This is a genomic window from Vibrio sp. MA40-2 (assembly GCF_047302445.1).
Classification (GTDB): Bacteria; Pseudomonadota; Gammaproteobacteria; order Enterobacterales; family Vibrionaceae; genus Vibrio.
In genome coordinates, this window is record NZ_CP178628.1 from 115,343 (window position 1) to 173,013 (window position 57,671).

Sequence of the window (57,671 nt, forward strand, 5' to 3'; positions counted from 1 at the left end):
AGATCTTGATCTGAGTCAGTGCTACTCGGTGCAGAAGAGCAACCAACGACAAGCGAGGCGAACAAAATGACCAAAGTCGCTCTAATTTGTGTTGCGAACATAATAAGAAACTTACCCTTAAGTTACAAAAAAGGCTGGACGATACCAGCCTCTAACCAATTAACAGCTACATTAATACTGCTTATTAATCGTTATTGCAACTTGATCACCTAATTTTACGGCTTGGCTTTCGCCATACCAATCATTATCTTTGGTTGAAACATCACCATCTTGATCAATACGCGCTTTAACCATTAATGTTTCCAGTTGAGCAATACTTTGCCCTTCTAGCATGATATTTGCGTCGTCTAAAACAACCGTTCTAGGGTAACTACCAATAGGAAAGCGTGCTGCCGCGATAGGTACTGGAGAACCATTACCATCGTGAATGGAAACAATTAACACACCTTGGTCAGGTAATTGAGCACTTTCATCAAGTGTAATCGTAATAGGGACACTGGTTGTAGTAACTGGTTTACCTAACATTTTCTCGGCATTTTGAATACTTCGGTCAAGCATGCTATAACGATTGTCTTCTGGGCCTATGAGCTTTTGCATGGTTTGCCAAAAACGAATCGCTTCTTCGTAGGCGCCATTCTGGTAAGAATTAAACGCTAACAAGGAATAAACACGTAAATCAACGTAATCGTCTTGTAACAATCCAATCAAAATAGAACGAGCTTGTTGTTGCTGTTGTTCATTTTCTGCCATCATAAGCGACTGAGCGTAGCCTAATCTGATATCGGGATCGTCAGCGTTTAAATCATAGGCTTTTCGCATCGCCCCGAAAGCCGTATCCGCGTCTCTATCCGCCATGGCTATTCGACCTAGTAACAACCAACCTTGAGCATCCTCAGCTTGATAGTGCAATCGAGTTCGCAAGGCCAGTTTAAGATCTTTAAGCTCATCTTCTGTTAATGACTGCTGCTCTGGTGACATCAACTTCTCAGTTAATGCTGGCAATTTATTGTTGATGGTTTGCCAATGTTGCACTTTATCCACACTACCAAACACAGAATACATAGCATAAGAAATAACCGCGACTAATAGCGCAGAAGATATGAAGACCATTTTGGGTGAGATAGAAAATGACTGTTTAGACGAATCATTGGCTGGAATATCTTCAAGCAATGACTTTTTCAGATCAACAATCAGTTCATTTTGGTCGTTAACGATTCCACCATCTACTTCTGCTGCTAGTTCTTGTAAACGGTCTTTATAAAACGCTTTATTTAACTCATCGCGACGCGCTTCGTCATCAAAACGTGATTTATTCATTAGTGGTAACGCAATAAACGCACAACCAATCAAGGTGAGTACAAGAGTAGATAACCAAAAAAGCGTCATTATTGTTTATCTCCATTTTGTTCTTTTAATAAAGCATCCAAACGAGCTTGTTCTTCTGCGTCTAATTGGTTTGCATCAGCAATAGAGTCCGCTCCAGCCAAGGAAACGGATTGTTGCGATTTTCTCTTACTGTTAACCACTATTACGCCAAAGCCAATCAACACCACCAATAATGGCCCTAGCCACAAAATAGATGTCGCGATAGTAAACGGTGGTTTATAGGTAACAAAATTACCATAGCGAGCAACCATATAATCGACGATCTCATCTTTAGATTTACCTGCCTTGGTCATTTCATAAACTTTAAGTCGCAGATCTTTTGCCAATTCAGCATTAGAGTCGCTAATAGTATTGTTTTGACATTTAGGGCAACGTAGTGTGTGGCTCAATTCCTTAAACTGTTGTTCTTGCTGATCATTATCGAATTCAAACACATCAATCGCAGCGGTAACTGGTAATGAAATAAGTAACACGCTAAATAATACCGCTAATATTTTTTTCATTAGTTAGCGTCCTCAATCAACTTTGCATACATAGGTTGTAATACTTCAGCCCAATTTTGTAAGGTAACATTGCCTACATGGCGATAACGAACAGTTCCGTTTGCATCGATCAAAAATGTTTCAGGAGCACCATAAACTCCTAAATCCAGTCCTAACATACCATCGCCATCAAACAAGCTAATAAGATATGGGTTACCCAAATCATTAAGCCAAGTTATCGCTTTGTCGCGCTCATCTTTATAGTTCAAACCGATAATCTTAACACCACGATCAGCAAGTTCATTTAATGTTTGATGCTCTGCATAACAAGTTGGACACCAAGTCGCCCACACGTTAAGTAATAATGGTTCACCCTTAAAAATAGCCTGATCATGTAATTTACCCGGCTCAGCTAGATCTTCTAAGCGAAATTCTGGTACTGTTTTACCGACCAATACCGATTCTAATTTTGTAGGATCTTCACCATCGGCGTTTCTAGAAAGTTGAACAATAAATACAACCACTAACGCAATAAACAAAGCGAAGGGGATAAATAAAATTTTCTTATTCATATTAAGCCGTTACATCCTTGCCACTCTTTCTAAAACGATAACGTTTATCACTTAATGCCACTAAACCACCTAATGCCATGATTAGACTTCCACCCCAAATCCAGCGAATAAATGGCTTATAATAAAGTCTTACCGCCCAAGACCCATCGTCCCCGAGTTGCTCACCCATAGCGATATAAAGATCGCGAGTAACACCAACATCCAACGCGGCTTCTGTCATCATAGAACCGGCAGTAGTGTAGTACCGTTTTTCTGCATGCAACGTATTAATATATTCGCCATTCTCGGTTATTTCAAAATCAGCAACATAGCCATTATAGTTCGGGCCATCTTTATCTCTTAAGCCTTTAAAATAGAAGTTATACCCTTCTATTTCAAAGTTTTCACCTGGAGCAAGACGAACATCACGTTCGACGCTATAGTTCTGTGTCATTGCAATACCAATAACCGTCACAGCCAAACCAATGTGCCCCAACACCATTGACCAATGGCTCTTTTGCAACTTGGTAATACCTTGCATAAAAGGATGTCGATGCGTAGCACGCTCATGTATTTCATAACAATGCATGCTGACTATCCACAATGCCATTACCCAGCCTAGGTAAGCCATAGCAGAGAAACCATCACCTAATAAAGTGACAAATAGCCCAGCAAGAGTTAATGATAAAACACCGCATAGCAGCATGGGTTTATATAAAGTGGAAATTTTGTCTCGTTTCCAACGAATCAATGGACCAATTCCGAGAATGAAAGAGAATGGGATCATTAACCACGTAAACAACATATTAAAGAACGGCGCGCCTATCGAAACCGAGCCTAAACCAATTTGCTTATGAATAAGCGGTAAGAGCGTACCGACTAAAACAACCACTAGTGCCGCAATCAGTAAAATATTATTGGCTAATAGCCCGTTCTCTCTAGAGAACAGCGCAAAATCGCTACGAACTCGAATTGCCGATCCTTTCAATGCGAATAGAAGTAACGAACCCCCAATCACAACAATCAGGAAGCCTAAAATAAACATGCCTCGTGCCGGATCGGAAGCAAACGCATGCACCGAAACCAACACGCCAGAGCGAACTAAAAAGGTACCTAATAAACTGAGAGAAAACGCAGAAATTGCCAACAACACTGTCCAGGCTTTGAAGGTTCCGCGCTTTTCCGTTACCGCAAGTGAATGCATTAATGCAGTACCTGCCAGCCAAGGCATAAACGACGCATTTTCTACAGGATCCCAAAACCACCATCCTCCCCAGCCAAGCTCATAATAAGCCCACCAAGAACCTAGAGAAATTCCGACCGTTAGAAATATCCACGCCGCCGTCGTCCAAGGACGAGACCATCTTGCCCATGCTGTATCTAAACGCCCAGTCATCAATGAAGCAATCGCAAAAGAGAATGCCACTGAGAAACCAACGTATCCCATGTACAACATTGGTGGATGAATAATCAAACCTGGGTCTTGCAATAAAGGATTTAAATCGCGCCCATCAATAGGGAAAAATGGCAATGTGCGTAAAAACGGATTGGATGTAATAATAATAAACAGCAGAAAGCCGACGTTAATCATACCCATAATAGAGAGAACACGAGCGACTGACTCTTGTGGCATACCTCGGCTAAAAGAGGCTACCGCTACCGTCCATCCAGCTTGAATCAAGACCCAAAGTAAAAGAGATCCCTCATGAGCACCCCATACGGCTGTTAGCCGATAATACCACGGCAAAGCGGTATTTGAATTACTTGCCACATAACTGATAGTGAAATCGTTGCTATAGAATGCCCATAAAAGAATACAAAACGAGAACAGTAAGAACGAGAACATTCCCCACGACAACGGACGTGCCGTTGCCATCAGCATACTAGATTGCTTGGAAGCCCCCAGCATAGGTAAAATGCTCAGTAATACCGCCAGTCCTAATGATAGAATTAGTGCAAAGTGACCAATTTCAGCGATCATTTATCCGTCCCTTTTAATTGATCTTCAGAGTAACCTAATGGTTCATGCACTTTTTCCATTGCCTCAGCAATTTCTGGCGGCATATAATTTTCATCATGTTTGGCCAGTACTTCAAACGCTTCTATCGTGGTTGCAGTGGTTAATACACCTTGCGCCACGATCCCCTGCCCTTCACGAAATAAATCGGGCAAAATACCTTCAAATTCTATGGTCACTTGTGGACCAATATCGGCAAGTTTAAAGCTAACTTTTAGTGACTCGGGGTCTCGGCTTACGGAGCCAGCTACCACCATTCCACCAATACGGAGTCTTTGTCCCACTTCTGGTTTGGTGCCATCAGGCTTACCATAAACCAGTTCACTTGGCGTATAAAACAGATCCATATTTTGATTTAAAGCATATAAAACTAGACCTGCGGTAGCACTAATACCAAGTAAGAGTGCCAGTAATAAACCCATTCTTTTCTTTCGTACCGGGGTCATAATGTATTCTCCAAATTTTTTGCAGCCTCAATTCGAGCTTGACGGTCTTGTTTATTTTTTACTTGTTGAATGATTTTTTTCCCCGTCATTACACTACTTATTGTCAATATAAAAAGTGACAAAAATGTCACCCCAAATGCACTCCATACATAAGCGCCATAGCCCCCCATGGCTACCAAGTCACTAAAGCTTTCAAAATGCATAATCACACTCTCCTAGCAATGAGCGCTCGAACCCAAGGACGATGACTTTCCCTAGATAGGATCTCATTTTTAAATCGAACCAGAGTCAAACTGACAAAAAAGAATAAAAACCCAAATATATTAAGTAATAACGCCCAAAGCATATCGCCTGAAATCGACGGCTTAGCAAATTTGGTAATCGTTGCGCCTTGATGTAACGTATTCCACCATTCTACAGAAAAATGAATAATTGGAAGGTTAATTACCCCGACAATCGCCAAAATACCCGCCGCCTTTGCGGCTGTCTTTTGGTCATCGAATGCATGGTACAACGCAATAACGCCAAGATACAAAAATAATAAAATAAGCTCAGAAGTTAATCTTGCATCCCATACCCACCAAGCACCCCACATAGGCTTACCCCAAATGGCACCAGTAAATAATGCAATAAAGGTAAAGACTGCACCTATTGGTGCCATGGCGGCTGCCGCCATATTCGACAACTTTAGTTGCCATACGATACCAATAAATGCTGCTATTGCCATCGACATATAAGCGCCCATTGACCAAATCGCAGCAGGGACATGAATATAGATAATCCGGAAACTGTCGCCTTGTTGATAATCAGAAGGCGCGAAAGCAAGCCCCCACACGGTTCCTGCACCTAAAAATAAAACCGCCAATAATGCAAAGTAAGGTAACAGCTTGTTACACAAATTGTAGGTCACTTCTGGTTTTGAATAAGGATGTAGCCATTTCCACATGGTTTAATCTCGCTAGTAATTGATATTTTTTGTTTCATTTTCACTATTGGCTCAAAAAACGTATCACAGAATGATCCTATTATTTGCCACATGCAAAACAATACCTATAAAGAGGTAGTTTGTCGTGTTAATTCACACTAACTCTAAGTGCAGCACTAATGGCAAATGGTGTGAGAGTTATTGAACCAGCAAGCATAGCAGCCATTAGTGCTAACTGACCATTAAATGGCATGCCTAAACTAGCCGCATCAATCGCTGACGTAGCGAAAATAAGCACCGGAATATAAAGAGGCAATATCAGAAGACTGAGTAAAACGCCCCCTTTTTGCAAACCAACCGTCAATGCAACGCCAATCGCTCCAATAAAACTCAAGGTTGGCGTACCAACAAGCAGGGTTAACACGACCGTTTGCCAAGTGAAGTAATCTAAAGAAAGTAACACCGCTAATAAAGGGCTAATCAAAATTAGAGGCAGCCCAGTCAACAACCAATGAGCGATTACCTTGGATATAACAACTAATGGTAACGGTACAGGCATTAGCATCATCTGTTCTAGGCTTCCATCTTGAAAATCATCTCTAAACAACCGTTCTAGCGAAAGTAATGCCGAAAGCAGAGCCGCAACCCATATTATACCCGCGGCAATTCTGGCCAACAAAGCAGGTTCAGGGCCAATACTTAGCGGAAATAAGGTAATAACGATAATGAAGAACCACAATGGATTTAAAATATCCGCCTGGCGACGAAAAGCGATTAATAACTCTCTACGAATGATCATTAACATTGAGTGGAGCATATTAATTACCTAACTTAATTTTTCGCAGTTTTGGATAATCAAGCAACATATCTTGATGGGTGGTTAGCATCACCATTCCTCCTTCTTCCGCGTGTTTCAAAAATACACTTTCCAATACTTTCACACCTTGTTTATCTATCGCCGTTAACGGCTCATCAAGAATCCAAAGTTTCTGCTTACTCAACCACAAACGTGCCAACGCAACTCGTCGTTGCTGGCCTGCGGATAACTGCCCAACTGGCACATCTTCCCTTCCCGCCAAACCAACTTGAGCCAACACAGCCCATATTTTATGTTTATCGATGTCAGATTGATGAATAGATTGATAAAAAGAAAGGTTTTCAAAAGCATTCAGCTCTCTTTTCACCCCGGTTTGATGGCCTAAAAAAAGCAAATCTTGATGAAAAAGGTCTCGATTGGACGAAGTCACGCAACCATTCCATGAAATTTCACCTATTTCATAATCACCGAGCCCAGCGATAATCCTCAGCAAGGTTGTTTTACCGGTTCCATTCCTACCTTCTACTTGAACCAGTTCACCTGCCTCAACATTAAACGATAAATCTTCAAAAAGAATTTTTTCATCACGAATGGCGGTAAGGTTTGATACTGCTAACATGGTTACTACTTATTATAAATTGAATTGCTATATTAACATAAGCGGTATCGCTCTAAGTAGGGTAGAAATAACAACAAATCAAATTTTCTATGCTCACACTATCTGCATCGGTCACATAATAAGAAAATTCTTTTTTATTATATGTATTCACTTGCATTTTAAATAAAAAAAGAGAAACGCACTCGTTTCTCTTTTCATCTAAACATAAAATTTTTAGATATAAGTTCGTTACTTACGTCTCGATTTCATCGGCGGAATTTTTTCTTTACCTGACATTTTATTTTGTAGTGCCATCATCAATTCAGCTTCTGCTTTTGGTAATTCGCATTCTTCAATCAATTCATCCACACCTGCTCCTAATTGCACCATCTTGGTTGCTCTAGAATACAAGCGGCTATCAGAATCAACGTGTTCCAATTCTGTAATACGCTCCGATAAATGTTGGATAATATCCTGCTGTTCCGTCATTTTTTGACCTAAGCCTATAACCACTGAACGAACCTCAAGTAGCTGATTGTTCACTTTGGAAAGTTCTTTTTCTTGCGATCTCAGTTCCTGTCTTTGTTGGTCATTACGTTTTTGTAAGGTACGGCTTACTCTTAACAGCCAAAGCGCAATAACAAGGCTGAATACAACACTCCCAGCAGACAGCATTAGCCACATATTATCATTGAACGATTCAAACATTATAAATGGGCCATCTCATTCCATTCATCATCAGAAAGCAATTTATTTAGATCAACTAAAATTAACAGCTTGCCTTCCCGGTTGCTTACACCTTGGATAAACTTGGCACTTTCATCTGTACCAACACTCGGTGTGGTATCTATTTCAGACGAGCGTAAGTAAACTACTTCGGCGACACTATCAACTAATATACCAATAACTTGACGTTCTGATTCAATCACAATAATGCGGGTATTATCGGAAATTTCACCCTGCATTAAACCAAACCTAGAGCGAGTATCAATCACGGTGACGACATTACCACGTAGATTAATGATACCAAGAACATAATCAGGAGCACCAGGTACCGGTGCAATTTCAGAATAACGCAATACTTCCCTAACTTGCATAACATTAATGCCATAGGTCTCTTCTTCCAATTGGAACGTTACCCACTGAAGAACTTCATCATTCGCTTGATCTTTTCTTACATCAACTTCATTCGCTTGAGACATGTCTTATCCTCTTTATGTCGCTTTCGACAAACCTTTATCACTGTCTAAAGACTTGACGTCCATACCAGCAGTTATCATTTTTATCATGGCTTCGACGTGAATCAAAGCACACATTTTTTCTTTTACCATTCCAGCCAACCAAGGCCTTTTCGCCGCTTGAGTACGCCAACGCACGCTTTCTACGTTTAGTAACTCAGTTCCTTTTAATTCGGTAGCAGCTAACCCCCACGAGCTATTCCCTAGCATAACGATATATTGATAGGCATCTTTATGTGCGTCATCCGTAAGTCTATCAGACATAACCCATTTAGCTGTATCAACAACGTCGTATTGGTTATCTTTATTAGTTTGTAAGCCTAAATACCAAGCAGGCCGACCAATCAAATGACTCATTTCCGCCGTTTTATGAATTCCACCTAACTCATCTAATGGCACTGCAAATGTGATCCCGTTAACCTCAAAATACAATACTTGAAAATCGTGTTCTCTTTCAGTACTTTTCCAGTCATCAAACGGTGAAACTTTACCCTTAGATTGGAACTGAACCTCAGTCTCTGTGGTGAGAGTGGTTTCTTGTTCAGGTACATTAGTGGACTCGGGGCCTTTAGCTAGTTCGGATGCTTTGGCTAACTCAGGAACGTCATTTTTTTCGGCCGCTTGTTCGACAAAAACTTCGGGCTGCAATGATTCTTGGACGCTTGGCTGTGTTTCAACTTGCCACTGCTGAATTTCTTCTGCCTTATCTTCAGCAATCGTGGTAATTTTCGTATCTATCTGTGCAATATCGGCCGTATTTTTCTCAATCAAGCTCGCGATGTCTGCTTCCTCAACGACATCGGTAGATTCCAATTTATCGAGTAACTTTTGCACATCATTTAAATCTGGAACATCAAACTCATTATAGTCTAGTTCGGTTTGTATAGACTGATCGTCCAATTGCGGTTGTGGCTGAAATATCACAGACTCTTCGTCAGATGATTGCGGAATTTCGGCACTTAAAGCCGAATTCTGGGCCGCATTTTCAGTCGAGATATCTATTTTTTGATGTTCGAAATCTGAGTCTTGATGTTCGAAATCTAACTCTTCATCTAACAATGAAGTAAAGTATTCTTCTAATGCCTCAGCACCGGATAGCTTATGGTTGTGCTTATTGTTCATCCAATGCTAGCCTCTCTAAATAGATGAGCAGTTGCTTATAAGCAAAGACACCACGACTTCCTTCCGCAAAATGAGAAGCCGGTAAATTTTTTAAACTGGCGTCTCTAAACTTAGTATCTATAGGCACAGCAGAACTCCACACTTGGTCAGGGTAATCTTGCTTAAGCTGATTAAGGGTGGTTAGTGATGCTCTAGTGCGTTTATCATACATTGTTGGAACAATGGTGGTTTTAAACGCTCGATTACGTGATTTTTGCATGATAGCCAGAGTTCGAATCATTCTCTCTAAACCTTTCATTGCTAAGAACTCGGTTTGTACCGGTATAAGAATCCGATCACTGGCAGCTAATGCATTGACCATCATTACCCCTAAAATAGGAGGGCAGTCAATAAGCACGTAATCGTAATCACCGTATAATGCAAGTAAAGCTTTCTTTAAAATCAGCCCCATGCCGCTGCGATTACCCATCACACGATCTAAGGTTGCTAACGACATATGAGCGGGAATGAGATCAATATTATCAATATCAGACGCCAAAATAAGTGGCTTAACCGACTCTCTATCTATTTCGGATAATTGAAACAAATCAAAAAGACTTTTTGCTACCGAATCCGAGTCATAGCCCAAATATGTAGTCAACGAACCGTGAGGATCAGTGTCAACCAATAGGACTCGGTGACCTTTTTTACTGAGCAAACCAGCCAACGTAACTGTGGTGGTGGTTTTACCCACTCCACCTTTTTGATTTGCGACACTCCAAACAATCATAGCGCCTCCTAGGCTAATCCCACTTCAACCAGTATACGTTCAGCGATACGATCGAGTGGAAGGTCTTCGCTAGAGATATTCGCTTTAGCAACCGCTTGCGGCATACCATAAACCACGCAGCTCTCTTCATCTTGCGCCCAAATAGTCGCGCCAGCCGCTTGCAACATACGAGCACCTTCACGCCCATCCGCCCCCATACCAGTTAATACCATTGACAACACTTTACCGTGATATATTTTAGCGGCAGAGCCAAATGTCACATCGACACTCGGCTTGTAATTCATACGTTCGCCACCATCGACAATTCTTAACTTAGCGCTTCCTGGGCGGCCTTCAACCATCATTTGCATTCCACCTGGAGCTAAATAAGCAACACCAGGGCGTAACACGTCACCATTTGAGGCTTCTTTTACTTCTATTTTACAAAGTGAATTAAGACGGCTGGCAAATGCTGCGGTAAAGGTGGCTGGCATATGCTGAATAAGCACTATAGGATGAGGGTAATTGCTTGGTAATTTAGTTAATATTTTTTGTAGCGCGACCGGTCCGCCCGTTGACGTGCCTATCGCTGTAAGCTGATATTTTTTACCTGTCGCTCGAAATTTAGCCGCACTGCTTCGTTCGGAAATAGAAGAGCGTCCCGAACTGGCTAATCCAGTATTTGAGCCTAACGGTTTTCTGAGTGAAGAAGGTGTTGAAGCACTTGATGTAGACGCCCCTATCGAGGAAGTACTAGCAGAAAATGTGGTAGGTCTGCGACGAACTAACATACGCTTGCGCGATATTTCCAACACTCTTTGTTGCAACAATTGAGTCGCTTCATCTCTATTACGCGCGATATCTTCAAATTTCTTAGGTAAAAAATCGAGAGCACCTGCGTCGAGAGCATCTAAGGTTGCTCTGGCACCATCATGCGTTAGCGATGAAAACATCAAGATAGGAACAGGATTAGCCTTCATTATTTCACGCACCGCACTGATCCCGTCCATAACTGGCATTTCGATATCCATAGTAACCACATCAGGTTTAAGCTGTGTTACTTTATTGATCGCTTCTTTACCATTTATTGCGACGTCAATCACTTCTAAGCGAGGATCTGCATTGATTATCTCACTCACTCTGCGGCGAAAAAAGCTTGAATCGTCAACAACTAGTACTTTTACAGCCATATAATCCTTCTTACATACGGGAACGAGTCGCGTACTGCTTCAATAGGTTAGGTACATCTAATATCAGCGCAATATGCCCATCACTGGTAATCGTAGCACCTGCCATGCCAGGCGTTCCCTGTAATAACTCATCTAATGGTTTTATCACCACTTCTTCTTGACCAATCAAGCTATCAACCACAAAACCAACACGTTGACTACCCAGTTGAACAATAACAACATGTCCGTGGCCACCTTTACGTTGATCCACCTGCCCTGCTTTGGGCACTAGCCAGTTTTGCAAATAAAATAGAGGGATTGATTTGTCGCGAACAATGATGGTGAGTTGACCATCAACAATATTGGTTTTTGATAAATCGAGATTAAATATTTCGTTAACGCTGGCTAACGGCAGAGCAAAAGGTTGATTACACACGCCAACCATTAGTGTTGGCAGAATCGCTAGGGTTAGCGGAACTTTTATGGTGATTTTGGTGCCTTTACCTAGTTCAGAATCAACATCAACGGCACCATTTAAGGTATTGATCGCGGTTTTAACCACATCCATACCGACGCCACGCCCAGAGATATCGGAAATTTTTTCTTTTGATGAGAAGCCGGGAGCAAAAATAAGATTAAAACACTCTTTATCTGTCAGTCGAGAAGCCGCTTCACTGTCCATAATACCGCGCTTAACCGCGATATCTCTTAGCTTATCAGGATCCATACCGCCACCATCATCGACAATAGCCAATTCAATATGGTCGCCTTCCTGTGAAGCAGAAAGAATCACTTTACCCGTTCTCGATTTACCATTTTGTTCACGGATATCGGGCATTTCAATACCGTGGTCCACCGAATTTCTAACTAAGTGAATCAGCGGATCAGCTAACGCTTCCACCAAATTTTTGTCTAAATCTGTATCTTCTCCTCGCATCTCAAGCTTAATTTCTTTATTTAACGTACGAGCGAGATCACGCACAACTCGAGGAAAACGACCAAAGACTTTTTTGATCGGCTGCATACGAGTTTTCATTACCGCCCCTTGCAGGTCAGCAGTAACAATATCTAAATTTGAAACCGCTTTAGACATTTCTTCATCATTGCGATTTAAGCCTAAACTAACTAAACGGTTGCGCACTAAAACCAGTTCACCGACCATATTCATGATGATATCTAAGGTGGAAGTATCCACACGAACAGTCGCTTCCGCTTGAGGTTTCGCAGCAGGCGCTTTACTTGCTTTCCCAGCGACTGGTTTTTCTGCAACAACTGGTTTTTTTGCTGTAGGACTAACTTTAGGTTTGTCTGTCGCTTTAGGGTTTTCAGCGACTTTCGGAGTAGAGCCAAGGTTAGTTTTCGGAATCGACTTGCTTTCTTCTGTTATCGATTTCTCGGTATTTTCTAGTTCTTCAACTGAAGGACCTTTACCACTGCCATGAAGTTCATCCAACAAGCTTTCAAACTCATCGTCTGTCATGATATCGGATTCTGCTGCCGAGGACGTATTGATTGGAGTTTGCTTTGTTACTGGCGCGGATGCAACTGGCGCAGAAGAGCTTGCTCCTGGTGCGCTACCTTTGCCGTGCAGTTCGTCCAGAAGCTTTTCAAATTCATCATCGGTAATATCACCAGTATCGGCATTAGACTCAGGTGTTGTCAAAGCTGATGTTTCTGGAATAACAGTCTCATTGCTGCTGACAGTGGCGCTATTAACCGCAGTCGTGTTCTGAGCAGAAGAGCCAGGAGCCGACCCTTTTCCGTGTAATTCATCCAACAGCTTCTCAAATTCATCTTGAGAAATATCGTCTAATGAATTGTTTTGACTTGTCGTTGATGTAGTAAGATTTTCGGTTTGTATGCTTAATTGTTCTTGGTTTTCAGGCACTATGTTTTCAGGTGCATTAGCGCTCATTTCCGGTTCTTTTGGCGTATCTTCATCTGCACTTGCCGGTTGGCTTAATCGATGTAATTCGGCTAATAAAGCGGGGTCCGCGGGGATTAACGCTTCACCATTTTGTACCGCGCTAAACATAACATTTACGGCGTCTAAGGACTGTAAAATAGTGTCCATTAAATCTGATGTAACTTGACGTTGACCATTGCGTAAGATATCGAATACATTTTCTGCGCCATGACAAGCGTCGACTAACTCTCCTAAAGCGAGAAAACCTGCTCCCCCTTTAACTGTATGGAAACCGCGGAAAATTGCGTTTAGCAGTTCTTTATCTTGAGGATTATTTTCAAGTTCAATCAGCTGTTCTGACAACAACTCAAGTATCTCACCTGCTTCTACTAAAAAGTCTTGTAGAATTTCTTCGTCTAATTCATAGCTCATAATTTACCCTTAGAATCCAAGACTCGATAGTAAATCATCGACATCGTCTTGAGATGAAACCGCATCTTCCCTCTCGTGAGGATTTAATATTGGACCTTCTGCCTCGGTGGATGCTTTGTTAGTGGTCGAAGATTGTTGATCGGCACTGTCCACACCGAAACAGGTTAAAATATCGACTAATCTTTCTTCGACTTCACGTACTAGGGTAATCACTTTAGTGATGATTTGTCCCGTGAGATCTTGAAAATCTTGTGCCATCAAAATTTCAGTCAGTTGGCTACGCAGTTCGGTACTATCCCCTTCGACTTGGGTTAATAGTCCGTCGATATGCAAACATAATGTTTTGAATTCAGATAGCTCTATTCTACCTTTCATCAATTCATTCCACGTTGGTCTGACCAAAAGCAAACTCTCATGTAGCTTATCAGCAATGGGTAATGACCGCTCTACTGCATCCATAGTTCTATTGGCAGCAGATTCCGTTTTGGCCATTACATATTCAAGCCTATCCCGTGCATCTGGGATTTCTTCATTGGCAATGACACTCATTCTCGGGTCTATTTTAAACTGATCGAGCGCGTCATGAAGGTCTCTGGTTAACGAACCAACCTCGTTTATAATGGGATTTTCACGTCCCTTTAATATCGACAACACTATATCGTTCGCTTCTTTTTGCTTACCTGCTTCAAGGAGCTCGACTAAGGTGCGTGCTTGTTCTAGTGAAATCATGCTGAAAAGTCCTTATACGCTATTAAATATTAGTCAGTTGCGTATATTGACTTATAAACGCTCAAAAATTTTGTCTAGCTTTTCTTTAAGCGTTGCAGCAGTAAATGGTTTTACAATATAACCATTTACACCTGCTTGAGCGGCCTCAATGATCTGCTCACGTTTCGCTTCTGCTGTGATCATTAATACCGGGAGATGTTTAAGATCGGCATCTGAACGAATATTTTTTAGCAGATCGATACCTTGCATCCCTGGCATGTTCCAGTCAGTAACAACAAAGTCGAATTCACCTTTTTTTAACATTGGCAGCGCCGTTAAGCCATCATCCGCTTCTTGAGTATTATTAAAACCCAAGTCACGTAGTAAGTTTTTAACAATACGGCGCATTGTTGAAAAGTCATCAACAATAAGAATTTTCATATTTTTGTTCAAAATTACCTCCACTGAGGTTCAATTCAGTGTATTAGTCTTCTTGTGTCCACGAGCTCAATTTAGAGCGTAAACGTTGCATAGATTGGCTGTGTATTTGGCTTACACGAGATTCGCTTACCCCTAATACTTCTCCAATTTCTTTTAAATTCAATTCTTCATCATAATAAAGAGAGAGCACCAATGCTTCTCTTTCTGGCAACTCTTTAATGGATTCAACTAAAGCTTGCCGAAAATTTTCGTCTGCTACGCCTTGGAATGGAGTATTGGCAAACGCATCTTCATGAGTTGAGATAACATCTTCAGACACCCCTAAATCTTCAATACCCACTAAGCGCGAACAACTTATATCCGATAAAGCAGAATGATATTGCTCAATCGTCATGTTTAAATGTTGCGCTACTTCTATATCGGCAGGGTCTCTGGAAAGTTGAGCTTCTAATTCACTAATTGCTTGATTAATTGTTCGATTGTTACGATGTACAGAACGAGGCACCCAATCGCCTTTGCGAACCTCATCAAGCATTGAGCCTCTAATTCTTATTCCTGCGTACGTCTCAAAGCTTGCGCCTTTCGAATTATCGTAATTTTGCTGTGCTTCTAGCAGGCCAATCATTCCTGCTTGAATTAAATCATCAACCTGAACGCTAGGCGGTAGGCGTCCCATAAGGTGGTGTGCGATACGTTTGACCAAATTAGAGTACTGCTCTAGAAACGATTTCTGGCTATTAACATTCGCATGTTGGTCATAGGTTAGCGCCTTATTCACCAAATGATTCCCCTATTGATTCTCTTTTATTTAACAACCTTTCCACAAAAAACTCTAAGTGACCACTCGGGGTCTTGGGTATTGGCCATGTTAATGCTTTATTGGCTAACGTACTCAATGCCAATGCAGCAGGAGAACGAGGAAAGGCATCGACCACTATCTTTTGTTTTTTTACAGACTGGCGTACTTTATCATCTAACGGTACGCATGCGACCAATTCAAGACTCACATTAAGGAAACGTTCTGTGACCAAGGTCAACTTTGTAAACAATTCTCTTCCTTCGCGATAGCTTCTCACCATGTTGGCAACAATTTTGAAACGTTGTACACCATGCTCGCGGCTTAACAATTTAATCAATGCATAAGCATCGGTGATGGACGTAGGTTCATCACACACCACTACCACCACATCTTGAGCCGCACGAGAAAAACTCACCACCATATCAGAAATACCAGCAGCTGTATCAATCAGTAACACATCTACTTCTTCTTCCAAAGAACCAAAAGCTCGAATCAGCCCCGCATGTTGGGCATTACTTAATTCAGTCATACTTTGTGTACCTGATGTAGCAGGTACAATTTTAATGCCGTGTGGGCCTTCAACAATGGTATCTTTAAGTTCGCATTCACCCGCTAATAAATGACCTAAGTTACGTTTAGGACGCAATCCAAGCATAATATCAACATTTGCTAAGCCTAAATCGGCATCTAACACCATCACTTTTTTGCCTTGACGAGCCATAGAGATAGCCAAGCTTAATGAAACATGTGATTTCCCCACCCCGCCTTTACCACCAGTAATCGCAATTACTTTGGTTAAAGTTGGCTGAGTTAGTCGGCGTAAGCCACTTGCCTGATCGTGCATGTTATTGTCTGTCATTGCTTAGAATCCATCAGTATCACTGGTCCAATAGTGAGGTTCATTTTCAGTTGATTTCTCGAGTAATTCATTGGCTTTGGCAACCAAATACTTAGGCTGAGCAATCACTATGTCTTCCGGTACCCGTTGACCATTAGCGACATACGCCACTGGTAGTGAGTTTTGGACTATTACGCTTATAAATTCACCAAGACTTAGCGATTCATCGATCTTAGTAAGTATGCAACCCGAAAGAGGAATACGTTTAAAATGGTCAATTGTTTCTTGTAGTACTCGTCTTTGGGCGGTAGCAGGAAGAACTAAATAACTATTTATAACAGAGCCACTATCATGCATTAACGTATCCAGTTGCTCTGTAAGTCGTACATCTCTTTGCCCCATTCCTGCTGTGTCGACAAGGACGAGTCTGCGATTACGCAATTGATAAATGACTTCCGCTAAGTCATCAGAATCTTTTGCGATTTTTACCGGACAACCCATAATTCGGCCATAAATGGCTAATTGTTCATGCGCGCCAATTCTAAACGTATCGGTTGTCACTAGCGCTACATTATCTGGGCCATATTCCATGGCAGCTCTTGCGGCCAACTTTGCTATTGTGGTTGTTTTACCCACACCAGTTGGGCCAAGTAAAGCAACAACACCACCTCGTTTTAATATATCTGTTTGAATGACAGATACTTGGTCAGACACTAAACCTAATAGCTCTTTCCAAGCTTCTGCCGGCGGTGTATCTTCAGAGATGTAACACGCTAATTGGTCCGCCAGCTCAGAAGACAATCCCATACGCTCTAGGCGCTTAATCAACATCGCTCTCAAAGGTTCACGGCGTTCTACTTCTTGCCACATCAATCCGGAAACTTGATGTTCCAAAAGTCGCCGAATTGACATCATCTCTTCACGCATAGAGTTTAACTCTTGAGTGTTCTCTTCATTCTCAACTGAAGGCTTATAATTACGTTCATAACGCGACGGGTCTAATTTGGGTTTTAATCTTTCATTACGCTGACTTTCATTACGATGACTTTCCGGACGATGACTAGCAGAACGATAGTGATCGGTATGGTAATCATCAGAGCGATGGTCATCAGAAATAAGTTTGGCTAGCCCAGAATCTTTTGCTAACGAAGATGAGATGCTTCCACGCTGAGTTTGCGCTTGCGATTGGGAAGGTTGACTCGAATTGGCTTGGCGCTTTAACAAGGCCGTAAGCGAATCTGCTTCTGTATGATTACCATCCATTGGCTCTTCATGCCGACTATATTGCTTTAACATATTAGCAAAACGCTTGGTTTTCGAGTCCGATGCTTTCCTTTGTGAGTTTGAGACAGGCTGCGCCGTTGAATTGTTTTGTAAACTCACTCGATCATCTTTTAAATCACGTCCATATTGAGATTCATGTGCTTTATTTGCCTCATTCGAATATCTAGATTGAACTCGAGGTGGCGCTTTAGAAGCCGGTTTATCGGCAACTTCACCATCAATTGCAGCAACTATCTCTACGCCACCCGCTACCTTTTTGTTAGACATAATGACCGCTTCTGAACCAAGTTCTTCTTTAACTTGAAGCAGAGCTAATCGCATATCTTTGGCAAAAAATCGTTTTATCTTCAATGTATTCGTCCAAGGTTTATTATATTAGTCCAAGGTTTATCGTTTTCATCCAAGGAATAGCGTGTATTTCAACCATATTCACTACCCTAAACATAAGCATTCATATATAAAATACTGACAAGATTAATTCCCTACTGCCTGCACAATTCTAATCTGTTTTTCATCTGGTATTTCTTGATAAGAAAGCACTCTTAAATTTGGAATAGTATTTTTAACAAACTTAGCTAATGTTGTCCGCAACACTCCTGATGTTAACAACACCGCGGGTTCACCTTTCAGTTCTTGCTCTTGCGTCGCTTGACTCAATGACGATTGTAATCGTTCTGCTAAACCTGGTTCAATGCCTGTCGATTCGCCGCCTGAAGCCTGCATAGTTTGATGCAATATTTGTTCCAGTTCGGGAATTAAGGTTATCACTGGCAATTCAGGTTCTATCCCATTGATTTCTTGTACAATAAGCCGTTTTAAAGCAATTCTCACCGCTGCGGTTAATATGTCAGGTTCTTGACTCTTACTGGCATACTCAGACATGGTTTGAACGATCGTGCGTATATCACGAATCGGTATTGCTTCGTTGAGTAGATTTTGTAGAACTTTCACCACCACGCCTAATGACAATTGGTCAGGCACAAATCCTTCAACCAATTTAGGTGTCGATCGTCCTAACATTTCTAGCAGATTCTGTACTTCTTCATGACCAATTAACTGAGAGGCGTTATTGGTCAATAATTGGCTTAAATGAGTAGCAAGCACTGTAGCGGCGTCAACCACCGTGTAACCAAGTGCTTGTGCATGCTCTCTTTTATCTTCTTTGATCCAAACCGCTTCAAGTCCAAATGCCGGATCCATGGTTTGTTCACCTTCCACCATCCCGTAAACCTGTCCAGGGTTGATCGCCAATTCTTGGTCTGGACGAATTTCGGCTTCACCTACCGCTACTCCCATCAACGTAATGCGATAACTATTTGGTGTCAGCTCGAGATTATCTCGTATATGAACGGCCGGAATTAAAAAGCCAAAGTCTTGCGATAGCTTTTTACGCACCCCTTTAACCCGGTCGAGAAGTTCTCCGCCTTGTTCTTTATCGACCATAGGAATTAATCGGTATCCTACTTCTAAGCCAATAATATCAACAGGTTGAACATCATCCCACGATAACTCTTTCTGAGCGACGCTTTCAGGTTCTGCTACTGCTGGTAAATTGGATTTTTCTAACGCTTTTTTCTGCTTATTAGCTAAATAATAGGCGCCGGCACCGGCGATAAGACTTAACGAGATAAAAGAAAAATGAGGCATACCAGGAACGATACCCATAACACCCAGTATCGCCGCCGTAATCATCAATGCCTTAGGATTGTCTAAGAGTTGGAATACCATCTCTTTGCCCATATCCTCATCGGTATTTTGACGAGTCACCATGATAGCGGCACCAATGGATAGTAATAGCGACGGTATCTGAGCTACCAATCCATCACCAATAGTAAGCAAAGTATATATTTTAATTGCTTCTTGAAAGGTGAGATCAAACTGAATCATACCGATGATTAACCCACCGATAATATTAATAAATAGAATTAAGATACCGGCAATGGCATCCCCTTTTACAAATTTAGACGCACCATCCATCGAGCCATAAAAATCTGCTTCTTTTGTTACTTCGAAACGTCTTGTTCGTGCCGCTTCTTGATCGATTAAACCTGCGTTTAAATCAGCATCGATAGCCATCTGCTTGCCGGGTAGTGCATCTAATGTAAAGCGAGCACTTACTTCAGATATACGACCTGCACCTTTGGTTACCACCATAAAGTTAATGATCATAAGAATCAGAAATACAATTAAGCCAACGGCATAGTTACCACCAATTACCACGCTACCAAATGCTTCAATCACACTACCCGCAGCGTCCCCTCCTTCATGGCCATAAAGTAAAACCACTCGGGTTGAAGCAACATTAAGAGCCAAACGCAATAGTGTAGCAACCAACAATACGGTAGGAAAAGCTGCGAAATCTAACGGTCTTCGTGTGTAAATGGTCACTAACAAGACCACCAAAGATAAGGCGATATTAAAAGTAAAAAATAGATCGAGTAAAAATGGCGGTACAGGTAACACCACCATTCCTAACGTCGACAATACTACAATCGGCGCACCAATAGCCGGTAATGCTCGATTGGAGATTGACGGTAATTTTTCAGAAAATGGTAGGTTAAATTTCATAAATTGCTAGACTTCAATTTTGATTGAAAGAGAAATAAATCAACACATTGCTTATATCATGCAAATATCAGTCCAATGAATCAGTCAAAAAAGTGACACAGTAAAACCGTTAATATTTAAGCTCTGATGGGATAGGCATGTTTTCATCTTTGAGTGAAGGTTTTTGCCCTCCTCGTTTGCGGTACTGCTTCAACTGAAACACATAAGCTAATACTTGCGCCACGGCGGTAAACAAGCCGTCGGGGATCTGTTGTTCTAATTCAGTTGAGTGGTATAAAGCTCGAGCAAGAGGCGGAGCGGGTATAATGAAAATTTCGTGCTCTCTGGCTATTTCACGAATTTTTAACGCCATATGATCGACTCCTTTTGCAACCACAATTGGCGCTCTGTCTTTGCTGGTATCATAGCGAAGCGCGACAGAAAAATGTTCTGGGTTGGTGACAATCACATCAGCAGTCGGGACATCTGCCATCATTCGACGTTGCGCGGCTTCTCGTTGCAACATTCTGATTCGGCCTTTAACTTCTGGTTTACCCTCGGTTTCTTTATATTCGTCTTTTATCTCTTGCTTAGTCATTTTTAGTTGATTGGCGTGTTGCCAAATTTGAAAAGGGATATCAATAGCGACAACAATCAATAACGTACAGCTAATTAATAAAATAAAATTAATTAGGATATCGAGGGAATGATAAATATTGAGAGGAAACGTATCCATACTAAGCTGAAACAAGTCAACTTTAGAAGCGTTGATCAAGTAAAAAGCAGTACCAGCAACCAAAGAAACTTTCAGTATCGATTTGAGTAATTCGACCCAACTTTGTAAGCCAAACATCCGTTTTATACCACTTAGCGGGTTCATTTTAGATGCTTTTGGCATCGCAGCTTCTACTGAAAAATTGATACCACCAACCCCTGCAGAACCAATAACTGCGGCGACAAACAAAGTAATCAAAATGATAAATAATGGCAGTAACAACTGAGCTAAAGCACCGGAAGCGATATCGAGTAATATGGTGGTATCGAAAATTTCATTTCGACTAAGCGTAAATAAGCGTGTCATCGCCGCCCATAATCCCTTAGCTAAGGTTTCACCAAACATCATTAAAGACACCGAACCTACTATCAGTACCGAAACAGAAGCCAGCTCTTTTGAACGAGCTACTTGGCCTTTTTCTCGAGCCTGTTGCAATCGCTTGGGCGTTGCGTCTTCTGTCCTTTCTTGTCCATCTGAATCTGCCATATACTCTCTTTAACAAGCCAGTCGAATAAGTTTACAAATTTGCTGCTCGCCTTCTACCCAGTACAGTTCATAATGACTGTACAGACCAAGCATGATGTACCAACATAAGAGTAGACCGACCATTAGGGCAAAAGCAAAACCTAAAGAAAATATATTTAGCTGTGGTGCAGCTCGGGTCATAACACCAAAGGATAAATTTACGGTCAGTAAGGCTATAATGCCAGATAATGACATGCTTAGCGCCGTTTTAAACATAGTACCTAACCACAGAGACAGTTCACGGAAATCAGTATTTGTGAGAGCACCAGTACCAATAGGTAAAGTTTTAAAGCTCATAACAACCAAACTGATCATCTTAAGATGTCCGTCTGTTGCTAAGAAAAACATGGTGGCTAAAAACATAAATAGCTGCCCTAACAATGGTGTGTTCTGACCATTAGCTGGATCAACCATAGAAGCAAAGCCTAAACTGGCTTGCATACCAAGTATCTGGCCTAGCATAACAAAGGTTTGTAAAATAAATTGTGTGACCATCCCCATGGCAACACCGATAATTAACTGCTCCAAAGTTGTTAAAAAACCAGGTAAAGAAACCAGTTCGATAGTATTTGTTACCGCAGGGATAGCCGGCATTACCGCCAAAGTAACCGCTAAGGAAAGATATAGCCTAATGCGAGTAGAAACAAAACGTGCCCCTGTAACGGTCATCACCATGAACATGGCCGAAATTCTGGTAAAAGGCCAAAAATAATTGGCAATCCAGTCGAGTACTATTGTGGTTGGAAAACTTGTCATCAGTGATGCAACCTTATTTGTTAGTAAAGCACTTGTGGCAAGCGTTCTACCATCTCATAAAAAAACTCAATCATAGATTGTGTCATCCAATGAGCACCAAACATTAAAGCAAGCAAAGTAACAATTAAGCGCGGAAGGAAGCTTAACGTTTGTTCATTTATCGATGTGGCCGCTTGAAAAATCGCAACCACCAATCCTATCATCAAGCTTGGAATGATAATCGCACAGACCATGACAAGAACCAGCCATAAAGCACTGCGAAATATTTCTACAAAAACTTCAGGAGTCATTTAGGCTATCCTCGCTACAACGCAAAACTGCCCGCTAGGGTAGAAAGAATTAAATTCCAACCATCGACTAACACAAAAAGCATTAATTTAAACGGCAGTGACACAATCATTGGCGATAACATCATCATACCCATCGCCATCAATATTGAAGCAACCACCAAATCAATGATCAAAAACGGCAAAAATAACATAAAGCCAATTTGAAATGCTGTTTTCAGTTCAGAGGTAATGAAAGCAGGAATGAGTACCGCCATCGACACATCTTCCGGTCGGGTTACTTCGGAGCCCGATATATTAACAAAGGTTTCAAGGTCTTTTATTCGGGTCTGCTTCAGCATAAACGCTTTCATTGGTTCTTGTGCGTTATCAAATGCTTGGCGAGCAGAAATTTGCTGATCTAAATAAGGTTGAATCGCGGTTTGGTTTACGTTATCGATTACGGGGGACATGATGAAAAACGTGAGGAACATGGCAATACCAATGATAACTTGGTTAGAAGGCGTTTGTTGTAGTCCCATCGCTTGACGCAGTATCGACATCACCACCACGATACGAGTAAAAGAAGTCATCAAAATAACCATGGCGGGCAGAAAACCCAACATAGTCATTAATGCCAATATCTGTAAGTTTACCGAATAGTCTTCACTGCCGTCTGGATTAGCTGTCATAGTAAACGCAGGAATACCCGGCGCATTAGAAACACTCGTGGAAACGGTACTACTTGACGCACCTTGCTCACTTTGTAAAGCGGTAACGGTAATGTTTTCTGCTGCTAAAGCACTACTGGAAATAGGCGTTTCAAGCTCTTCCTGAGCCACGGTTTTGGGTACAAACAGAACAAATACCAACGCGGCTATTAGTACAGCGATAAGGTTATTTTTTTTCATTTGATTTCAATAACTGACTAAATTGATTGGCAAACTGACTGCTAGTCACTTGCTCTTCATCAATGGGTTTATCCAACCGAGATATAAGGTTAATAGACTGAGAAGTGATCCCAACTAAAAATTGCTCATCCCCTGCTTTAATTACTGCAATTCGTTCACGCGTACCGACGGGAATTTGTTTTATGATGGCCAACCCTTTTTGATTTCCCATAGCCGGTACTCTCATTTTTTTAAGTAACCAAGCTAACGAAAATATCAAAGCTAAAACAAAAATCAACGAGCCCAATGTAGTTAACAAGTCTAATTGCGGGACAGCCGCCCACGCCGGTGCAGAAAAGCAGCCAAAACTAACCGCTAAAACTGTTTTGGCGGTAGGTGTGCCGGTTTTCTGCTGGTTAGAACCATCAATATCAACACTGGTTGTTATCATATTATATTGTTCACCTTAATGTGGTTGTCTTATAAGTTGTATTGATAATTACCTAAGCTTCTTAATTCGCTCAGTTTGGCTGATCACATCGGTTAAGCGAATACCAAACTTATCATTGACCACAACCACTTCTCCGTGAGCGATTAGTGTCCCGTTCACCATAACATCTAGTGATTCACCGGCAATTCTGTCTAGCTCTACCACTGACCCTTGGTTCAGCTGTAACAAGTTTCTAATGCTTATCTGTGAACGACCCACTTCCATTGAAATGGTGACAGGGATATCCATTATGGTATCGAGTTTACGACGCTCATCATCTGAAATAGGCGAAGATTCATCAGATAATTCTTCCAATGGTGCAACTTCGGCGTCGTCCGATCCTGATGCTGCTGGGTCTTCACTCAAAGCGGCGGCCCATTCATCTGCTAGTTTTTGGTCTTCGTTTTGATCCATGGTTATTACCTGTTTCTCTATTGACTTAGGTGGTTTTGGTTGATTTATCTAAGTCTTTGTTAAATTTTAAATAAACGCTTTACTATTCTTGGTAATGCTTGTTAATCGTCGTCTGAATCAGAATTGGCGCTACCAATCTCAGACATCATATCTTTTCCTAAAAATGCAATGTCGGTTTTTACCACATCGGGACGTTTGATTTTTTCCGCTACCTGAACCGCTAATTTATCACCCGAACGCCCCATTTTTACCCGATAGGTAGGCAACTCTTCTACGAACATAGTGGCATTTTCCGGCATTTTTATTGGAATAACATCGCCGGGCTGCAGCTCCATAAGATCGCGTAGAGAAATGTCTTTCTCCAACAAATTGACACGGAAATTAACGGGTACATCCATTATTTCGTCACGTAATGCCGAACTCCAACGAATGTCGGTTTCCATTTTATCCGATTGCACACCAGCATCGAGTAATTCACGTATAGGTTCTACCATCGAATAAGGCATGACAACATGAAAATCACCGCCACCACCATCCACTTCTATATGGAACGAACTGACCACAATCACTTCTGTTGGGCTGACAATGTTGGCCATACTGGGGTTAACTTCTGAATCCAAGTATTCAAACTCAACTCCCATCACTGGTGACCAAGCTTCTTTGTAATCTTCAAACACAACTTTGAGTAATAACTGAATAATTCGACGTTCAGTTGGGGTAAACTCACGCCCTTCAATTTTTGCATGAAATCGACCATCACCACCAAAAAAGTTCTCAACTAAAATAAACACCAGCCGAGCTTCCATTGTAATCAAGGCGGTGCCTTTTAGCGGTCTAAACCTCACCATGTTTAAGCTAGTCGGTACATACAATGTATTTTGATATTCACCAAATTTCATCATTTGTACGCCATTAATCGACACTTCAGCGGTCTTACGTAACATATTAAACAAACTGACTCGCATATGACGGGCGAAACGTTCATTAATAAGTTCCAAGGTCGGCATTCGACCACGAACAATTCGATCTTGAGAAGAGAAGTCAAAACTAACGGTCCCTTCAGCATCGCTATCTAGCTCATCTTCCGCATCATCAACATCGTCTACGCCATGGAGTAATGCATCAATTTCATCTTGAGATAATAAATCTGTCACTTGAAGCCTATTGAATTACAAAATCAGTAAAAAGTACCCTTTCAATAACCGGTTGCCCGACCAGTTCAGTCATCGTCGTCCGGATATTTTCTGTCGCTTGTTCGCGTAATTGAGTTCGACCGGTTGGGGTTCTTAATTGTTCCACCGTGGTCGAGCCCAATGTATTCAAAATGGTGCTCTCGATTAAAGGAGAATGGTGCCGTGCGAGATCTTCGTTTTTCACCCCTCTAACCATTACCTGTACTTTTATTTGTACTAATCGGTCTCTTGGTTTTCCTGGCGCTGTAAATAGAAAAGGTTGCGGAATATTGACATAGGAAGCAGGTTCAGGGAGTGATACTTGATCTTGCCCTTGTTCTATTTCTGCGACATCAGAGCCATCAGAGCCCAAAAGAAAATAAGCACCACCACCACCTGCGGCCAATAACACCACCACTAGGATAATAATAATCATCATTTTGCTTTTGCCTTTCGGGGCATTTCCACCGTCTAATTGTTGCTCATCTGCCATAGAGATCTCAAATTATTCATTTTTCAGAAACTTATACACTGATAAGCCACTAAGTTATATTAAAAATATTAAGCGTAATAACTAATTCCATCATCTTTTGACTTAATATTCACGTTAAGATTGATGCTTTCATCAACATTCAGTTGATTATCATCAGCACGGCCTTGTTTACCACCTGATTGATTATCGCCATTTTCAGCGTATTGATTTTGTTGCTGTCCGCTGCTTTGTTGCTGTACCGACGTATCAGCCAGCTGTATCCCTTGCTGAATTAACATTTCCCTAAGTCGTGGCATCGCTTGGTCAACAATATCTCGTGCTTGTTGATTCGCCACGGTAAATTGAACTGCAGCAGAATCACCGTGCATTGTCATTCTAATATGCATTCGTCCAAGTTCAGGCGGATCCAAACGGATATCAATATTTTTCAGATTTTTTGACATCATCATTTGAATTTGATCAGATAACTTCTCACTTGCGGCTTCTCGCGACAAATGTAACGAATTTTGTTGTATTGCTTGCGATGCTTCAGCTTTAACCTGTGCTTGTTGAACCCCTTGTTGAACAGCTAAACCAGAAAGCTGCTGAGATAAACTGCTCTCTTTATTGTCGCCTTTATCACTAGGATTCAGTGCTTCACTGAGGCCTGCGCTCGTCAATGCTGATTTCATCATTTGCTGTTGTGAATTGGCATTGCTTGCCATCACACTCTGCGCTGGATTAAAGGTATTGAGTGCGGCTAATGACACGCCACCTTGCTCTAAAGTGGCACTCTGTGCCGGAGCGACAACAGAAGCCCCTTCTAACGACGCAGCTTGAGCATTAAGTTGTGCTATCGCCTGCTGTGACTGAATGGATTGCTGTGACTGAATCGCTTGCTGTGCCTGAATGAATTGCTGTGATTGACTAGCTTGTTGCGATAAAGAATTTGGCGTAACTGCTGTAGCCACAGAATGGGGTTTAACCTGATCGCTGGCATCGTTAGACGTTTCTGCTGTGGTATTAGCGATACTTAATTGAGCAAGATACGCTAATTCTTCGTCAGATAACTCTTCCAGCGGAACATCATCCAAATTTAATGCCGATAATGTTGCTTCAATATCGGCACGACTCAGCTGTTTGGCTAATGGTGCTTCGGTCGGTAATTCTTTATCACCCCATACTAAACGGTCATTCATTTGACTTAATATCGGTTGTTCACTGTCTTGTTCAGATAATGCTTGGCTCTGCTTAGCTTGCTGTTGTTCAATCAATTGGCTTGCTAGCACATTCGATTCTGACAAAGCGGCTAACTCTTGATCTGACATTTGATTGATCTGTTTTTCGGACAGTGATGTTAGAAGAATTCGGTCGCTATTTTGTTCAGCATTAACATTATCATCGACATTAGTATTATCATCGACATTAGTATTATCATCGACATCGACATCCGACTCTGCTTTTTGAGCAGCATAAAGCGCCAGTACCTGCTGTTGTTCAGCAACCGATAACCCGGCTTGTGGTTGTTCCTTCATATCACTGTCAGTCGTGACTTCAGATTCAATAACTTGACGGCTCACGGCAGCCAACTTGTCAGAATTCAATAAATTCACGTGTTGTGAATTCTCACCAGTAGCATTACCTGAAGATGAAGTGTTTAAAGAAGATGAATCTAAAGAAGAAGTGTCTAGAGAGATCTTTTTCTCTGGATCGGATGGAGGCAAATTATTGCCTGCCTGTTTTTTCAGTGCCTGATTCGATTCATCTAATCGGCCTAGTAATTCGTTACCTTGGCTCATCATTTGTTGAGCTGTTTGTTGCTTAGGTTTCTCATCAACTGATGCTGACTCCGTCAAATCCTCATCGCTAGTTCGTTGATTAAGGGCAACATTGGTTGATTCATCGCCTGAATTGTTTCCTTTAACTGCATCAGTCTGCAAAGTTGCATCTTCTGAACCTTCAGTTTTGAAATCATCGGTTATGGAACCATCGGCTTCTGATTCTACTGGCTTGATGCTTTCCACATCTAAAGCTTGAGTACTTACATTTTTAGCATCTGCTGACTTTGCTTTTATATCACTAGAACCAATATCACTGGTGTCGGTGGACGACTCTGCACTTACTTTGTCTGACTCGGCATCAGTGGAAAAAATAGCGCCTAGCGTTTGCAAAAAGCTGCCTGATTCGTTTGATTCAGAAGCCTCTTCCACTTGTGCGGCACCACTTTTCACTAAAGGGACGGACTTACCGACATCGCTAACAGACAAAGAAGTTTGATTCATAAAATTAGTCTCGTATGCTCTTTATAAAGGTAACCAATAATCGACGAACTATTTTGTCCATCTAGACTTTATCACTGATAATAAAATGCAAAAATCAGACCAAGTGACAATATTATACAACTCATTTACCGCTAGATTTTTCTTCGAGCGTATTGGAGGGTAGTAAATTCATCCATTTGTTTTTGGTCACGATAATTTTCTAACTTCTGTTGTTGTTGATTTTTTTTATCTATCATCCACTCATAAGAACGTTTTTGCTTTCTGGTTTCTAACCAGTGTTCTTGGCAGTTTTCGACTTGAGATTTAAAATGTCCTTCTGCTTGTCGTTGCTGAGTGAGCGTATTATCCAACTGGGTTAAAAAACGATTTAAGTGCCCGTATTCACTGGCTGACAAGCCGTTTTTTCCACGGTCTGTCAATTGCTGACAATAATCGAGCCGATAACGTTCAATTTGAGCAATTTGCTTATAATAATCATCTAATTCAGAGCGAGCTTTATTCAAAGCCAGGACCGCTTGGTTCTCGCGTTCGTTCGCTTGTTCTAACAAAAAATCTAGTGCATTTTCCATTAGTTATCCATTTCCATTAATTACTTCCGGCGCTTTGTAAAATATGACGTAGCATATTGACGCACATTTCATATGGTACCGACTCTTTCATACTTTGCTGTAAATATTGATCAAGCGTTGGTTTTAAGGTGAACGCACTGTCTATAGCAGGATCGGTTCCCGGTTTATAAGCACCAATAGAAACCAGGTCTTGATTCTTGCGACAGATAGATAAAACTTGACGCACCGCTTTAGACATTAACATGTGCTCGTCAGAGGTAATTTGTGGCATAACACGGCTCACTGACTTTTCAACATCAATGGCTGGATAGTGACCAGCATCGGCCATTTCTCTTGAGAGTACGATGTGACCATCAAGAATAGCTCGCGATGCATCAGCGATAGGATCTTGAAGATCATCACCTTCGGTTAATACGGTAAAAAAAGCAGTGATAGAACCTTGTTCTGGGCTACCATTACCAGCACGTTCAACTAATGAAGGCAACTTGGCAAAAACGGATGGTGGGTAACCTTTGGTTGCAGGGGGTTCACCAACGGATAGCGCAATTTCCCTTTGAGCTTGTGCAAAACGGGTCAGGGAATCTAATAACAACAACACGTCTAAACCCTGATCTCGAAAATATTCGGCAATAGTTAATGCTGTTTGACAGCCCTTTAAGCGCATTAACGGTGAAGCATCGGCTGGAGCGGCAACCACAACGGCCCGCTGCCGGCCATCTTCACCTAGTATTTCTTCAATGAACTCTTTTACTTCTCGCCCACGCTCGCCAATAAGACCAACCACCACTACTTGGGCCGTGGTTCCGCGGGTCATCATGCCTAATGTGACCGATTTACCTACACCAGAACCGGCAAATAGACCAATTCGTTGGCCTTTTCCTACCGTTAACAATCCATTTACCGCTTTTAGTCCCACATCTAATGGTTCTGATATTGGCTTACGCAATAAAGGATTGATAGGATCGCTAGTGAATGAAGCACGCTTATCGGTATAGATATCACCGAGTCCGTCGATAGGGTTTCCTACACCATCGATAACACGCCCTAAAAGCTCCATACCAACCGGCAAGCCGCCTTCACTGGTTATGGGTGTCACTTTGGCGCCCGGCAATATACCGGAAGTCTGCTCACTTGGCATAAGGAATAAATTTTCGCCAGAAAAACCTATCACTTCGGCTTCCATATTTCCGGTTAAGGTTTCTACCGTGCACAAACTGCCAATTGGTGCCTTGCAGCCTGTCGCTTCTAGCGTTAATCCAACCACTCGGACCAATTTTCCGGATGCGATTGCACGAGTAGTTAACCCTTGAGTTTTATATTGCGATAACTTTTCGGCAAGGGCTTGCATTATTCTGTTCCTTGGAAACGATTAGCAGCACAAAAAGATTGAATAACAGAGCGGATGCGTTGTTCCATTTTATAGTTAACGCTAGATTCTCCAGCCTCTATTTGAATATCACCACGATTAAGTGATGGCTCACTTACTAGAGTCCAGTTACGTAAATTTAATGCTTCGTCACCATAGGCTGAGTGAACGATATCGATGTCTTCTGGATTAAGCTTTACAGTAATCGAGTGACCTGCAATCGGTAGCGCTTCTACAGATTCTTTAACAGTATCTAAAATAATTTGTGGGTTAGTTTGTACTTCAACATGAACGACTTCTTTGGTTAACATAAGGACCATTTCAACCAATTGCTTTTCTACTTGAGCGTTCATCAATTCTAGTGGCTGAGCAAATTGATTCGCTAAGTTAACAAGCTGCTCTACTTGTTGCTTTATCTGTTCTTGTCCTTGCTGAAGACCTTCAGCTTTGCCGAGTTCTAAGCCTTCAGCCTGACCTTCTTGTAAACCTTTTTCTTTGCCTTTTTCGTAACCTGCATTAAAGCCGGCTTCTTGTCCTTGATGGTAACCTTCTTCATGTGCATTGTTACGTATTTCGTCAACTGCCGCTTGAGTCAATGCTACTGGTTCTTCTTTAGCTGGTTCATCAAAGTTAGGGATCCAACCTGGATCATAATTAAGTGCCGTTTCTTGCGCTTCGTTATGAGAGGTAGGCGTATAATCAGGCAATCCCCATTTTTCAGGTTGAATCTCTACATCATCTTCTTCTGGGCGTAAAAACCCTCTTTTTCGCTCAAGAGACATACATTACCTACTTATTTTCATTGCGTTACGTAACTAATTAAAATATAGCACTTAAAAATAGAATAGAACGCGAACCGTTATAAGAATTCGTCTGCGCCACCTGACAGCATAATATCTCCGCTATCAGCAAGTTTTCGAGCAACACCTAAAATCTCTTTCTGCGCCGCTTCTACATCGGCAACACGTACAGGTGGCATGGCTTCTATATCATCTCGCATCATATCTGCTGCGCGTTTTGACATGTTTTTGTATACTTTCTCACGCAAGCCTTCATCTGCACCTTTAAGCGCTTTTTGCAGGACATCTTGTGGCACATCTCGTAGCAGTTTTTGCACACCTTGGTCGTCAACTTCTATTAAGTTTTCAAACACAAACATTAGATCTTGAATTTGTGTCGCCATGTCTTCATCTTGATCTCTAATTTGATCAATCAGGACACCTTCAACACTGTTATCCATATAGTTCATTATTTCAGCCGCCGCTTTCAAACCACCAATTTTCGCCGCTTGCGCGCCAGCTTGACCAGCAAATTGTTTCTCCATGATTTCATTCAATTCTGCTAATGCCGATGGTTGAACTTCTTCTAGGTTGGCAATTCGCATCATTAAGTCAAGACGTACTCGCTCTGGGAACTGGGATAGAATTTCAGCGGATTGATCGGCATCTAAATAAGATAAAACTATGGTCTGTATCTGAGGGTGTTCGTTGATAATAATAGTGGCAACTTGTCGTGGGTCCATCCATTTCAATGAGTCTAGGCCTTTAGAACCCGTACCTAATAAAATTTGATCAACCAAGTTACCGGCTTTGTCTTCACCTAACGCCGCTACTAAGGCTTTACGCATGAAGTCTTCACTGCCCATACCTATATTGGTATATTTTTGAATGTCTTCTAAAAATGCTCGATGGACAGCACCCACTTTATCATTGTTAAGGTCCGTTGCTCTGGCCATAGCACTGCCAACACGTTGAACTTGTTTAGGTTCAAGATGACGGATAATGCCTGCTGCATCTTCTTCGCTTAAACTCAACAACAAAATCGCGGCTTTTTCATCACCCGTTATACTAGCAATATCAACAGTGTCGGTTGTCGCAACCGCACCACCTTCTTCACGTTTTACAATTTCATCAGGCATCTGCTAACCAATTTTTCACAACCTGAGCGGCTAACTCAGGTTCATTTGCAACCAGTGCTCTTACTGCTTTAAGCACATCTTCATCTTTATGTAGGTTTGGTAAATCAATTCCCGAACCAAATTCAAACGCTTCACCACTTTCAATATCACTGCCAATTAAACTGGTTTCGCCATCATTGGTAATTGGCATGCCATCGGCGTCATACTCTACACCGTCTGCATCTGCATTTGGATTAAGGAGTTTTTTCATTGCTGGTCGAATAAGGACAAGTACAACAATAATAATCACCAAGGCACTTGCGGCCCAACGAACCCATTCGTTAAAATTAGGGTGATCCCAAATATTGGATTCAAGTGTCTCGGTAAACTGTGGTTCAGCAAATTTAACGCTTAACACATTTAATAAATCGCCGCGTTGCTCGTTAAAACCAACGGTACCGATAAGCACTTGTTTAATCGCGGAAAGGTCACTATCCGACATCGGCTCGAAGGTCACTTCGCCTGTGTCCGGGTCGGCTACCGCTTTATTTTTGATAGCAACCGATACAGTTTGACGATCAATAATCCCGGTTTGACGTCGCTCATGGCTAATTGTGGTATCCAATTCGAAATTTCTCGTCGCTTCTTTATGAACCGAACCTTGACCAAGCAACGAACCATCTTTCATTTGTGCCACATCTTCAGGAATAGAAGCATCGGCTGGAGGTTGATTGCTTAACGCTCCCGGTACACCTGCAACCACATTACCATTGTTGTAATCTTCTAATGTGTATTCACTGCGAGTCGCTGCAGTTTGTGGATCGTATTGCTTACGTGTTTGCTCTACTGCACTAAAATCTAATTGAATATCCACTTGAGCGGTATAATTACCAATGCCAAGTATCGGCATCAATACTGAATCAATTTTGTCGCGCAAGGCTTGTTCTTGTTTTCTTTCCAAATCTTGTTCTTTGCGTCGAGCCGTTGACAACGGATCTTGCGAACCAGAACTCAACAAGCGACCATGTTGATCGGTCACGGTAACCCGAGTAGGCTTCATACCCGATACCGCACTGCCAACCATATCGACAATCGAGTCCACTTCTTCTTGTTTTAGAGATGTGCCAGTCGCTAAATTAACAAATACTGTGGCGGAGGCTTCTTGATTTTGACGAACAAAAACACTTTGCTGAGGTAAGGCAAGTAACACCGACGCTTTGCGTACTTGACGCATTTGCTCAATGGCTTTTGCTAACTGCCTTTCACGGCTTAATTTCAGCCTCTCTTTTTCTAATCGTTGTGATACGCCAAAACCCATATCATTTAAAAGTATATCATCGCCTGCTTGTGTTGCTTGATTTAACCCCGCTCGAGATAAATTCAGTTTAAGTTGGCTGTATTCACTGACAGGAACAGAGATGGTGTTACCTTCAAGCTTATATTCTTGTTTTTGTGCATCAAGATAGTCAAGAATAGGGATAAGCTCTTCGGTTTGATAGGAGCCAAGAGGACGAAGTTCCGGTTCTTTTACCCAGAAAAATAGCATAACGATTAATGCAACGCAGATGGAAATGGACAAAACAAGGACAACTTGACGTAGCAAATCTAAATCGCCCATTGCTAAATCAACTTTTGACGAACGCTTTTCGTTTAACCCCGGATCTTGAGTTGAACTATCGAGGTCGGCCGAACTAGAAACAAGGGCGCTGCCACTTGTATCGCTTACTGCCAAATTGGTTGATTGGTTATCTTGAGCCACTCTTAGTCACCTATACTGGCATATTCATAAGTTGCTTATAAGCATCGACTAGCTTATTTCTTACTTGAATAGTTGCTTCAAACGCAACGCTGGATTTGTTTCTCGCGATCATCACATCTGAAAGAGAAACATTTTCATCACCTCTATCGAAACGCGTTTGCAAATCACCAGATGCTTTTTGCAGAGAGTTAACATTGTTAATTGCCGAATTCAATAGTTGCCCAAAATCAGCCCCTACTTTTTGGCTTGTTGCAGGCTCAGTTGAGTTTGATGCTTGAAGCATCATTGTCTGCATTTCTGTTTGAATTCCACTTATATTCACTGCTTCTCCCCAAAGCCAATAATTTGACTTTTTAACTTATCTACTACTGAAGAAGCAATTAGCATACCACCATGAAAATAATTCGAACAATACTAACAAGGCAGTTCTATACCTGCATCTCTCATTTTGGCCAATTTATAGCGTAGCGTTCTTGGGCTGATGCCCAATTTATCGGCAATATCCTTTCTTCTGCCATTGCATTCAATTAATGTCTCTAAAATAATAGCAAACTCTTGATCACGCAGTTCGTTGCCCAAACCTTCCCCTGACGAGAGTGGCTTAGCGGCAGCAGAAGCATTGGAATCAGAGGCCGGAATAGAAGAGGCCTGGCTAGATGACGAAACAGGAGAGTCTACCGGAATAGTAGGATTGGTCTCAGCAACTGGTGCGATATTTGGTGCAAGTTGACCTGTTTCAACCACACTTTGTAAACTGTTGGCATCATGCCAGTCAACACCTTCAAGCAAAATATGTTCTCCTTGAATATCACCTTGATCACATAAAATCAGAGCTCGTTGGATCACATTATCTAATTCACGTACGTTGCCCGGCCAAGGATAATTTAATAATTTACTCACAGCTTGCGCCGAAAATGACGGAACAGGCATGCCTAATTTTTGACAGTTCCTTTCCGCTAAATGGATCGCTAGTGGTTCGATATCACCTTTTCTTTGCGCCAGCGCAGGCCAAGAGATTGGGAATACGTTGAGCCTGTAATAAAGATCTTCACGAAAATTACCTTCGGCTACATAGCGTTTTAGATCTCGGTTGCTTGTCGCCAACACTCGTACATCTAAATTAATACTTTTTCGGCTACCAAGACGTTCAACTTCCCTTTCTTGCAATACCCGAAGTAATTTGGCTTGTAGGTTTAAATCCATTTCACTAATTTCGTCCAGTAGAATGGTGCCTCCTTGCGCTTGTTCAAATTTACCTGGGCAAGCTTGAATAGCACCAGTAAATGCCCCTTTTTCATAGCCAAATAAAGTCGCTTCAAGCATATTGTCTGGGATGGCGGCGCAGTTTATAGCCACAAAAGGGCCATTTTTTCTATTCGACATATTATGAATATATCGAGACATAACCTCTTTACCTGAGCCACTGGGGCCTAATACCATCACGTTGGCATCGGTTTTCGCTACTTTATCGGCTAACGCTAACAGCTTTAAGCTTTTCTCATCCGCCACAACCGCGTCACCATTATCGTCATTTTTGACTGGGGCGTAACGCGAGACCATATTTAACAGCACTTCTGGAGCAAATGGCTTTGCCATATAGTCGATTGCGCCTTCTTTCATTGCGGCAACCGCATCTTCAATATTGGCATAAGCGGTCATCAACAACACTGGAAGATTGGGCTTGTGCTGCTTAATATTACGTAACAATGCCAAGCCACCCATCCCGGCCATTTGCACATCGGATACGACAATATCAACTTCATCTGATTTGAGCTTAACTAATGCATCTTCCGCACAATCTGCTTCAATCCAATCGTAGCCTGCCAAGGCTAAAGTATCTACTAAGGCCTCACGTAACCCTTCATCATCTTCAACGATCAATACTTTGCTTTGCGCCATTATTCTTCTCCAGAGTTTGCTTGAATAGGAAGGCACATAGTGAAACAAGCACCATCCCCTTCTTCTGATATGAGTTCTAATCGCCCTTTATGGGCTCGACAAACCATTTGCACTACCGCTAAACCAAGCCCGGTTCCTTGTGAACGAGTAGTAAAAAAAGGTTCCATAATTTTTGCTTGCAATTCTTGTGGTACACCAGGACCACTATCTTGAACAGATATTCTCAGTTCACTGTCTACTGGCCTAATAAACACGTCTACTTGTGAGCCTTTACCGGCTATTTGAATGGCATTAATCACTAAATTACTCAGCGCCGAGGCGATAGCATTTGCATTACCAAGTAATTGAGTTTGCTCTTGTTCTACTTCTACAAAATAATCAATATTGTTGTTCTTTATGACGGTTTCGATCATAGGTTGGAATTCTTGGAGCAGCTCTTTAGTAGTAAATTCGTTGACCACTTTATTATCGCCACCTTTAGCAAACAGCAACATGTCGTTAACTTGCTTCTCTAAATCGTGCAATCGGTCCATCAGTTTCGTCTGAAATCTTTCACGGGTTGGAGCTGGAAGGTTAGCAGCAGCAAGATTGGATGCGTATAACATTGCACTGGATAACGGTGTTCTCACTTGATGCGCAAGCGAGGCGACCATTCTGCCAAGAGATGAGAGCCGTTGTAGATCACCAACTCGAGATTGTAATAAGCGGGTTTCAGTAAGATCGGTGATTAAAATCAATTGGCCGGTAGAAGAAGCAGAAATGGCCAACCTAACTTTTCGACCATTCTTTAACGATATTTCATGACCATCGTCGTCTCGAGGAGCAAAAGCATTCTGTATAACAGCAAACCATTTCTCCCCAACTAATGGAACTTCCAGCAGCTTTTCTGCCTCTGGATTTGCTTCTTTAACTTCACCCTGAGTATCTAATAGAATCACACCGGCAGGCATTACATCTAATACTTGCTTATACCTAGAAACTTGATCTTCAAGTGTGCCTAAGTGGGTTTGGTTACCCTCTGTGAAATCTGCTGACATTTGGGTCTCTCGGCTAAATAGTACAGCATACTATCAAGCAATAAGTGAGCCAAATATTTCTTATATTATTTCAATAACTTAAGTAAAAACAACACTGTCATATTATTGGCACAGTGAACATTTCTATTTAAATTAACGTTGTAAGTTATATTTTTTCATTTTTTCAACCAAAGTGGTTCGTCTCATCTCTAACATTTCTGCCGCTCTAGCAACCACGCCATCTTGAATATCCAACGCTTGATTAATCAAATCGACTTCAAGATCGGCTAAATGCTCTTTTAGGTTTAATCCTTCTTCCGGCAAAATATTTACTCCGCCATCGGAGCTATTTAGTTCAGCATCGTCACTGGTAGAAAAGTCGCTAGAAAAAATACTGGTTAATACTTCGCGCTCTTGTTCCTCAATGCTACTGCTATTTAAGGTGTATTCTGGCTGAAATTCAGGAATATCACTGTAACGATACTTAGTCGGCAAATTAGTTACATCAACTAGTTTGTTAGGATATAAAATAACCATACGTTCAACTAAGTTGGCTAATTCACGAACATTTCCTGGCCAGTTATGTTCCATTAATGAATCGACGGCTCTAGGACTGAATCGAATCGCATGGCTTCCTTCCGCTTCCATTCTAGACATCAATTCTGTTAGCAATAGTGGAATATCATCGTTCCGTTCACGCAATGCTGGCATTTCAATTGGAAAAACATTGAGCCGATAATAGAGATCTTCTCTAAAATTACCGTCCGTGATCATGCGATCTAAATTGCGATGTGTTGCGGCAACAACTCGAACGTCAACTTTTATCGTACTGTTACCCCCAACTCTTTCGAAACAACGCTCTTGCAGTACGCGCAATAACTTAACTTGCATTGGCATTGGCATATCACCAATTTCATCTAAGAAGATGGTGCCACCTTCGGCTAATTCAAAGCGACCTTTTCTCGCTGTAATTGCACCGGTAAATGCGCCTTTTTCGTGACCAAATAACTCGCTTTCTAGCAGTTCCGCTGGAATAGCACCGCAATTTATTGGAACAAATGGGCCTTTACGCCGAGCTGAATGATAATGCACATTTCTTGCAACAACTTCTTTTCCCGTGCCGGATTCACCTAAAATCAGAACATTGGCTTCGGTAACCGCCACTTGTTCGATCAAGTGACGCACTTCTTTTATACTCGCACTATCGCCGACTAAGCTTCGAAATAGTGTACTTTTGCGAGCAATTGAAAAGTCGCTACCCTGCTTACCTAAAAATATTGAACAATGATGAAGCGCATCGGTCAGTTGAGTGTAATTAAGAGGCAGAACCAATTCACCAATAAAATGAGGAAATTCAGTAAGCAAGCCAACGTTTTTGACTAACGATAATATGGGAATATGTATCGAGGTCTTAATTTTCTGAATAATGTAATTTTCAGTATCTTGGTTATCAATTGACCCCAAAATACAGGCAGACCAATCAGTAGACCACTTAACTGATTCAACTTGGTCTGAATGAATAACAAGCGCATGTTCCCCAATGAATTCCAGAATTGTCGAGATCTGAAACTGTAAATTTTCATTATCTTCAATGACTAACAGTTTAGCTAATCTATCCATAGCGTTAGAAAGTGCCTTTATTTATTTTTAGTGGGATGTCTTATTAGCTTAGTAATACAAACAAAATCTCTTTTAACGATAGCCAATTAGGAGAGAACATCAACAAAAAAAGCCCAGTAGATGAGTAAACTCAGCTCTAATGGGCTTTATTTTATGGTATCTGTAAAATAAGGCAACTAACTAAATGGCAGTAATTGCTGATTTTAAACGTCTATTTTTACTATTTAAAAGTTATTGACCTATTTCCGCTGCGGTTAAATTATGGTATTCGCCAGGAATTTGATCCCATGCGGATTTAATATCTCTTAAAATCCCCACCACATCGTCAATTGCTTGCGGGTTATTTTCTGCGTTCGCCAATGAAATCTGTGCGATCATAAATTCATATAATTGATCAAGATTTTGCGCCACATCGCCTCCCTCATCCATAGACAAACACGTGCGTAGGCTAATAACAATATCTAGTGCTTTACCTAAGCGTTCGCCTTTGACTGCAATATTTCCTTGAGCCATTGCAGCTTTGCCTTGGACCAAACGCTCTATCGCGCCAGCCATCAGCATTTGAATCACTTTGTGCGGAGACGCCGCACTCAATTGACTGTCTACAGAGACTTTTTTATATGCTTGTAAAGAACCACGCATGGTATTCCTCTTTTTATAAAAACTGTTGGTAACGTCGTACTGATTTGTTACCGTGACGGTACTTTTTAAGCTGTTCGCCTAATTGATTTGTTTCTGACTGAGCCAGTTCAACAATACGCTTTGTCCGTTGAATAGCTTGCTGCCAATCAAGCGAACTTTCAAATTCAGCAACAGACTTAGCTTGTAACAAAATCTCTTGCAAAATATGTTCCCTTTCATTAATAGATGCAAGGATTTTTTCGCTATCTACTTGGTCTTCAAGCAATAGATCAATCATGTTATGGTCTAGAACTTTTAACTTTTCGATTAATTGGTCCACACTATTGTCCTAACGCATTCATCATGCCAGAAAGTTGACCTTGCATTTTAGCTGTTGCATCTTGCATGGCCATAAACTTATTCTTGGTTCTATCTTGTAGACTTTCCATTCTACGATCTAAAGAAACTTGTTGATCATCTAAGCGATAATTTTGTTCTCTTAACGAATTTTCTCGCGTTCTTAAGGTTCCGGTTGCGCCGGTCATAGAATGAATCGCATCTTCTACTTTTTTAGCAAATCCTTTATTTCCACCAAAAAATTCTTCAAGGCGAGTGAAGTTTTTATTCAGTTGCCTATCAAGCATCTTATCATTAATTTCCAACGTACCCTGTCTAGTACTGGTTATACCAAATTCTGTGAGGGTTTTTAGATCTTCCGGTGCTTGCTCGATCGCTGTAGAAAAAGCCGCTTTCAAACGTGATTGAGCGGTTCTTACCACGCTATCGCCAGCCAAAGGTCCAGCGGCACCAGTTTGCGGATCAACCGTCGATAAATCACTAGAAACTTGATGAAATTGATTATAAGCGGCAACAAATTGTACGATATCGTCTCGCACACTCTGCCTATCATATTCAACCCCAATTTCTGTTTTTTTGTCTGTGGGATCGGTTACTCCTTTAACGGTAATATCGATACCATCAATCGCATTCTCAATAACATTGTTTTCGCTACTCAATTGGGCAATGCCATCTAGCATAACAATAGAATCTTGAGCGGCTTGTGTCTCTGTCATACCAGAATAACTTGCTATAGAATCTTGAGCACTTTGTAGCGCCGCTTGAGTCTTATCCACCGCCACTTTTTTGGCACGCTCTTCTGGTGGCAATAAATCCAGTTTGGCTTGATAGCCTTGATCTTTTGTTAAGCTGCCGTTAGCAACCGACTGATCAATAGACGCTACTTTCTCTGCTACTTGTTGATCTTGTTTGGTTTTTTGAGCCAGAATATCCGCCTGTTCAACGGCCTCTCTCAATGCTTCCGCTTCTTCGGCTTCTTGTGGCGTGAGGTAAGAATCGGTTAATGTGCCAGAAGCAGTATTACTCCAGCCCGGCACTTGCCCCATTTTATCTAACGCTTTTTTATCCAACTCTGGTTCGGGTGGTTGATAAGAATCGAGTAGTGTTCCTGAAGCCGTTTCTGTCCAGCCGGGAATAGAATCTTCAGCTTTGACATAACTCGTTGTCGATTGCTCATTCTCGCCTAGCGTTTGTTCGTTTGTAGGATTTTCATTTACAGAACGGTCCTCTGAAAAACGTTCACCCGCAATACTTGCTGTTGGCGCACCTTTAGCCAATACCGTGTCGGCGGCACGATTATCTGATTGTTTACCAGAAGCAATAATTTCGTTAGCGAGTTGTTGGTTTTTTTGATTGGCAATATCTTGCCCTTCAATTGGGGTCGCCAGTGCTTTGGCGGCTGCCGCTCTTGCCTCTTCAAGAGACTTTAGACGCTCTTCAAGGGTTTTATATTCAAATTTTTTCAGTGGATTAGTCGTTTCGGAGTCCACAGAAATTTTTATATCGTTATCTGCCCCAGATTTATCTGACGCAACAATCAACCGCTGCCCATTAGCATCATTGATTATAGACGCTCTTACTCCAGGGTTATTGTTTGCACCGTTAATGCCTCTTACTACATCTTTTAGATTAGAATAATTTCTAACCTCTACTGAAAACTGTTTTTCACCTAGTGAAATTTGCAGCTTGCCGGGGCCAAATTTTGTGTCATCAGACAATGCTTCTGATGCCACTTTATGGCTTTGAGCAAGCTGCAGTACATCGATACCATATCGACCAGCAATAGCTTCTGTTGTCGCCGATGCTGATACCAAACCATCATCAGTAGATTCCACGGTTCTTACCGCAAAAGCTTTATCTTGACGAAAGTTTGCCATCAGATTTTTCATCGTATCAAGTGACTCTCTGAGGCGGCCGTATGCACTAATATCAATACCAATTTGTGCACGGTCGTTGTCAAGCCGAGCTTGTTTAGGAACACGCTCAGAATCAACAATTTTACTAACCATGGTATTGATATCCATACCAGACGACATACCCAAAGGGCCTACACTCATTCACTCACCTATATTTAAACAAAGCTGTTAAACTTTTTCCTCAATAAATAAACCAGAGGAAGCTGACGCTAAACGTCTCAGTATAATTAGCATCTCTTCATCGGGAATTTGTCTAATTATGTCGCCAGTACTGGCTTCAAAAATTGTGACCACATCTCTTCCCAATTCCTCATCAACACGAAACGAAAGGCCTTTATTGATAGAGTTAACGAATTCATCCATTTTCTCTACCATTTTTTGTAGTTGAGCTTTATTTAGATCAATTTTTTTTTGAACTAAATCTTCTACCGCCTTAGTTTTCTCTGCTATGTCAGTTTCAGTTGCTACTCTACCGACTTCTTTCTGAGTCGACACTAATTTATCTGTCGCGTCACCATCTTTTAAAGCAAGTTTAATGCCATCTGGCTTACCATTGAGCTCATTGTATTTGCCATTCGGTTCGCCATACGGCTGGATGTTCGATGTGTATGCAGATATATCCATACCGATCTCCCTTCCACCTTGTTGTTAAGCGGTTATCAACTTACCCCAATAAGCTCAACGCGGTTGATGGAGATTGTTTTGCTTGAGCCAACACTGAAGTACTCGCATTCTGAAGAATCTGCGATTTAGTCATCTGAGTGGTCTCTTTAGCAAAATCAGTATCCATGATGCGGCTTCTTGACGCGTTAACATTCTCATTAATATTTTCTAGATTGTTAATCGCATGATTAAATCGATTTTGGAAAGCACCAAGGCCTGCACGTTGGCTATCAACATTTTGTAAAGCACCATCAAGAATAGCAACAGCTTGTTGTGAACCCGCAACAGTGGTGACATCAATATCATTAACACTTTGCTCGACACCAGCAGCCAAATTTAATTCGCCCGCTAATGAGCCACCAAAAGTAACGTCACCATTTTCCACACTTTGATTCGAAGCAAAAACCTGCAATTTTCCTTCTTCACCAACAGAAGCGGTAATGTCTTCATTTTGACCATTAATGTACGTCGCCAGCTCTTCTAAATCATCGCCGGCTTTCGCATTCACGGTAATTTCTTTGGCTTGGCCTGATTGATCATTATAAGAGATAGTAAGATCATTGGATCCTTGTTGCACTGACCAATCTTTACTTTGGCCTTCTGTAGCAACATAGCTTTTGCCAGCCATATTTGAATCGTCAGATCGCATGTTACCCATAGATAACATCACCGACTCACCAGCATCTGCGCCGATTTGGAACGATTTGGAGCCATACGAACCGTTTAATAGTTTATTGCCACCAAAAGAGGTTGTTTCTGCAATACGATTCAATTCGTCATTGAGCGCAGAAATTTCTTCTTGAATCGCAACACGTTCAGAACGGGAGTTAGAACCATTCGAAGATTGCAAAGAAAGATCACGCATACGCTGCATAATATTAGTCGTTTCTTTCATTGCTCCTTCGGCTGTCTGAGCAATAGAAATGCCATCGTTCGCATTTCGTACTGCAGAATCTAAGCCACGGCTTTGGGAAGTAAGTCGGTTGGAAATTTGCAGACCAGCAGCATCGTCTTTAGCGCTGTTAATCTTGTAACCTGAAGACAGGCGTTCCATTGATTTGTTTAGACCTTCAGCAGCACCAGCCAAGTGGCGTTGAGCGGTCATTGCAGACACGTTAGTGTTCACATTTATTGCCATAATTGATCTCCTTCGGCATGTGGGGTGATGGGCCTTTGCGTCTCTCACCACGCTAGGGCTCATCGAATTTTATTTCTCTCGTCCCTTATAACGGCCGATAAAAAAATACCTTTAGGAAATTATTTGTTTTTTTATATAAAACTTGTTTTGTACTTTATGGCGTCCGATTAATCTTTATCCTTAAACAACAAAACCCAGCCATTTCTGGCTGGGTTTTTATTGCTGCTCGTCTCGATACAATCAGTTATTGCTGAAGCGAATAACCTAATAGGCTTAGGTTACTCTAGTAGGCTTATTTATCCTAATAAACTCAGCGCTGTGTTTGGTGCTTGTTTAGCTTGCGCAAGTATCGACGTTGAAGCTTGTTGTAAAATCTGAGACTTAGTCATCGCTGTGGTTTCTTTCGCGAAATCTGTGTCTTTAATTCGACTGTTCGATGCATTCACGTTTTCATTTATGTTATCTAAGTTATTTATCGCATGGTCAAAACGGTTTTGGAAGGCTCCCAACTCACTACGGTGACTGTCCACGTATTTCATCGCCGCGTCCACCACTGCTACCGCGTTTTGTGCTCCACCTACGCTAGTCACATCAATTGTATCAACCGTGACCGCCGTTGGACCACTCATACCAAGTTCGCTCGCTAGGCTACCACTAAAAGAAACCTCTCCGTCTACGCTATTGTTTCCCGCAAACACTTGCAAACGACCTTCTTCATCTACTGATGCACTTACATCGTCTTGCTGACCATTGATATACGTGGCTAGCTCTTCAATATCATCGCCCGCTTTTGCGTTGATAACATACTCTTGCGCATCACCAAACTTATCCGTCAAGCTGATTGTCATGCTCGCATCTTGAGCCACACTCCAATCTTTACCTTGACCGTTTTCAGCTTTGTATTCGCTACCGCCCATCATGGCATTGTCTGAACGCATGTCTTTTAGGTTCAGCATCACCGCCTCACCATTGTCCGCTCCTATTTGGAAGGATTTCGTTCCATGCGTACCGTTCAACAACTTATTTCCACCAAAAGAGGTCGTTTCTGCTATACGGTTTAATTCGTCGTTTAACGCCGTCACTTCTTCTTGAATCGCTACTCGCTCTTGCTTTGAGTTCGAGCCATTCGCCGATTGCAAAGACAAATCACGGACACGTTGCAGGATATTTGAGGTCTCTTTCATTGCCCCTTCTGCTGTTTGCGCAATTGAAATGCCGTCGTTGGCATTTCGTACCGCTACGTCTAAACCACGACTCTGGGCATTCAAACGATTCGAAATTTGTAAACCTGCAGCGTCGTCTTTTGCATTGTTAATTTTGAAACCAGATGATAAGCGTTCCATTGACGTATTTAGGTCGCTTGCTGCGCTAGATAAATGACGTTGTGCTGTCATTGCTGCTACGTTTGTATTTACATTAACTGCCATGGTAATTCTCCAATTGATTTTCCGTTTAAAGCGGTTTCCGACGTCTCGGAAAACCAAGTAGTTCTCTCAAAGTTACTTTCATTAACGGCGTGAAAATCAATTCCTTTAGCAAATAATTTAAATTTTTTATAAATAATTACAAATAACCTTCAATTTGACTGTACTAAGGCATAGAGGAGAGTTCAATAGGATAAAAAAAGGGCGGCTAAAATTAACGAGTAGACTAAAAAGAGCAGGGTCCTACGACTGAAATTCAAATTGATTGCTTACAAAATTAGTTACACATACTAATTGGTACCATGGCAACTATTTGCCATACCAAAACTAAATAAAGCAGCGCAAAATACGATTAGCTGCAATCAGACGACTTACGTCTGGTTGTTACTGCGATTTACGCTCATCATATTTAATCGCAAATATAGCTACCCCAACAGAGAAGATTATTATCAAGCTCAACGCCATATAGAAAGGTATCATTTTAGTTTCCTTTTACAGTCCAATAATCGATTGTAGGTTCTAGAACAAGCCTAGATGATTCAAGCTAAATTGACCACAAATTTTTCCCATAGACCTGAACATTGGTTTTTATATCAATACCTTCCCTTTCTAAATCAACTTAATATCTACGTCACAAAACCACTTGTACCCAATTATACTTCAGCGTAGATTCAAGCTGATAGATCTCGTCGAATTACCCTTACATTTTATTATTTCATGCAGAAAGAAGGTGATATTGATTACCTATGCTCAGACAGAAAAAAACCAACCCATACAGTCATATAGAGTTGGTTTAGTGATATCTTTCATTTGGGAAAGTTGTAATAACCTTTCAGGTATTTTTAGTTAACAAGCTTATTGCTTTCACGTCTTCGAGCATACGCAGCAAAGCCGAATAGCAGAAGTCCTAAACCACCTACACTACCACCACCACTAGAACTGCTTTCTGTGCTTTCTGTAGTTTCTTCAAATGAATAATCATCTGTTTCGATGTATGCGCCAATAGTCATGTAATCATTAGACGTAAGTTGAATAGTGGCGGTTTGGTCGGTCGCAATGGAATTACCAGACTCATTAAAGTTAACGCTTAGAGTACACCCCTCGGTAGGCGCTAGTGTTGATGGACAGTCGGAATAATCAGCAGAAAAATATCCACTATCATCGGTCATATCCAAACTTAGAGTGACTGTGCTATTCGTGAAATTCTGAATTGGCACATCAAAGTCGTAACTACTGGAATCGAGTTCAGCAATGTCGATTCCTGCACCACTTGGATAGACAAGCTCACCTATAGTCTCAACAAAAAGATCCATAGAAAGTGAAAAATGCTCAAAAATAGCGGTGCTTGATCCACCAGTCCCATTTAGCACTCCATAAATCGCCCCGTCATAGCGTAGTGGTGAACCACTGTCACCCTCTCGTGTCCCCTCTCCCTCGTCATTGTAAACAAAGAACCAATCATTACCTTTGAATACACAATTATAGGCGGTGCTATCGTCACACGCAGTGTACGCCTCTGTTCCGTACACGGTTGTATATTCATCATAAGGTGTTTCCCAATTTCGGATGGATAGGAAAGTAGTCTCTTTCAATGTGTCCGATGCGCCACCATCTTCGGTTTTGCCCCATCCCCAAAAGGTCATATCAGTGTAAGTTGGTAGGTTTGAGGTGTCGGTATCATAGTCGTAAAGCGGTTTAATCAATCGACCTGTTCGATGTTCCACTTCTTCATCTAGCACCAAAACAGCCAAGTCTCCCTCCATCAATTCCTCAGCAGTTTGGGAATCAAGCCAATAATAAAGCTGACCTGCCGTATCTAAGGTAGGGTAATCAACACGCACTTTATTGTTGTAAATTACTTGAGATAGCTCAGCCATTTCATAACGAGAGGTGGCGTCATTATTGTTATGGACAGAAAAAGAAATATCTTCGGTTCTTGCATTATTATCTGCCGGATTAAGACCTGACGCATCAAGACCAGTTGCCACCCCAAAAAAGATGTTACCACTTGTCATTTCACCATCTACTTCGTTGCTGACGCAGTGATTCGCGGTCACTATATATCGTCCACCAATAAGGCTTGCCCCGCACGTACCGATATCCGTTTCTAATCTAACGTAGAAATCCTCATAATCACTACTTGATACATCTGAGCCGTATTGAACCGCTTGAACTGAGCTAGATAGACAACCAATGATAGCCGTCGCAGCTATTGTTAAACTTGTTTTCATTTGTGCTTCTCTCTATTAACCCATTAATATTGTAAACTCTTAAAATATGAAAGAATTTTGATAAAAATATGGAGATTGCAAAAGCCTATCGATTAACCAGTCTGGTACTGGTTTTTTGATAGTCAACCTCGTGTAAATTAGTATTTCAAAATGATTTCAAAGGTGTTCATTAATATACGTTTGGAAAGGATGGACGTAGAAATTCGGTTAGATGTGTGTTTATCGAGTTCCACCTCAACTCTCAATTGGAATCCTTAAAAATAACAAAAATTTGGACACAATTAGGTACAAAAAGAGAGAGTATAGAGCAAACCATATTTTGTCAAACAACCACATATGATATTTTTTATTTATTAATAACAATATGTTAGTGACAAAAATAATAATAAAAGGAAACATAAGGAAAGTGGAAAGAGAAAAGCCCCATTTCCTTTGAGAGAACTGGGGCTGGTCGTGTCGCAAGCTAGGTAGCCTATGTGGAGATCGAGAGAAATAACACATAACCAGCTTTACGTTGCATAATAATCTTCAGTTTGTTGGCAGTGAGAGTGAGAGAGCCGCGAAACATCCAATTAACATGCCATTACCACTATAACGTTATTCAATGTTGATCCACGTCTGTATCGACTAATGCAGAACAACGTTACAACGGTCATATCGACTACTGAAGTAGTGACATGGCAGATTGTGGTAATTGTTTCGCTTGAGCAAGAATGGAAGTCCCTGCCTGTTGCAAAATTTGGTTTTTGGTCAGTTCTGTGGTTTCTTTGGCAAAATCGGTATCTTTGATTCGACTTTTTGAAGACTCTACGTTTTCTTGAATATTGGCCAAGTTATTAATACTGTGACCTAAGCGATTTTGTTTAGCACCTAAATCCGCACGTTGGCTGTCCACATAACGTAGAGCTGAATCAATAACACCAACAGCATTTTGTGAACCTTTCACTGATGTTACATCAATATCTTGAGCTGTTGTCGCAACAGCTTCTGCTCCGCCAATACCGACTTCTGCAGCCAAAGAGCCTGATATATCTAATCCACCTGCCATTTTGTCGTTAGCAACAAAAATTTGCAGATTGCCGCCTTCACCAACAGAAGCAGATAATCTATCTGTTTGGCCATTTATGTACGTGGCTAGCTCTTCGATATCGTCACCAGCTTTTGCTTGTAGATCGATAACTACTTCTTCATTGCTTTCGTCAGCAGCGAAAACAAATTTCATATCAAGTTTATCTGCTGGCACGCCCCAATCACCGCTTAATGTCTGCCCTTCTGGAAGTTCAGCATTGAAGGTTGAACCGCCCATGCGGTAATCGTCAGCACGAATACTGGTTAAGCCCATGATCATAGCTTCACCAGAGTTAGAACCGATTTGGAATGCTGCTTCACCAAAAGAGCCATTTAATAATCGACGACCACCAAAAGATGTGGTTTCTGCAATTCGGTTTAATTCGTCTTGTAATGCACTGACTTCTTCATTTATCGCAACACGCTCAGACAATGAGTTTGATCCGTTTGCTGATTGAAGTGATAAATCACGCATACGAGTAAGAATAGAGGTCGATTCATTCATCGCACCTTCTGCAGTCTGAGCAATAGAAATACCATCGTTGGCATTACGCATTGCTACATCTAAACCACGTGATTGAGCATTGAGTCGGTTTGAAATTTGCAAACCTGCCGCATCATCTTTGGCGCTATTAATTTTATGTCCGGATGACAAGCGTTCCATCGAGGTATTTAAATTATCAGACGCTTTATTTAAATAGCGCTGAGATGTCATCGCCGCGACGTTGGTACTTACAGTTACAGCCATTTTTCTGCTCTCCTATTGAGTTCGCAAGCGTTCTGCGAAGCGGTCAGCTTTAGTCTCATTTGGATAAGCACTGACCGTATATTTACTTGCCGAACTAAGCGTCCATTTTGTCCACTTAATCCATTTCGTATTCATTTTATCTATATTTAATACAATACAATTAGTGTGCCAATTTATTAATTTCAATTTCAAATAAATTATATTCATTTAAAATCAATCACTTACAAAAAAGACAACTTGTATTGAAACTATATTCAAAGCCTGATATCAAACTAGGCGGCAAAAATTTTCTGCCGTTATATACGCCATGACAACTCTTGCCGCTTTTGTTATGGCTTAAACTGCTTGCGCTGATTTAAGCAATACCTAACGCCGGTAAAGCGAACTCTAACCTCATACCGAAACTACCGCTATTCAAGTTGCATTGAGCCAACAAAGAAGCAACTTACAAAAATAACGAGGAAATTATTTTCTCCGCACATATGGCAGTAGCACATATGGCAATGGAGAGTGGATAAAATTAACCGCTGCTAAATCCCATTAAGTAATATTAGATATAATTAAACAACGTAAGGTCTTTCGTCTTGCCGAAGGCTTTTTGCGATGCCTCTAAAGCGAGTGAGTTTTCGTTAAACTCAATTACGGCTTGTGAATAATCTAAATCTTCAAAGGCGCTTTTTGATTTAGCCAGTGTTAGCTTAAAGTCTTCGTGTAAATCCGATTGAATATCAAGCGTATTTAAACGCGCACCAACATCGGTTCTTGCTTTACCAAGATGGATGAAGGCGGCGTCGAATTCTTCAGTTAATCTGTGCAATTCCGCCGTTGCAGAGGCGTCAGAAACGGAAGCATCACCTAAATCAATGACTTGTTTAAAACTGTCAAATAGGCTAATTGATTGACTAGGTGTGAGTGAGATAGAGTCGCCAGCCGTAATTTGCCCTTTAATCTGAATAGATAAGTCATTATATTTGATGCCTTTTTTAGGGTCGAACTCTTCGACAGCCACCGAACTTCCGTCTTTATTCAATTGATACGCATATTTACCTGTGCCCATATCAACAAAAGTAATCTGATATTGCGATTCATCATCACTATCTAAATTAGTGGCTCTCTCTAATAACAGCCGAGAGCCTTCTTGCAATTGATAGCTAGGTTTGTAATCACCAAAGGGATTATCGATATCCATATACAACTTACTGCCCGGATCGTTAAGCGGCATTTCCAACTGATTAGAAATTTTCATTTTGCGCTGATAATCGTCACCCGTGTAAGTCACATTGCCTTCGTTATCTCTAAAGAATGGCTGACTCTTAGGCTTGGTACCGGAAAAGATATAATTGCCCGATTCATCTTGGCTATTGGCTAAATTGAGTAAATTGCCAAATATTTCGTCCATTTCTCTCGTTTTTGCTAAACGATCTTCTTTTGAATGCGCGCCGTTAATCATTTCCATTACGGTTCGTTTCGCTTCATCAGCATAATTTTCTGAGTTAGCAACCAGTACTTCATGATGCTCCAGACGATTGCGCGTTAAAACGATCGCATCCATATACTGACTAAGTTGCTCTGACTGCTGGCCAATACTTTGAACATAGTGTGTTGCTAATGGATCATCTCCGGAACTGAGTAGTTTTTTCCCCGAAGCCAATTGCGCCTGATTATGAATAACCTTGGCTTCTTGTCGGCGAAGGTCATTTTGCACTGACTGGTAATTATGAAAACTTGAAATACGTCCAACCATCTAATTAGCCTCCTAGCGCAATGCTAATATTGTATTAAACGTATCGTTTGCAACTTGCATGATACGAGAAGAAGCCATGTATGATTGCTGAAATTTCATCATGTTAGCGGCTTCTTCATCTAGGTTTACGCCGGAAATTTCGGCAACACGTTCTTGTGCCGATTCATTCTCAAGACGAGCGACTTCAGACAATCTGGATGCGGTAGACATTTTTAAACCTATATCAGTATTGAGATCGTGATAAAGCTGTAAAATTGTCGAATTATTTTCATTTAAATTTTTGGCCGTTTGTAGATCCTGCATTTTACGTAGATTACCGTTGTCACCTTCCGATGCGGTGAGGTTGGCGGCAAACTTATCGTTAGCGATAGCGCCATCTGTCAATTCAAATGTTGTACCTTGAACGGTTACTGGACCAGATGGCGGGTAGTCTTGCGGTTGGAGTAGTATTTTTCCGTCCATATCTAAAACGGCAAATTGATCGCCTTTGGGAGAAATCACAACTTGAAATTCTTTTACATCTCCCGCTTGTACGACTCGGAAATCGGCGTCACCTTGTTCAAACGTTGCCGAACTGGCATAACTTTGAGCGGCAATTTTAGCCGGGTCATTCATTGCCACTTTCATTTGCTCCGCGCCAAACCGAACTGGGCGTAAGATAATTTTTTCACCAGAGCGAGGCGAATTATTCATTTCAACTCGCATGCCATCAATATATAAAGCCGAGTTTTTTGGTTCTACTTGTACAACATCACCAGAAGGTTTTACTACCGTATAATCACTGCCGTCATAACGAAGCTGATAATCGCCTGCCTTTATTTGCGAAATATCATCAATATATACCGCTAAATCTGCTTGAGAGTTTTTCTCTAGTACCACTCGGGATTGTGCGATTCGGTCTGAATTCACATCCGTAAAAACCGATGCGCCGATCGCTCCATTTAGATCTAACCCTTGAGCTTGTAACTCATTAACACCATAAGAAATAGAGGTGGCAACACGGCCTAATTCATCTTGTACATAAGGAATAAGATCATCCCGCATCCTAAATAATGACTCTAATTTCCCATCAATATCGGTATGGCTAATCGCTTTTATCCCTTTGCCTTCAATCAGGGCTAATTGACGTTGCTGTGCATCTGGCGATCCGTCAATCATGGTCAATTTACTCGATTCAACACCTGAAACTAATGTATGGCCACTACCAATATGAATATTAAAGCCCTCATTATTGCTACGAGGTGTAACGGTAACTTTGGTGTACTCAGAAAGCTCTTTTATCAATTTTTCATGGCTATCCATTAAGTCATTATGTGGCCCTGGCGACCGCATCATTAACTGATGTAGTTCTTTTATTTCGTCACCAATTTGATTGACTCTTTCAACGGCAAGATCAAGTTTACGGTTAGTATTGGACGACTGTTGACGCACAGTTTCATAAAAAGTATTCAAATTTTGACTAATAAGGCCGGCCTTTTCTAATACCACTTTACGAGCGCCCATATCATTAGGGGAATCAGCCAGTGTTTTGATGGAATCAAACCATTCATTAATGTTTTCGGGGATTTTTTTAGATGCCATCGAAGAGAGCATACTGGTTAGTTGGCTTAGATTTTGTTCGTCATCTTCACGCAATGCTTTGCTGGTAGTCGAGACATTGAGTTCATTGACGGCAAATTGGTCCCAAGAGCGGCGAACATTTTCCACATGAACACCCATGCCATAGGTTTCGCCACCGTACATACGAGGCGAATTTGTTGCTTGGATCACCGATTGCCGACTATAGCCTTCGGTATTCGCATTCGATATGTTATGACCAGTGGTGTTGAGTTGTCTCTGAGCGGTTAATACGCTCTGAGTACCAACATTCAACAAGTCCGATGCCATAATGCCCCCAGTAAAACCACGATAAATAGATGTTTTTTTCTTAACTTACATTCTATCAAGCAAAGTGCATGCCAATAGTTTAATTTGCGATGACATTCAAAAAAATGCCCATTCGATATGCGGGAGAAGGCGGTTTATAAAAATAAACAATGCTTATACAAAACAACAAAAATGGTGCTGAAAGAGTGATGGTGCTGAGAGAAAAAAGAGCTATTGATGAGAAAAAAGGAGGCTTTGCCTCCCTTCTTATTTTTAATCTTGGTATTTTAAAGCCGTATGTTATTGCATCTTATCTATTCGTCGTTTTACTTGTAGGACCTTGTCGGCGTAGTTTGGATCGGTTGCATAACCGGCTTTGTGGATACCTCGAATAAACGATTCAGAGTTATTATTCTGAGAAAGTGTTGTTTGGTATCTTGGATTTTGATTAAGAAAACGAACAAAATCATTAAAGCTTTCTTCATAACTATCGTAGGAACGAAAGGCCGCCTTTTCTTTCACCGGCACATTGTCATGAAACTCTAGCGTTTGAGTGGCAACTTTGTCACCTTTCCAACTGTTATCCGCTTTGATATTAAACAAGTTGTTACTGCTGCCTAACGAGTTATTGATGACTTTTTTACCCCAGCCTGTTTCCAATGCGGCTTGAGCAATAAGGATTGAAGAGTCAATGCCTAACGCTTTCGCTGCTTTGTCTGCATAAGGTTTTAATGATTGTACAAACTGCTCTGGAGTGTCAAAACGGCCTTCTGGCTGGTTTTGACTCAATGGCACGGCGGCCAGTTTTTTGTTATCGAGATCAGCATATTTCGCTTCATCGACAGGTAGACGTAATGTGGTGTCCAACGCAGCATTGCGCATGGTTATTTCACTGTCATCACCGGACGTACCGGAACTCAATTGAGCAACAATCATATCGGCGAGGCCTAAAGAGCCAGAAGCACTTAATTCACTGGCCATTTGCTCGTCCATCATTTGGCGGTAAAAGTCTTGATTCTGACTTTTCATTAAATCGGATTCAAACGATGCATTGGCATCTCGCATGGATTTAAACAGCATAGTAGTGAAAATCGATTCAAACTGTTTTGCCGCCGCAGTCAGTGCTTCTTTTTGGCTACCATCATCATCACTTACCGCATTTTGACGCAGTTTATCTAAACTGGCGATATCGTGAATAAATCCGATGTCATTAGCATTGTCTATCATCACGTCACCTTTAAATAATAATAAGTTGGCCTTCGATAGCACCAGCTTGTTTAAGTGCCTGTAAGATAGCCATTAAGTCGGAAGGTGCCGCACCTACTTCATTGACGGCTCTAACTAGATCATCAAGGGTAAGACCGGGTTGGAAATTAAACATTTTGCCCTGTTTTTCTGTTACTTCAATATCGGTATCAGGCGTTACAACCGTCTCTCCACCAGCAAAAGCGTTAGGTTGACTAACATTTAAATTTTCTTTTATCGCAACCGTCATACCACCATGCGTTACTGCGGCCGCTTTCAGTCTTACATGTTGTCCAACAACAATCGTCCCAGTACGTGAGTTAACAATAATTTTGGCAGCGCCATCCGCAGGAGTGAATTCAAGATTTTCAATAGCGGAAAGAAACGCCACTCGTTGGCTGACATCACGAGGTGCTCGAACTTTAACTGAAGTCGAATCTATTGCTGAAGCCATTTGTGGGCCTAGAAAATTATTTACTGTGTCAACCATACGTTGAGCGGTAGTAAAATCAGATTCAACTAAATTGAATGTGATAAAATCGCCTCGACCAAAAGGACTAGGTATTTCACGTTCAACACTTGCGCCACTAGAGATCAAACCAACTGTTGGGTTGTTTCCTACGATTTTCGACCCATCTGCACCTTCTGCACTGAATCCACTGACCACTAAATTGCCTTGTGCTATTGCATAAATTTCGCCATCGAGACCTTTCAAAAAGGTTTGGATTAACGTACCACCACGCAAACTCTTAGCGGAACCAATAGAGGAAACCGTCACATCCACTTTTTGACCTTGCTTAGAAAAAGCGGGCAGTTCTGCTGTAACAATGACAGCGGCAACATTTTTTGTTTTTGGTTTAGTCCCTGGTGGCAATTGTATGCCGAAATTTTGTAACATGGCATTGAAGCTTTGATCAGTAAACGGCGTAGATTCCCCTGTTCCAGGAAGGCCAGTGACCAAGCCATAACCAACTAATTGGTTACTACGGACGCCGGCGACTTCTGCAATGTCTTTAATTCTTGCAGCGTATGCCGATGTTGTCATCATCACTATACCAACGATTATTATTGCTAATTTGTTCATGCATAGAACCTCATTTTACTGTCAATACTTCGACTATTTCACGTTTCTATAAAGAGACATTAAAGAATCGTGCCAAGAATCCAGGTTCTTGCATATCTTGTTGCGTACCGGTGCCTGAATAACGAATTCTGGCATTAGAAATTCGATTAGACGCAATAGTATTGTCAAAGCTAATGTCGTCTGGACGGATAGTCCCACTTAAACGAATATATTCATCTCCGGCGTTCAGCGTAAGCCATTTTTCACCGCGTATAACTAAATTACCATTAGCCAGTACTTCGATAACTTCAACGGTAATAGAACCACTTAAACTGTTGCTTTGATTGGCGGTGGCTTCGCCACTAAAGTTGTTATCATTACTGAGCTCATAAGAAAAATCGTAATCGCCAATTGTTAATGGTTGTCCTCCAACAGAAAGTGGATCCATTGAGGAATCATTACTTTTGGATAAGTCGGCATCGGCGCTTTTTGCTGCTTTAGTTTGTTCTTCCATCATGACGGTAACAATGTCACCCACGCCACGAGGTTTTGAATCATCGTATAAGTTGGTTGCATAACCGACATTAAATAACGATCCGGTGGCGGCGGCATAATGTTTGGCTTTATGTTTAGGATGAATTGGCGCCCAAGCAGGATCACCTTCAACAGGGTCGTTACGTGTTCTCAAGCTGTCAATAATGCCCGAATCTTCGACTTCCGCTTTGTCGCCTTCCACTGCGTCAACTAATGTTGTGCTCTGTTCAACATCGTTGCCTTCAATGATTGGTGACAACATAGTGCAACCTGACATGGTTAACATTAAAACTAACCCAAAAATACGTTTCATAGCGACTCGCTCACTTCAAATTCAACTATTGGTTGCAACAAACATCAATTGCAAAACATAACGACTTTAATCAACTAACATTACAACTGCTGATTGACAAAGCTTTGCATCTTATCCACGGCGGAGATAACTTTTGAATTCATCTCGTAAACACGCTGCGCTTCAATCATATTCACCAGTTCTTCGGTAACATTAACATTAGAGGTTTCTAACATGGATTGACGAACAGAACCCAACCCATCTAAGCCAGGAACGCCTTCCGTTGGGTCACCACTTGCACCTGTAGGCAAATATAAGTTTTGCCCGATAGGTTCTAAACCACCCGGATTAATAAAATCCACCGTGGTTATTTGTCCAACCACTTGGTTATCTTGTTGACCTCGTAGGCGAACCGACACTTCACCATCATTACCGACAGTAATAGAAATCGCATCATCTGGAATAACAATCTCAGGCTCTAATGAGTAACCAGAACCAGACGTTACAATGATACCTTCGTCGTTTAGCGTAAACTGGCCATTACGGCTATATCCCATGTTGCCGTCTGGCATAACAATTTGGAAAAAACCGTCGCCTTCGATCATCATATCTAATGCGTTAGTGGTCGTTTGGGCATTGCCATGCGTATGAATTTTTTGGGTTGCAACGACTTTAGAACCGGCACCAAGCATTAACCCACTAGGTAATTCCGTATTTTGCGACGACTGACCGCCTGGTTGATTAATATTTTGATAGAACAAATCCTCAAATACTGGGCGGCTTTTTTTATAGCCAATCGTTGAGGCGTTTGCCAAGTTGTTGGATATGGTTGAGATGTTGGTTTGTTGAGCATCTAAACCTGTTTTACTTACCCATAATGCCGGATGCATAACTAATCCCCTTAACTAAATCTGTTAGCTCATACGAAGCAGTGAATCAGACGCTTTGTCCATCTCTTCTGCATTGCTCATCAGTTTGACTTGCATTTCAAACTGGCGCTGTATATCAATTAGACTGGTCATTTCACCAATCGCACTTACGTTACTTCCTTCGACTGCACCAGTCATAACCTTCACATTCGCATCGGCTTCAAAAAACTGGTTTGGATCTTTGGCTCTGAATAGCCCATTAGAATCTTTAAATAAATCTCGATTATTTGGCCTAGAAAGCTTAATTCTATCCACTTGTTCCATTGCATCGGCAGGTGCGCCTTTCGGCAATACGGAAATAGTGCCATCACGGCCAATTTCTATTTTTGCTATTGGGACAGGCAAGGTGATTGGTGCGCCCGCCTCACCCAGGACCACATGGCCAGAGCCATTGGTTAGCAGGCCTGTTTCATCGATATGTAAATTGCCGTTACGGGTTAAACCTTCTTGGCCGGTTTTATCTAATACAGATAACCAACCATCGCCTTCAATCGTTACATCTAGATCTCGGCCTGTGGTTATAACACTCCCTTGAGCAAAATTTTGGCCAGGGCGTTCGGTCATACTAAAAACACGAGAAGGTAAACCGTCACCATAGGCTTGCATTGAGCGTGCTTGTGCAAGATCAGCACGAAAACCTGTTGTACTAACGTTGGCTAGGTTATTGGCTCTTAATTGCATCTCTTGCATATTTTGCTTAGCGCCACTCATGGCAAGAAACAAGGCACGATCCATAATATTGCTCCGAAAATTTACTGTCTAAGCAAACTAAAGCAATAGCCATGCCAACTAAATTAGTTGTTTAATAACAATAAGATGTGAGTAAATTAATCGTCAGAATAGAAAGAAGGCAAAGAGAAGAAAGGACTTTGCCGCCCAAAAGCGGCAAAGTTGTACTCATATAAACGCTTAACGAATTTGTAAAATAGTTTGTTGAGTTTGATTATGTACTTCAAGTGAACGTGAGTTCGCTTGGAAGTTACGTTGTGCTGAAATCAAATCAACCAGTTCTTGAGTCATATCAATGTTGGATTGCTCTAACGTTCCGTTCGAGATCGTTCCGTATGATCCCTTATTAGACTCGCCCCAAATTTTCTGACCAGATGCTTGAGTAGAATCCCATTGAGTTCCGCCTTTTTTGTCCAAACCTTGCTCATTGGACACTCTCACCAAACCAACTCGACCGAGAGAGACGTTTTCTCCATTAGAG

Annotated in this window: 56 protein-coding genes (2 of these 56 running past the window's edge); all 56 read right to left on the reverse strand. The window is 41.4% G+C overall.

Annotation, left to right across the window (positions count from 1 at the left end; all coding sequences use genetic code 11):
- On the reverse strand, positions 1-101 hold the start of the coding sequence (locus ACLKML_RS07900; RefSeq protein ID WP_413284855.1) for a VacJ family lipoprotein. Its footprint begins 685 nt before the window's first position; only the first 101 of its 786 coding nucleotides appear in the window; the start codon lies at positions 99-101; the stop codon falls past the left edge of the window.
- A 70-nt stretch (positions 102-171) separates the two neighbouring features.
- Entirely contained in the window at positions 172-1,386 is a 1,215-nt protein-coding gene (gene ccmI / locus ACLKML_RS07905) for a c-type cytochrome biogenesis protein CcmI (protein WP_413284856.1), read from the reverse strand.
- Positions 1,386-1,889: a cytochrome c-type biogenesis protein gene (locus ACLKML_RS07910; protein ID WP_413284857.1), complete on the reverse strand. Its 504-nt coding sequence runs from the start codon at positions 1,887-1,889 to the stop codon at positions 1,386-1,388. Before ACLKML_RS07910 ends, ccmI begins: the two co-directional genes overlap by 1 nt.
- Positions 1,889-2,440: a DsbE family thiol:disulfide interchange protein gene (locus ACLKML_RS07915; protein ID WP_413284858.1), complete on the reverse strand. Its 552-nt coding sequence runs from the start codon at positions 2,438-2,440 to the stop codon at positions 1,889-1,891. Before ACLKML_RS07915 ends, ACLKML_RS07910 begins: the two co-directional genes overlap by 1 nt.
- A 1-nt stretch (position 2,441) precedes the next feature.
- Positions 2,442-4,400: a heme lyase CcmF/NrfE family subunit gene (locus ACLKML_RS07920; RefSeq protein ID WP_413284859.1), complete on the reverse strand. Its 1,959-nt coding sequence runs from the start codon at positions 4,398-4,400 to the stop codon at positions 2,442-2,444.
- Positions 4,397-4,882, reverse strand: coding sequence for a cytochrome c maturation protein CcmE (ccmE, locus tag ACLKML_RS07925; protein WP_413284860.1), 486 nt, complete (start codon positions 4,880-4,882; stop codon positions 4,397-4,399). The genes ACLKML_RS07920 and ccmE overlap by 4 nt, the downstream gene beginning before the upstream one ends.
- A complete protein-coding gene (ccmD, locus tag ACLKML_RS07930) occupies positions 4,879-5,085 on the reverse strand; it encodes a heme exporter protein CcmD (RefSeq protein ID WP_413284861.1) in 207 nt (68 codons plus the stop codon). Before ccmD ends, ccmE begins: the two co-directional genes overlap by 4 nt.
- 2 nt (positions 5,086-5,087) lie before the next feature.
- Positions 5,088-5,828, reverse strand: a complete 741-nt coding sequence (locus tag ACLKML_RS07935) for a heme ABC transporter permease (protein ID WP_413284862.1) — start codon at positions 5,826-5,828, stop codon at positions 5,088-5,090.
- A 127-nt stretch (positions 5,829-5,955) separates the two neighbouring features.
- A complete protein-coding gene (gene ccmB / locus ACLKML_RS07940) occupies positions 5,956-6,624 on the reverse strand; it encodes a heme exporter protein CcmB (RefSeq protein WP_413284863.1) in 669 nt (222 codons plus the stop codon).
- A 1-nt stretch (position 6,625) separates the two neighbouring features.
- On the reverse strand, positions 6,626-7,243 hold the full coding sequence (gene ccmA / locus ACLKML_RS07945) for a cytochrome c biogenesis heme-transporting ATPase CcmA (RefSeq protein WP_413284864.1): 618 nt from the start codon (positions 7,241-7,243) through the stop codon (positions 6,626-6,628).
- Between the two features lie 228 nt (positions 7,244-7,471).
- The gene (locus ACLKML_RS07950; RefSeq protein ID WP_413285855.1) at positions 7,472-7,906 is read right to left on the reverse strand and encodes a DUF2802 domain-containing protein; all 435 of its coding nucleotides are present in this window, start codon (positions 7,904-7,906) and stop codon (positions 7,472-7,474) included.
- A 23-nt stretch (positions 7,907-7,929) separates the two neighbouring features.
- Complete coding sequence (locus tag ACLKML_RS07955) at positions 7,930-8,424, reverse strand: chemotaxis protein CheW (protein ID WP_413284865.1); 495 nt, start codon at positions 8,422-8,424, stop codon at positions 7,930-7,932.
- A 12-nt stretch (positions 8,425-8,436) separates the two neighbouring features.
- On the reverse strand, positions 8,437-9,582 hold the full coding sequence (locus tag ACLKML_RS07960; protein WP_413284866.1) for a chemotaxis protein CheW: 1,146 nt from the start codon (positions 9,580-9,582) through the stop codon (positions 8,437-8,439).
- On the reverse strand, positions 9,572-10,351 hold the full coding sequence (locus ACLKML_RS07965) for a ParA family protein (RefSeq protein ID WP_413284867.1): 780 nt from the start codon (positions 10,349-10,351) through the stop codon (positions 9,572-9,574). Before ACLKML_RS07965 ends, ACLKML_RS07960 begins: the two co-directional genes overlap by 11 nt.
- A gap of 8 nt (positions 10,352-10,359) precedes the next feature.
- The gene (locus ACLKML_RS07970) at positions 10,360-11,520 is read right to left on the reverse strand and encodes a protein-glutamate methylesterase/protein-glutamine glutaminase (protein WP_413284868.1); all 1,161 of its coding nucleotides are present in this window, start codon (positions 11,518-11,520) and stop codon (positions 10,360-10,362) included.
- A 10-nt stretch (positions 11,521-11,530) separates the two neighbouring features.
- The gene (locus ACLKML_RS07975) at positions 11,531-13,837 is read right to left on the reverse strand and encodes a chemotaxis protein CheW (protein ID WP_413284869.1); all 2,307 of its coding nucleotides are present in this window, start codon (positions 13,835-13,837) and stop codon (positions 11,531-11,533) included.
- Positions 13,838-13,846: 9 nt separating this feature from the next.
- Complete coding sequence (locus tag ACLKML_RS07980; protein WP_413284870.1) at positions 13,847-14,566, reverse strand: protein phosphatase CheZ; 720 nt, start codon at positions 14,564-14,566, stop codon at positions 13,847-13,849.
- Positions 14,567-14,617: 51 nt separating this feature from the next.
- Entirely contained in the window at positions 14,618-14,986 is a 369-nt protein-coding gene (cheY, locus tag ACLKML_RS07985) for a chemotaxis response regulator CheY (RefSeq protein WP_317715545.1), read from the reverse strand.
- 43 nt (positions 14,987-15,029) lie between these two features.
- Positions 15,030-15,764: an RNA polymerase sigma factor FliA gene (locus ACLKML_RS07990; protein WP_413284871.1), complete on the reverse strand. Its 735-nt coding sequence runs from the start codon at positions 15,762-15,764 to the stop codon at positions 15,030-15,032.
- Entirely contained in the window at positions 15,757-16,644 is an 888-nt protein-coding gene (locus ACLKML_RS07995; protein ID WP_413284872.1) for a MinD/ParA family protein, read from the reverse strand. Before ACLKML_RS07995 ends, ACLKML_RS07990 begins: the two co-directional genes overlap by 8 nt.
- Positions 16,645-16,647: 3 nt before the next feature.
- Entirely contained in the window at positions 16,648-18,258 is a 1,611-nt protein-coding gene (gene flhF, locus ACLKML_RS08000) for a flagellar biosynthesis protein FlhF (RefSeq protein ID WP_413284873.1), read from the reverse strand.
- 123 nt (positions 18,259-18,381) lie between these two features.
- Positions 18,382-20,475: a flagellar biosynthesis protein FlhA gene (gene flhA, locus ACLKML_RS08005; protein WP_413284874.1), complete on the reverse strand. Its 2,094-nt coding sequence runs from the start codon at positions 20,473-20,475 to the stop codon at positions 18,382-18,384.
- A gap of 109 nt (positions 20,476-20,584) precedes the next feature.
- Positions 20,585-21,715, reverse strand: a complete 1,131-nt coding sequence (flhB, locus tag ACLKML_RS08010; RefSeq protein WP_413284875.1) for a flagellar biosynthesis protein FlhB — start codon at positions 21,713-21,715, stop codon at positions 20,585-20,587.
- A 9-nt stretch (positions 21,716-21,724) separates the two neighbouring features.
- Complete coding sequence (gene fliR, locus ACLKML_RS08015; protein ID WP_413284876.1) at positions 21,725-22,510, reverse strand: flagellar biosynthetic protein FliR; 786 nt, start codon at positions 22,508-22,510, stop codon at positions 21,725-21,727.
- 20 nt (positions 22,511-22,530) lie between these two features.
- On the reverse strand, positions 22,531-22,800 hold the full coding sequence (fliQ, locus tag ACLKML_RS08020; RefSeq protein ID WP_317715472.1) for a flagellar biosynthesis protein FliQ: 270 nt from the start codon (positions 22,798-22,800) through the stop codon (positions 22,531-22,533).
- Between the two features lie 14 nt (positions 22,801-22,814).
- Positions 22,815-23,687, reverse strand: coding sequence for a flagellar type III secretion system pore protein FliP (gene fliP / locus ACLKML_RS08025; RefSeq protein ID WP_413284877.1), 873 nt, complete (start codon positions 23,685-23,687; stop codon positions 22,815-22,817).
- Complete coding sequence (gene fliO / locus ACLKML_RS08030) at positions 23,674-24,117, reverse strand: flagellar biosynthetic protein FliO (protein ID WP_413284878.1); 444 nt, start codon at positions 24,115-24,117, stop codon at positions 23,674-23,676. Before fliO ends, fliP begins: the two co-directional genes overlap by 14 nt.
- Before the next feature lie 48 nt (positions 24,118-24,165).
- A complete protein-coding gene (fliN, locus tag ACLKML_RS08035) occupies positions 24,166-24,570 on the reverse strand; it encodes a flagellar motor switch protein FliN (protein WP_413284879.1) in 405 nt (134 codons plus the stop codon).
- Positions 24,571-24,671: 101 nt separating this feature from the next.
- The gene (gene fliM, locus ACLKML_RS08040; RefSeq protein ID WP_413284880.1) at positions 24,672-25,724 is read right to left on the reverse strand and encodes a flagellar motor switch protein FliM; all 1,053 of its coding nucleotides are present in this window, start codon (positions 25,722-25,724) and stop codon (positions 24,672-24,674) included.
- A 7-nt stretch (positions 25,725-25,731) separates the two neighbouring features.
- Positions 25,732-26,235 carry a flagellar basal body-associated protein FliL gene (fliL, locus tag ACLKML_RS08045; RefSeq protein ID WP_413284881.1) on the reverse strand — a complete coding sequence of 168 codons (504 nt, stop codon included), beginning with the start codon at positions 26,233-26,235 and terminating at the stop codon, positions 25,732-25,734.
- A gap of 68 nt (positions 26,236-26,303) precedes the next feature.
- Positions 26,304-28,496 carry a flagellar hook-length control protein FliK gene (locus ACLKML_RS08050; protein WP_413284882.1) on the reverse strand — a complete coding sequence of 731 codons (2,193 nt, stop codon included), beginning with the start codon at positions 28,494-28,496 and terminating at the stop codon, positions 26,304-26,306.
- 131 nt (positions 28,497-28,627) lie between these two features.
- Positions 28,628-29,065 carry a flagellar export protein FliJ gene (gene fliJ / locus ACLKML_RS08055; protein ID WP_413284883.1) on the reverse strand — a complete coding sequence of 146 codons (438 nt, stop codon included), beginning with the start codon at positions 29,063-29,065 and terminating at the stop codon, positions 28,628-28,630.
- Positions 29,066-29,081: 16 nt separating this feature from the next.
- Entirely contained in the window at positions 29,082-30,413 is a 1,332-nt protein-coding gene (gene fliI, locus ACLKML_RS08060) for a flagellar protein export ATPase FliI (RefSeq protein ID WP_413284884.1), read from the reverse strand.
- Entirely contained in the window at positions 30,413-31,213 is an 801-nt protein-coding gene (gene fliH, locus ACLKML_RS08065; protein ID WP_413284885.1) for a flagellar assembly protein FliH, read from the reverse strand. The genes fliI and fliH overlap by 1 nt, the downstream gene beginning before the upstream one ends.
- Positions 31,214-31,290: 77 nt before the next feature.
- Positions 31,291-32,349, reverse strand: a complete 1,059-nt coding sequence (gene fliG / locus ACLKML_RS08070) for a flagellar motor switch protein FliG (RefSeq protein ID WP_413284886.1) — start codon at positions 32,347-32,349, stop codon at positions 31,291-31,293.
- Positions 32,342-34,087 carry a flagellar basal-body MS-ring/collar protein FliF gene (gene fliF / locus ACLKML_RS08075; RefSeq protein WP_413284887.1) on the reverse strand — a complete coding sequence of 582 codons (1,746 nt, stop codon included), beginning with the start codon at positions 34,085-34,087 and terminating at the stop codon, positions 32,342-32,344. Before fliF ends, fliG begins: the two co-directional genes overlap by 8 nt.
- Positions 34,088-34,097: 10 nt before the next feature.
- Positions 34,098-34,409 carry a flagellar hook-basal body complex protein FliE gene (gene fliE, locus ACLKML_RS08080; protein ID WP_413284888.1) on the reverse strand — a complete coding sequence of 104 codons (312 nt, stop codon included), beginning with the start codon at positions 34,407-34,409 and terminating at the stop codon, positions 34,098-34,100.
- A gap of 92 nt (positions 34,410-34,501) precedes the next feature.
- Complete coding sequence (locus ACLKML_RS08085) at positions 34,502-35,986, reverse strand: sigma-54-dependent transcriptional regulator (RefSeq protein ID WP_413284889.1); 1,485 nt, start codon at positions 35,984-35,986, stop codon at positions 34,502-34,504.
- On the reverse strand, positions 35,986-37,023 hold the full coding sequence (locus tag ACLKML_RS08090; protein WP_413284890.1) for a sensor histidine kinase: 1,038 nt from the start codon (positions 37,021-37,023) through the stop codon (positions 35,986-35,988). Before ACLKML_RS08090 ends, ACLKML_RS08085 begins: the two co-directional genes overlap by 1 nt.
- Positions 37,024-37,155: 132 nt before the next feature.
- A complete protein-coding gene (locus ACLKML_RS08095) occupies positions 37,156-38,622 on the reverse strand; it encodes a sigma-54 dependent transcriptional regulator (protein ID WP_413284891.1) in 1,467 nt (488 codons plus the stop codon).
- Positions 38,623-38,853: 231 nt separating this feature from the next.
- Positions 38,854-39,264, reverse strand: coding sequence for a flagellar export chaperone FliS (gene fliS / locus ACLKML_RS08100; protein WP_413284892.1), 411 nt, complete (start codon positions 39,262-39,264; stop codon positions 38,854-38,856).
- A 13-nt stretch (positions 39,265-39,277) separates the two neighbouring features.
- Entirely contained in the window at positions 39,278-39,583 is a 306-nt protein-coding gene (locus ACLKML_RS08105; protein ID WP_413284893.1) for a flagellar protein FliT, read from the reverse strand.
- A 1-nt stretch (position 39,584) separates the two neighbouring features.
- Positions 39,585-41,657, reverse strand: coding sequence for a flagellar filament capping protein FliD (fliD, locus tag ACLKML_RS08110; protein ID WP_413284894.1), 2,073 nt, complete (start codon positions 41,655-41,657; stop codon positions 39,585-39,587).
- 27 nt (positions 41,658-41,684) lie between these two features.
- Positions 41,685-42,140 (reverse strand): flagellar protein FlaG, encoded by a 456-nt coding sequence (locus tag ACLKML_RS08115; RefSeq protein WP_413284895.1) that lies wholly within the window; start codon positions 42,138-42,140, stop codon positions 41,685-41,687.
- A gap of 40 nt (positions 42,141-42,180) precedes the next feature.
- On the reverse strand, positions 42,181-43,317 hold the full coding sequence (locus ACLKML_RS08120) for a flagellin (RefSeq protein WP_413284896.1): 1,137 nt from the start codon (positions 43,315-43,317) through the stop codon (positions 42,181-42,183).
- A gap of 296 nt (positions 43,318-43,613) precedes the next feature.
- Positions 43,614-44,744 (reverse strand): flagellin, encoded by a 1,131-nt coding sequence (locus ACLKML_RS08125; protein ID WP_413284897.1) that lies wholly within the window; start codon positions 44,742-44,744, stop codon positions 43,614-43,616.
- Between the two features lie 839 nt (positions 44,745-45,583).
- Entirely contained in the window at positions 45,584-46,972 is a 1,389-nt protein-coding gene (locus ACLKML_RS08130; protein WP_413284898.1) for a trypsin-like serine protease, read from the reverse strand.
- Between the two features lie 661 nt (positions 46,973-47,633).
- Complete coding sequence (locus tag ACLKML_RS08135) at positions 47,634-48,788, reverse strand: flagellin (protein ID WP_413284899.1); 1,155 nt, start codon at positions 48,786-48,788, stop codon at positions 47,634-47,636.
- Between the two features lie 550 nt (positions 48,789-49,338).
- Entirely contained in the window at positions 49,339-50,532 is a 1,194-nt protein-coding gene (gene flgL, locus ACLKML_RS08140; RefSeq protein ID WP_413284900.1) for a flagellar hook-associated protein FlgL, read from the reverse strand.
- Between the two features lie 12 nt (positions 50,533-50,544).
- Positions 50,545-52,419, reverse strand: a complete 1,875-nt coding sequence (gene flgK, locus ACLKML_RS08145) for a flagellar hook-associated protein FlgK (RefSeq protein WP_413284901.1) — start codon at positions 52,417-52,419, stop codon at positions 50,545-50,547.
- Between the two features lie 279 nt (positions 52,420-52,698).
- The gene (gene flgJ / locus ACLKML_RS08150) at positions 52,699-53,625 is read right to left on the reverse strand and encodes a flagellar assembly peptidoglycan hydrolase FlgJ (RefSeq protein WP_413284902.1); all 927 of its coding nucleotides are present in this window, start codon (positions 53,623-53,625) and stop codon (positions 52,699-52,701) included.
- Positions 53,626-53,635: 10 nt separating this feature from the next.
- A complete protein-coding gene (locus ACLKML_RS08155; protein WP_413284903.1) occupies positions 53,636-54,727 on the reverse strand; it encodes a flagellar basal body P-ring protein FlgI in 1,092 nt (363 codons plus the stop codon).
- Between the two features lie 46 nt (positions 54,728-54,773).
- Positions 54,774-55,553 (reverse strand): flagellar basal body L-ring protein FlgH, encoded by a 780-nt coding sequence (gene flgH / locus ACLKML_RS08160; protein ID WP_413284904.1) that lies wholly within the window; start codon positions 55,551-55,553, stop codon positions 54,774-54,776.
- Positions 55,554-55,633: 80 nt separating this feature from the next.
- Positions 55,634-56,422, reverse strand: coding sequence for a flagellar basal-body rod protein FlgG (gene flgG, locus ACLKML_RS08165; RefSeq protein WP_413284905.1), 789 nt, complete (start codon positions 56,420-56,422; stop codon positions 55,634-55,636).
- 24 nt (positions 56,423-56,446) lie between these two features.
- On the reverse strand, positions 56,447-57,196 hold the full coding sequence (gene flgF, locus ACLKML_RS08170; protein ID WP_413284906.1) for a flagellar basal-body rod protein FlgF: 750 nt from the start codon (positions 57,194-57,196) through the stop codon (positions 56,447-56,449).
- Positions 57,197-57,370: 174 nt separating this feature from the next.
- Positions 57,371-57,671, reverse strand: partial view of a flagellar hook protein FlgE gene (flgE, locus tag ACLKML_RS08175; protein ID WP_413284907.1) — the end only. It continues 1,004 nt past the right edge of the window; the window shows 301 of its 1,305 coding nt (coding positions 1,005-1,305); its start codon lies off the right edge, out of view — the gene reads right to left on this strand; it ends in the stop codon at positions 57,371-57,373.

Bases quoted from the DNA above. Each gene is read 5' to 3' on its own strand.
- ccmI (WP_413284856.1), bottom strand. From the start codon at position 1,386: ATGACGCTTTTTTGGTTATCTACTCTTGTACTCACCTTGATTGGTTGT.
- ACLKML_RS07910 (WP_413284857.1), bottom strand. From the start codon at position 1,889: ATGAAAAAAATATTAGCGGTATTATTTAGCGTGTTACTTATTTCATTA.
- ACLKML_RS07915 (WP_413284858.1), bottom strand. From the start codon at position 2,440: ATGAATAAGAAAATTTTATTTATCCCCTTCGCTTTGTTTATTGCGTTA.
- ACLKML_RS07920 (WP_413284859.1), bottom strand. From the start codon at position 4,400: ATGATCGCTGAAATTGGTCACTTTGCACTAATTCTATCATTAGGACTG.
- ccmE (WP_413284860.1), bottom strand. From the start codon at position 4,882: ATGACCCCGGTACGAAAGAAAAGAATGGGTTTATTACTGGCACTCTTA.
- ccmD (WP_413284861.1), bottom strand. From the start codon at position 5,085: ATGCATTTTGAAAGCTTTAGTGACTTGGTAGCCATGGGGGGCTATGGC.
- ACLKML_RS07935 (WP_413284862.1), bottom strand. From the start codon at position 5,828: ATGTGGAAATGGCTACATCCTTATTCAAAACCAGAAGTGACCTACAAT.
- ccmB (WP_413284863.1), bottom strand. From the start codon at position 6,624: ATGCTCCACTCAATGTTAATGATCATTCGTAGAGAGTTATTAATCGCT.
- ccmA (WP_413284864.1), bottom strand. From the start codon at position 7,243: ATGTTAGCAGTATCAAACCTTACCGCCATTCGTGATGAAAAAATTCTT.
- ACLKML_RS07950 (WP_413285855.1), bottom strand. From the start codon at position 7,906: ATGTGGCTAATGCTGTCTGCTGGGAGTGTTGTATTCAGCCTTGTTATT.
- ACLKML_RS07955 (WP_413284865.1), bottom strand. From the start codon at position 8,424: ATGTCTCAAGCGAATGAAGTTGATGTAAGAAAAGATCAAGCGAATGAT.
- ACLKML_RS07960 (WP_413284866.1), bottom strand. From the start codon at position 9,582: ATGAACAATAAGCACAACCATAAGCTATCCGGTGCTGAGGCATTAGAA.
- ACLKML_RS07965 (WP_413284867.1), bottom strand. From the start codon at position 10,351: ATGATTGTTTGGAGTGTCGCAAATCAAAAAGGTGGAGTGGGTAAAACC.
- ACLKML_RS07970 (WP_413284868.1), bottom strand. From the start codon at position 11,520: ATGGCTGTAAAAGTACTAGTTGTTGACGATTCAAGCTTTTTTCGCCGC.
- ACLKML_RS07975 (WP_413284869.1), bottom strand. From the start codon at position 13,837: ATGAGCTATGAATTAGACGAAGAAATTCTACAAGACTTTTTAGTAGAA.
- ACLKML_RS07980 (WP_413284870.1), bottom strand. From the start codon at position 14,566: ATGATTTCACTAGAACAAGCACGCACCTTAGTCGAGCTCCTTGAAGCA.
- cheY (WP_317715545.1), bottom strand. From the start codon at position 14,986: ATGAAAATTCTTATTGTTGATGACTTTTCAACAATGCGCCGTATTGTT.
- ACLKML_RS07995 (WP_413284872.1), bottom strand. From the start codon at position 16,644: ATGACAGACAATAACATGCACGATCAGGCAAGTGGCTTACGCCGACTA.
- flhA (WP_413284874.1), bottom strand. From the start codon at position 20,475: ATGAAATTTAACCTACCATTTTCTGAAAAATTACCGTCAATCTCCAAT.
- flhB (WP_413284875.1), bottom strand. From the start codon at position 21,715: ATGGCAGATTCAGATGGACAAGAAAGGACAGAAGACGCAACGCCCAAG.
- fliR (WP_413284876.1), bottom strand. From the start codon at position 22,510: ATGACAAGTTTTCCAACCACAATAGTACTCGACTGGATTGCCAATTAT.
- fliQ (WP_317715472.1), bottom strand. From the start codon at position 22,800: ATGACTCCTGAAGTTTTTGTAGAAATATTTCGCAGTGCTTTATGGCTG.
- fliP (WP_413284877.1), bottom strand. From the start codon at position 23,687: ATGAAAAAAAATAACCTTATCGCTGTACTAATAGCCGCGTTGGTATTT.
- fliO (WP_413284878.1), bottom strand. From the start codon at position 24,117: ATGATAACAACCAGTGTTGATATTGATGGTTCTAACCAGCAGAAAACC.
- fliN (WP_413284879.1), bottom strand. From the start codon at position 24,570: ATGGATCAAAACGAAGACCAAAAACTAGCAGATGAATGGGCCGCCGCT.
- fliL (WP_413284881.1), bottom strand. From the start codon at position 26,235: ATGGCAGATGAGCAACAATTAGACGGTGGAAATGCCCCGAAAGGCAAA.
- ACLKML_RS08050 (WP_413284882.1), bottom strand. From the start codon at position 28,496: ATGAATCAAACTTCTTTGTCTGTTAGCGATGTCGGTAAGTCCGTCCCT.
- fliJ (WP_413284883.1), bottom strand. From the start codon at position 29,065: ATGGAAAATGCACTAGATTTTTTGTTAGAACAAGCGAACGAACGCGAG.
- fliI (WP_413284884.1), bottom strand. From the start codon at position 30,413: ATGCAAGCCCTTGCCGAAAAGTTATCGCAATATAAAACTCAAGGGTTA.
- fliH (WP_413284885.1), bottom strand. From the start codon at position 31,213: ATGTCTCTTGAGCGAAAAAGAGGGTTTTTACGCCCAGAAGAAGATGAT.
- fliG (WP_413284886.1), bottom strand. From the start codon at position 32,349: ATGCCTGATGAAATTGTAAAACGTGAAGAAGGTGGTGCGGTTGCGACA.
- ACLKML_RS08085 (WP_413284889.1), bottom strand. From the start codon at position 35,986: ATGGCGCAAAGCAAAGTATTGATCGTTGAAGATGATGAAGGGTTACGT.
- ACLKML_RS08090 (WP_413284890.1), bottom strand. From the start codon at position 37,023: ATGTCAGCAGATTTCACAGAGGGTAACCAAACCCACTTAGGCACACTT.
- ACLKML_RS08095 (WP_413284891.1), bottom strand. From the start codon at position 38,622: ATGGATAGATTAGCTAAACTGTTAGTCATTGAAGATAATGAAAATTTA.
- fliS (WP_413284892.1), bottom strand. From the start codon at position 39,264: ATGCGTGGTTCTTTACAAGCATATAAAAAAGTCTCTGTAGACAGTCAA.
- fliD (WP_413284894.1), bottom strand. From the start codon at position 41,657: ATGAGTGTAGGCCCTTTGGGTATGTCGTCTGGTATGGATATCAATACC.
- ACLKML_RS08115 (WP_413284895.1), bottom strand. From the start codon at position 42,140: ATGGATATATCTGCATACACATCGAACATCCAGCCGTATGGCGAACCG.
- ACLKML_RS08120 (WP_413284896.1), bottom strand. From the start codon at position 43,317: ATGGCAATAAATGTGAACACTAACGTGTCTGCAATGACCGCTCAACGC.
- ACLKML_RS08125 (WP_413284897.1), bottom strand. From the start codon at position 44,744: ATGGCAGTTAATGTAAATACAAACGTAGCAGCAATGACAGCACAACGT.
- ACLKML_RS08130 (WP_413284898.1), bottom strand. From the start codon at position 46,972: ATGAAAACAAGTTTAACAATAGCTGCGACGGCTATCATTGGTTGTCTA.
- ACLKML_RS08135 (WP_413284899.1), bottom strand. From the start codon at position 48,788: ATGGCTGTAACTGTAAGTACCAACGTCGCGGCGATGACATCTCAGCGC.
- flgL (WP_413284900.1), bottom strand. From the start codon at position 50,532: ATGGTTGGACGTATTTCAAGTTTTCATAATTACCAGTCAGTGCAAAAT.
- flgK (WP_413284901.1), bottom strand. From the start codon at position 52,419: ATGGCATCGGACTTGTTGAATGTTGGTACTCAGAGCGTATTAACCGCT.
- flgJ (WP_413284902.1), bottom strand. From the start codon at position 53,625: ATGATAGACAATGCTAATGACATCGGATTTATTCACGATATCGCCAGT.
- ACLKML_RS08155 (WP_413284903.1), bottom strand. From the start codon at position 54,727: ATGAACAAATTAGCAATAATAATCGTTGGTATAGTGATGATGACAACA.
- flgH (WP_413284904.1), bottom strand. From the start codon at position 55,553: ATGAAACGTATTTTTGGGTTAGTTTTAATGTTAACCATGTCAGGTTGC.
- flgG (WP_413284905.1), bottom strand. From the start codon at position 56,422: ATGCATCCGGCATTATGGGTAAGTAAAACAGGTTTAGATGCTCAACAA.
- flgF (WP_413284906.1), bottom strand. From the start codon at position 57,196: ATGGATCGTGCCTTGTTTCTTGCCATGAGTGGCGCTAAGCAAAATATG.